The organism is Undibacterium sp. TJN19 (genome assembly GCF_049339485.1).
Lineage (GTDB): Bacteria > Pseudomonadota > Gammaproteobacteria > Burkholderiales > Burkholderiaceae_D > Undibacterium.
The window spans coordinates 225,322-282,992 of sequence record NZ_JBMPPL010000003.1 but is presented as its reverse complement, the minus strand read 5'-3'; the positions used below and the strand labels follow the sequence as shown (position 1 = coordinate 282,992).

Sequence of the window (57,671 nt, the reverse complement as noted above, 5' to 3'; positions counted from 1 at the left end):
TTTGCCTCAAAAGGACATGACCTGCGCAGCCTGCTGCGTAACGCTAAACAGCATTCGGATTTAGCGATTACCAATGTCATTGCGCAAATCTGGCAGCAGCGTGGTGACCGTTATTCCGAATTACGCAGCCAGCACACTGACAACTTCAATCCCGGGCGCAAAAAAATTGAAATGTCTTACATAGGTGGTTAAGCGCTTTTCATTGAGCACTAGCGCGTATAACTGAAGAACCATCGGCTTCGGATTAAGACCTGTTGCCTGCCTGTCGCAACCTCTGGAATAGTTGATTTGCTTGTAAAACCATGATGCCCATCGATAAAAACCTGATTACCGGCCTGATACTTGCGGGTGGACGTGGCATGCGCATGGGTGGAATAGATAAAGGCTTGCAAAGTTTTCGTGGCTCGCCCATGGTCATGCATGTCTTGCGATGCCTGCAACCGCAGACACGGGAAGTGATCATCAATGCCAACCAGAATCTGCCCATTTATGAAGGATTTGGCACTCAGGTCTGGCCAGATCAGATTGCCGGCTTTGCCGGGCCTCTGGCAGGCATACAAACTGGCTTGCTGCGCTGCCAAACACCCTATATGGCATGCGCGCCTTGCGATTCGCCTTTGTTACCAGTTGATCTGATAGCGCGCCTGGCTGACAGACTGATAGTCGAAAACACCGACCTCGCTGTGGCTGTGACCATAGAGGAAGAGGCAGGGCTTAAAAGAAAACAAATCCATCCGGTTTTTTCCCTGATGAAGGTAAGCGTACTTGATCAACTGAACAGCTATTTGCACAACAATGGTCGTCAAGTCCGTGCATGGCATGCGAACTTGCAAGTCAGCGAAGTTGTATTTGAAGACCATACTGCATTTCGCAATATCAATACATTGCGTGAATTAGAAGAATTTGATTATTGATATGAAATCTGCCGCCATGCCGCCTGTCAGCTTGCAGGACATCCTCAATCAAATACCGGATTATGATGCCAATGCACTCCCGGTCGCCAAAGCACAGGAAATCATTGCGCAATTCGTAGTGCCGATTCATGCGGTAGAAAAACTGAATCTCCGCCAGGCCCTGGGCCGGGTTCTGGCGGACAATATCATTTCTGGCATCAATGTACCCGCACACGACAATTCTGCCATGGATGGCTACGCCCTGCGCGGCCAGGATTTACCATCCGCACAAAGTAAACGCTTTCGCGTAGCAGGCACGGCCTTCGCTGGCCATGCCTATCAGAGGGAAATTGGACAGGACGAATGTGTACGCATCATGACAGGCGCGGTGATGCCTGACGGATGTGACACTGTAATTCCGCAAGAGCTGATCGCTTTGCATGACGAGCAAACCATTGATATTCCCACATTAATAGTCCGCCCTGGGGATAATCGCCGCATGAAAGGGGAAGATCTGGCCCAAGGCAAAACAGCCCTACTCAAAGGAAAAATCCTGAAACCGGCAGATCTTGGTCTGTTGGCATCTTTGGGCATAGGCGAAGTTGCCGTTCAGCGTCGCTTGCGCGTTGCTTTTTTCTCTACTGGTGACGAATTGCGATCGCTGGGAGAAACTCTCGATGATGGCTGTGTCTATGACAGCAATCGCTATACCTTGCATGCCATGCTGACACGCCTCGGCTGCGAAATTATCGACATGGGCGTAGTAAAAGATGATCCGGCTTCTTTGGAGGCCAGCTTTCGCAACGCCTGTGAAAACGCGGATGTGATCATTACTTCTGGCGGCGTCTCAGCTGGCGCTGCTGACTATACGAAGCAGATGATGGCGCAAATAGGCGATGTCGCCTTCTGGAACATCAAGATGCGTCCCGGCCGTTCCATGGTATTTGGAAAAATAGAGTCCAATGGCAAAAGCGCCTATTTATTCGGCCTGCCTGGCAATCCGGTAGCTGTGATGGTGACTTTTTATTTTCTTGCCCGCCATGCCTTGTTCATACTCATGGGTGCCAGCGCCCCGCCCTTGCCAGTTATCCGGGTCAATTCAACAATGGCGATACGCAAACGGCCGGGCCGTACAGAATATCAACGTGGCATCCTGGCATCACAGGCAAACGGCGAATTGGGTGTCAGTATTACCGGTGCCCAGGGCTCGGGTATTTTGCGCTCGATGTCAGAGGCAAATTGCATGATTGTCTTGCATGAAGAGCAAAATAATGTGGCTGTTGGAGATAAAATTGAGGTGTTGTTATTCGATGGTTTCATCTGAAATAATTCAAACAATGGAATAAGCAAAAAATAAGGCCGGTCTCAAGCTGCTAAGGACATATTTACCTACGTCACAAAAAGTAACAAGCACTGACATTCTGATGACAGGCAGCATAAGCAAAGTACAATAATCAATTTTTACACTTCTGGAGAATAGTTTGAAAGCTTCAACATGGCTAATGGGTGCCGCCTGTGCATCCCTCGTTTTGCTCAGTGGTTGTGGCGGTGGTGGTGCTTCCTCAAGCAGTACGGCAACACCGATATCCATCACTAAAGTCACGACTGACCAGTTGGTGTATCGTAAAGTGACCAATATCACTATTACCGGCCAAAATCTGGATAAAGGTTTCAATGCCAGTTTCCCTGGCTGCCTGACAATCACCGAAGTCGCCGGCAGCAGCACAACGACGCAAAAGATCTTGTCATGCAAAATGGTTGGCGTAGGCACATCAAATTATTTGATTTCCGGCGCTGATGGCACCGCACTTTTTGCCGGCTCACTGACCGTGCCTCTCGCCGCACAGCCACAAGTGACCATGGTAACCAGCCAGGGCACCATTGTGCTTGAATTGAATCCGGCCAAAGCGCCAATCACGGTAGACAATTTCCTGCAATACGTGGAAAGTGGTTTTTACGTCAACAAGATTTTCCATCGCGTCATCAGTAATTTCGTCGTCCAGGGTGGTGGCTTTACAACTGATTTGCAACAACCAGCAACATTGGCCGCCATTAAACTGGAAACGCCAAATGGTTTGAGCAATTTACGTGGCACCGTTGCCATGGCACGCACGTCCGATGCCAATTCTGCGACATCACAGTTCTTCCTGAATGTGGTCGACAATACCTCACTCGATGGCCTGACAAGCGGTACAGGCTACGCTGTATTTGGCAAGGTTGTCACAGGCCTCGATATCATGGATAAAATCAAAGCAGTACCAACTACAACAGTGAATGGCATGACAGATGTCCCAGTCACACCCATATTGATTAATTCGATGATACAAACACAATAACATGCTATGCTGCATAATGCAGCGCTCATGATATTTGTATTAAAACAGGAGCCGTTTGTGCTCCTGTTTTACTTTTACGGACGGGGTAAAAATGAAAAAACTATGGCAATCGATGTTGCTGGCAACAACACTGTGCATCCTGGCGCAAGGCGCTGCATATGCAAAAGACGACGCGAAAAAAGCCTCTGCCTCAAGCACTGCCAGTGCAAGTGCGTCTGCCTCTGCCAAAACAGAGCTGATGGATTTGAACAGCGCAACGAAAAAAGAACTGGCAACTTTACCTAAAATCGGTGATGTCAGATCAGATGCCATCATCAAAGGCCGCCCTTACAAAGGCAAGGACGAACTGCTTTCCAAAAAGATTTTGACTGAAGATGTTTATAACGGTATTAAAGACCTTGTAATCGCCAAACAAAAACCTGCGGAAAAGAAATAAAATACTAGTTGCCCGTCATTTGTGAACTTGTCAATCAGATATGCTTGAACAAGTCGCGTACAAATGCCGGGCATGCAAACGTGTCTTTGATAGTGTTGTACTTTGCCATGGCAGTGAGGTTTTATGTCAAGCAGGTTTTCACGCATCATTCTCTTCTTCGCCATGCTGGCAAACGCAACGCTTGTTTGCGCAGCTGACGATGCCGTAGTCAACACAGAAAATATCATAGCGAGCAAGAACAAGCCCTTTTCCATCAGCGGCTTTGGCACTCTCGCGGTTACTCACAGCAATACCAGAGATGTCGACATCATTCGCGACCTTAGCCAAAACGAGGGGGTTGGCTATACGCGGCAAACCGACTTTGGACTCGATTCCAATTTTGGTGTTCAGATCAATAAAACCTTTGGTGATAATTTTGACTCTGCGCTGCAAGTCATCAGCCGGCGCTCGCCCGATGGTTTTCGGCCAGAAGTGGTCTGGGCTTATGGACGTTATATGCCTGACGATGAAATTCAATTGCGGGCTGGCCGCCTGGGTTTTGATGTGTATCTGTTGGCAGATTCGCGCAATGTCGGCTATTCCTATCAATGGGTGCGCCCTCCTATTGAATTTTTTGGTAGCCTGATCATCTCCTATTTCGACGGTGCGGACATGGTGATATCCAAACCACTCGGCGAGGGAAATTTAAGGGCGAAATTTTTTGCAGGCATTGCCCGCGAAAAAACGGCCACTGGCGATCCAGGCAATTTTCTCTCCCTGAACGGTTCGTACCTGACTGGGGGGCACATTGAGTATCAAACACAAAACTGGATGTATCGCGTCGGCTATACGGAATTAAAATTCAAAAATGGCTATCCTCCCTTAAAGCCATTATTGAATAATCTCCGCTCACCAGACTTGAATGCATTTCTTCCTGTGGCTGCAGTCCTGGCCGACGGTCTGGAAATAGAAAACAAAAAATTTCGCTACTTTTCTGCTGGTATAGCGTATGACCAGGGGCCCTTGCAAGCACAGTTAATGGTCAATCGCCTTAGTTCGGGCTCTTTGCTTTTTCCTGCAAACCGGGCAGCCTACCTGACCGTGGGATACCGGATAAATCAATGGACCCCCTACGTCACCTATTCCGCATCCCGCCCGTCCGGCAATAAAACTCCCGCTGGCTTATCCAGCGGTATCAGCCCGGCTGTGGATATTCTTGCAGCTGGCTATAACGATGCAACGATGAGTCAATTCAGTAACCAGGATACGCTTTCCATAGGTGTACGCTACGACCTGACTGAAAAATCAAATCTGAAATTTCAAGTAGATCAGATAAACACCAAACAATATTTATTGATAAGGAATAACCAAGCCAACTGGAACGGCAAAGCAAGACTGGTGACCCTCGCCTTTAATTATATTTTCTAGGTGAAGAAATTGAAAACACTTGGCATTTTTCTGTTTGGCACACTATTGCAGATTAGTAGTTATGCTATGGCAGATCTGGTAGTGATTGCCAATCCGCAAAGTGGTATAGAAAAATTGAGTAAAAACGATGTGATCAATCTTTACATGGGCAGAAATCGCAAACTCGCATCCGGCGTGAACGCCCTGCCAGTTGACTTGCCAGCACAAAATGCAGAAAAAGCGATTTTTTACGCTATGCTGGTGAATAAAAATCTTCCAGAGATTAATTCTTACTGGGCAAGGCTGATGTTTTCCGGCCAGGGTACGCCCCCCATGCAGGCAGAAACCGCAGATGAAGTATTGGACATTGTCAGCAGCAATAAAGGGGCCATTGGCTACATCGAAAGAAAAAAACTCGATAAGCGCGTAAAACTGATCTTCGATCCAACACAATAAATGAAATTTGCATGTTAGGACTGCTACGCACCAGTATCGTCTATCGCAGCGCATTTATTGTGCTGGGTATAGCGCTGTTGGTAGGCAGTTTTTTTGCCCTGTTCAGCTACCATTTTTCAGCACAGTCAGAACAGGAACAAGCCAGCCAGAGAATGCAAGCCTCACTGAGCACGGTAGAAAATACCGCCAGTATCGCCTGTTTTTTATTGGATCAGAATCTGGCAGCAGAACTCGCCCGCGGGTTATTGAAAAATGGCGACATCAGCCGCGTCCTGATTTTTTCTGAAGACAAGATCCTGGCAGAAGCCAGCAAGCAAACTCCGCAAGAGTCAGGTTTGCCTCTGCTGCCTGGTATTAAAACCAGCGGCCAACTGGAGCATGAAGTATTTTCTCCATTCAACCCCAAAGAAAAAGTATGTGATATCCGTCTGGAACCCAATCTGGATTTCATTCGGGAACAGAGTTCATCCAAAGCAAGGCTGATCGTTTACCTGCTGCTTTTGCAAGCGCTGGTCATGGCATGTGCGGTGGTGTATGTGGTGTTGACCATGATTACCAGGCCTATCAAGAACATATCTGACCGATTGCATAAATTGGCACCAGAATCAGGTGAAAAACTGGGACTACCAGACGGCAACGAAAAGGATGAAATTGGCCAACTCGTTCGTGACGTCAATACCCTGGTTGCCAATTTAATTTCTACCTTGCACGAAGAAAGATCATTGCGCATCAAACATGCCATCGGAGAGAAAAAATTCCAGACGATATTTGAAAATGCTGAAACAGGTATTTTTCAACTGAATTTTTCTGCTGAATTACTCTCTTATAACCAGGCTTTTCTGCGCATGCTCAATCTGGATACGTCCTATCAAAATAATAATTTCTCCAATGGCCTGACTTCACTATTGGAAGGGCAGGAATTACGTTTGCATCTGATGATAGATACGGCCATCAGTGAAGCACGGGTGATGTCCGATGATTTTTATATCCAGGTTGGCAACTCAACACAGAAAAAATGGATCAACCTGGTAATCAGCCCGGCCGAAGACGGCATTTTGCAAGGCATTGCGAACGACATCACAGAGCGCAAACTCAAAGAAGAAAATGCCAATCAACTGGCTGTCACCGATCATTTGACGGGTCTTCATAATCGTCTCGGTTTCGAAAAAGAAATTGCACGACTGGCAAAAGAACACGCCAATGGCCATGCATATGGCTTCTACTTATTGATGATTGACCTGGATAAATTCAAGCAGGTTAACGACACCTACGGCCACACCATCGGTGACCAGGTATTGTGTCATTTCGCTGCCCTGGTGACAAACACCGTCAGAAAATCAGACTTCGTTGCAAGGCTGGGTGGTGACGAATTCATCATCTTGCTCAAAGATTTACGGCAACAGGAAAAAGCTGAAGCTATTGCGCAAAAGATCATCTACCAGGCTAGTCGTGTTTTTTCCATTTCTGAAGGCGTTTCAGTGCACATAGGTGCCAGCATAGGTATCAGCTATACCGGCCCCGAGGAATTCATTGCCAGTGATCTTATCAAACAGGCGGATGCTGCCATGTACGATGTAAAACGCAGTGGTCGCAATGCTTATCGTGTTGTCCATCTCGAAGCCCTCAATAAGCAAGATAAGCTCGATATAAATCAAACTGATTTTTCGTGAAATTTCTCTTTGAAACTTTCATCAGAGGTTTTCACCGGAAGCTTCAGTTTCTGCATTGCCGCAGCGGGATACAGCAAATTTGCACTCAATGCATGTTCCTGAGAACAGGTATAGGTAAATTTGATCACATGATCATCGTTGCTACGAATGGCGAGATCAAACAATTCATTCCAGGGCTTGGGCTGAAAACCTGCATCATTGAGATTTTTCAAATATTTATATGCCAAACTCACCGGTGGCGCACCAACTGATGCGTAGGCCACACACAAGGCAATCCAAAAATCTTGTACAACGATGGCTGCTTGCTGGCTATTTAAATACGGTAGTATCAGTCTCGCAGCATTAGTGCCGGTCACCATATGCAGCACCGTAAAATCCCCGGTTTGCCAATAAGCGGCAATTGCCCACACGGCCAGTTCGCTCAAGATATCTGCGTTTTCAGGAACAGCTGGCAATGCCTGGACAAATTGTGTATCCGCGATGACTGCGCGCATTTTTTCGGTAATCATTTGCCCTGCAAATTTTTTACCTGACATGGCCATAGATAATTGCTGAAAACCCTCAGCTACAGATGTTGCTGGCGAACGATCATGGGTCTTCAAATTAATTTTAAAATTTGCCACTACCAGCGCCGCCAGGCCCGCAGCAATTTCGCCGGCGTGAGAGAACTGCAAGCCATAAGCCAATCGTATCCATGCATGAAATGCATTGGTGGCCGGCGCCAATGGGATAAGGGCAAGTACTTCCCGTACTACCTGGTCACTACCAGCCTGTTCAATTTTTTGCCTGAAACAGGTTTGCAAGTCACCAAAGTCAGCCGGCCTTCCAAGATGATCCTGAAAATTTTGATAATCAATGCATTGCGCCGATGCAGGCATAGGATAAGAATAATGATCACGCCAATGTTCAAAAAAATCTTGCAAGCGTTTTTCACTTGCACCCATCGCCGCCAGGGCACTTAAAGCCATGGGGCAATGATTGGTCGTGCCCCGGCCAGATAGTGCAAAATTCTGGTTTTCATCAAGTAGTTTGATCAGTGCAGGATACGTGGAGAAATTTTTCATAAAGACTCACTTTAATTTTGCATTTATCCAGTATGCAAGTTAAAGTAAACTTTAAGTCAAGCGCTTTTTTGAGAATGAGGACAAGAACATGCAAGCACATTCTGAACTGATCAGCATAGGTGAATTGGTAAAGCGCTCTGGCATTGCGGCCAGTGCCTTGCGTTTTTATGAAGCACGGGGCCTGATACAAAGTGTACGCAGCCAGGCGCAGCGTCGCCATTTCCACCGTGAAGTACTACGCCGGGTTGCCTTTATCAAGGCAGCACAAACTGCCGGCCTGACGCTGGAAGAAATAGAAATGACCCTGGCTACACTGCCTGAACAGAGAACACCCACCAAGCAGGATTGGGAAAAATTGTCACGCTCTTGGCAAAGCCTGGTGCAACAACGCATAGACGATTTAATTGCGCTACGCGACCAGTTGACTTCGTGTATCGGCTGTGGCTGTCTGTCGCTGAAGGCTTGTGCCTTGTACAACCCAACAGATATCGCCCAAAACAAGGGTGCTGGCCCCCGCTACCTGCTGGGAGACAAGCCGGTAACCGATATCAGTAAATGAATGATGCACTCCATTCTTACTGGCACCCTTACTGTTGCATGCGTTTTGACAGCCTAGGTTTCAGAATCTGCATCGCCAGATTCATGAACACCAGCAGTACCCAGCAAATCTTGGGCAGCATCCGTGCTCAGCGCTTCCACACTTTTTAATTTTCGCGTCATCTGACGGGTTCTTACTTCTGCCTGGTCAATATTTTTTGCTGCTTTTTCAAGCGCAATCTTGGTTGCAGTCAGGATATCGGCAAATTTGCCAAACTCTGTTTTTACTGCGCCAAGCACCTGCCAGACTTCAGATGAACGTTTTTCAAGCACCAGGCTGCGGAAACCCATTTGCAAGCTGTTTAACAGCGCTGACAGGGTCGAGGGGCCGGAAATCGATACGCGGCAGCTACGCTGCAAATCATCCGCTAGACCGGGCCTGCGCATGACCTCAGCATACAGGCCCTCAGTCGGTAAAAACAAAATCGCAAAATCAGTGGTCAAGGGTGGCGACAGGTATTTTTCAGCGATGGTTTTTGCTTCCAGCCGTATTGCCCTTTCCAGCTCCTTGCCTGCCTGTGCCACCCCGTCTGCATCGGCACGCTCGGCGGCATCCAGCAAGCGCTCATATTGCTCTTTCGGGAACTTTGCATCGATCGGCAACCAGACGGGTGCCTTGTGTTCTTCCTTGCCGGGCAATTTGATGGCGAACTCTACCCTTTCACCGCTACCAGGTACGGTTTCCACATTCTTGGCGTATTGGTCCGGTGTCAGCATTTGCTCGAGCACCATTTCCAATTGCACCTCACCCCAGGTACCACGGGTTTTTACATTGGTCAAAACCCGTTTCAGGTCACCGACGCCGATCGCCAGTTGCTGCATTTCACCCAGGCCCTGATGTACCTTGTCAAGGCGGTCTGACACCAGTTTGAATGACTCGCCCAATCGCTGTTCCAGCGTGGCATGCAACTTCTCATCGACTGTTTTGCGCATTTCTTCCAGTTTGCCGGCATTGTCGGCTTGCAGTTGCTGAATTTTCTGTTCCAGGGTGGCGCGTATTTCATTCATGCGCTGCGCATTGGATTCTGTCAGGTTGAGCAAGGTCTGGTTCAGCGTATCGCCAAATCTTTTGAGGCTGCCAGCCTGTTCTTCGCGGGCGACCTGGCCCTGCAAAATAAAAGCCTGGCGGATTTGTTCCAGTTGCAAGGCGTTGGTATCATTAAGTTTCACCAATTGCTGGGAAAAAACATCGATCTGGTTATTTTGCAAGGTGGCGACACTGGTCAGCTGCGCAGCCAGATTTTGCTGCAAATGCGTGAAATTGCCGCCCAATTCCTGCCTGCTGGTCTGCGCTGTCAATTGCACTTGTTCACGCAAAGAGCGCTCACTGCGCTCTTGCGCGAGCTGTGCCTGCTGCTGGCCAAGCCGCAACTGATCCTGGAGATTTTTGAAGTCTGCTGCATCACTTCCACCTTTGCCGCCACGCAGATAGCTCAACATATTCAATATGACAAGCAGGACAAGGGCGGCAAGAATAAGAATTTCTATCATGCTCATAAAACGTTTTCTTTAAGGGAAAAGCCAGTATCAAAACTGGCACACCAGGATTAAGCTCGCTTAACCAGGACGATTGCGCATCCAGTCAGCGGTCTGATAGAAAGACTGCATCAGGTGTTGCTGCAATTCTTCGCTGACACCGACATCCTGCATCGCCCATGCCATGCAGCGCAACCATTGATCACGCTCATTGCTGGCAATCGCAAATGGCAGGTGGCGGGCGCGCAGACGCGGGTGACCAAATTGCTCTATGTATAAATTCGGGCCGCCCATCCATCCTGACAAAAACCAGAACAGTTTATCGCGCGAGCCATCCATCGCAACTGGATGCAAGGCCCGAATGCCGGCAAATTCGGGTTCGAGTTCCATCAAATCATAAAAACGGTCTACCAGTTCGCGCAGTTTATCGGCACCACCAATCAATTCATATAAATTGGATTGCGTTCCTTCGTTGTCTTCTATTTCTATACTCATGAGAATTGCTAATGATGGCTTGTAATGACTTGTGATGACTTATAAAGCGGGTCTTTGCTGATTCACCCACAATTGCACACTGGGTCTTTGCCACTGATGACGGGCAAATTGGGCCAGGCGTTCGGGTACGGCGTCGCCATGCATGACCAGGCGATTCAGCATGAGTGCCAGGTCAAGATCGGCGACAGTCCATTCACCAAACAGGTTTTCTGCATCTTGCGGCAATAAAGATTCTGCCAACTGGAATAAGTGCCCGGCAGCGGTCTTTGCATCAGCACTCAAAGGAGCCAATTTTTGACCATAGAAAATCACCTGGGTATTGCGTTCCACCCGTATTGGCATCAGGGCACTACGTATCCATGCCTGAACTTGCCTGGCCCTGGCTTTCTGTTGTATGTCTTTCGGAAACACAGGTCTGGCGGGAAACGCTTCTTCCAGATATTCAACAATGGCAGAGGACTCAGACAGACAAAAACCGTCATGTACCAGCGTGGGAACGCGGTGTGTGAGAGATTTTGCAACATAGTCACCAGCATGCTGGGCATTGGCAGACAAATCGACCGTCGTCACATCAAAAGCCAGCCCTTTCTCATGCAAGGCAACAAACACTGACATCGCATACGGACTGGTAAATTGTGCGTCGACATATAAATTGATTGCTGACTTATCCAAAATAACACCTTTAAAATTTAAAAAGATAGACCAGTGAAGTACTCCACTCAGCCTTCACGCAAGCTCAATAAAGGCGGCTGGTTCAATACATTACGCAAACCCAGCCAGCCACCTATCATGGCGCAACTGGCACCGACGAAAAGGCCTGCCAGCCAGACGACTGGCGAAAAAGTCCATTCAAAATTAAAGCTGAAACGTGCGAGCGCCCAGCCGATGGCAGATGCACCTGAGGCAGCCAGCACACCGGCCAGCCCGCCGATGAGCAAAAACTCTATCCATTGTGCCTGCGATAACTGCTTGCGTGTAGCGCCAAGTGCGCGCAACAACGCAGCTTCGCGCATACGCACATCCTGCGAGCCAGCCAGTGCCGCATACAAGACCAGCACGCCCGACGCCAGCGTAAAGAGGAACAGGAACTCAACGGCCGTAATCACCTGATCGAGCACATCCTGCAACTGCTTGATCATGGCACCGACATCGACCACCGTCAGGTTGGGGAAATCTTTCATCAGATGATTGACGAAGTTTTTATCAGATTCAGGCAAACGGAAAGCCGTAATCCAGGTTTGCGGCATGTCGGTCATCGCTTTGGGGTTGATGATGACAAAGAAATTCACCCGCATTGAACCCCAGTCCAGCTTGCGCAAGCTGGTCACTGCTGCGGTGACTTTTTGCCCACCAATATCAAAGGTGAGTTTGTCCCCCAGTTTCAGTTTCAGGGTCTTGGCTATGCCCTCTTCTACCGACGCTTCGGCCTGCGTCGCCTTGCTGTCGTCATACCAGTTGCCTGCAGTGATTTTATTCAAGGCCGGAAGTTCATCCATCGTCGACAGATTAAATTCTCTTTCCACCATGCGTTTTGCCTGATCTTCTGCATAGCTGTCGCTGCCGATCGCTTTGTCATTCACCTGTATCAGGCGACCACGTATCATGGGATACAGCAGGGGTTTTCCAAGGCCGTCAAGCCTCGAAGCAATCTCTGCCTTTTGATCCGGCTGGATATTGATGACAAACTGGTTCGGTGCATCGGCTGGCGTAGCTTTTTTCCATGCGGTGATCAAATCACCGCGCACCACGGTCAGCAAAAGCAAGGCCATCAAGCCCAGTGCCAGTGACACCACTTGTATGACGGTGGCACCCGGGCGCCTTTGTAAGGCAGTAATGGCAAAACGCCAAGCAGAATGATTGAACAAGCCACGCAAACGCTTCAATGAAGACATTCCCAGCCAGGCGACCAGCGCAAACACCAGCAAACCAATCAAAAACCCTGCGGCTGTCATCAGGCCCAGCTTCAGGTCGGCGGTTTGCCACATCAATAAGCCCACAAACATGCCCAGGCCCAGAACATAGCTGACCAGCGTCATGGCCTTGGGGGCATCCTGCTCACGTCGTATCACCCGGTTATGCGGCACATTACTCAATTGCAGTATCGGTGGCAGGGCAAAGCCCACCAGTAAAAGCAGGCCGGTGGCAATACCCTGGGCGGCAGGTAACCAATTGGCTGGCGGCAGGTCTTTGGCAACCAGTTTCCCCAGCCATTCAAGCAAGACATAATGGCCGGCGTAACCAAGCGCAACGCCCGCTGCGCTGCCCAATAAACCCAGCATCAGGAACTCGATCAGGTACATGAACGTTACCTGGTTTTGCGTCAGACCGAGGCAGCGCAACATCGCGCACGCATCCAGGTGACGCAACATGAAACGACGCGCAGCCATGGCAATGGCTACCGCAGCCAGCATGGCAGACAATAAACTGACCAGCGACAGAAACTGGTCGGCCCGGTCAAGTGTTGCACGCATTTCTGGTCGGCCAGACTCCAGTGATTCCAGTCTTAAGCCTTTGAGTTTTTCAGTGTCTATCTTGGCTTGCAATTCTTTTTGATACTTCGCAATGGCCTTGCCCTCGCCCGCTATCAGGAGACGATAAGTAACGCGTGAACCGTTCTGTATCAATTTGGTAGCGGGAATATCTGCCAGAGATATCATGGCGCGAGGTGCAAAATTCATAAAACCCGCACCGCGGTCAGGCTCTGCCGCGATGGTTTGTGCAACCACAAACTGCAACTCGCCCAATTTTATTTTATCGCCCACATGCAGATTCAGTGCTGATAATAACGCCGGGTCTACCCAGGCAGTGCCAGCCTGGGGAACGGCTGTCGTGACGACTTCTGCGTCCCCCTGATTCAATTTCAGATTGCCACGCAAGGGATACGCAGAACTGACTGCCTTTAGAGAAACCAGGCGCGACACTGCATCATCCCCCTCACCCGCCAGCGCCATGCTGGGGAAAGACAAGGTTTCTGCGGTCTGGAAACCACGCTTTTCTGCTTCCAGTTTCCATTCAGGATTGACAGGTTGATCAGCCCCGATCAGTAAATCCGCCCCCAGCAGTTGATGTGCATCACGGTTCAGGCCACTGCGCATCCTGTCGGTAAAGAAACCGACTGATGCCAGTGAAGCAACGGCGATCATCAGTGCGATCAGTAAAAATCGCAATTCGCCTGCGCGCCAGTCACGCATCGTCATGCTGAAAGAAAGTCGGAACATATGAGCCTTGTATTCCTTGTATTAAAGGGTGGCAAACAAAAACGACAGCAGGCGTAAGCGCGAAAAAACCGGTCTGCCTGGTATTCAGACAGATGATTTAGTGTGAATTCAATACTGATTACTGGACCAAGGCATTGCCAAAATCTGCCAGCAAATCCTGGGTATCTTCAATCCCTACTGATACCCGTATCAGTGAATCTGCGATGCCCATTTCAGCACGGCGTTCAGCACCCATTTCAAAGAAAATCGTGTGCGCAACCGGTATCACCAGCGTACGTGTATCGCCCAGGTGGGTGGCATTGATCGCCAGCTTCAGACGATTGAGGTAATCAAAGCAATCTATTTCTGGCTTCAGTTCGAAACTGAATAAAGCACCATAGGCACGGAATAATTCGCTTGCCAGTCCATGTTGCGGGTGAGACGGCAAACCCGGGTAATGTACAGCAGTCACTCTGGGATCTGCTTCCAGCATTTCTGCCAGGGCCAGGGCATTGACGCACTCTCTTTCCGTACGCAAGGCAATGGTCTCTGCCCCGATGGCAATCTGATGCGCCGCATCGGGTGACAAGGATGCGCCAAAATCACGCAAGGCTTTGGCGCGTACCTGCGCCATCCCGTGCATCTGCGCTGCCTGTTTGCGGAAGTTGCCAGCAATATTTGGATAAACAGACCAGTCAAACAAACCAGTATCAGTCAATGCACCTCCAAGCACATTACCGTGACCGGCGATGGACTTGGTCAGGGAATTGATCACCAAACCAGCCCCTACTGTTTTGGGCTGGAACAGATATGGGGAAGTCATGGTGTTATCAACCACAAACAGGATGCCCCGTGCGCGACATAATTCACCTATGCGCTTTAAATCAGCAATTTGCGTACGTGGATTGGCAATGGTTTCAACAAACACCATACGCGTTGAAGACGTAATTGCATTGGCAACGTTATCGGCATTGGTCGCATCGACCATGCTGACATCCACCCCTTGCATGCCTATGGTCTGCCAAAGACTGTTGGTATTTCCAAACAGGAAAGAGGAAGACACCAGATGATCACCCTGACGTAACAATGCCTGAAAAACAGCGCCAATCGCCGCCATGCCTGTCGCAAACGCGATGGTGGCAAAGCCATCTTCCATTTTGGTGATTTTTTCTTCCAGTGCCGACACTGTAGGATTACCCTGGCGACCGTAACGGTAACCTGATTGCTTATTCTGAAATACAGCAGCCAGGTCACGCGCATCCTTGTAGCCATACATGACAGAAGTATGAACAGGCTTATGCACAGAACCATGTTCAATTTCTTTCTGACGGTCGCTATGCAGGATGGTAGTGGTAAAGCCGTATGATGGGATTGTGCTCATGATGCTGAAATAAGGATGAAAAAGTAAAAAGCAAGTCTTGGGAGTGTAACCCAGAACTTGCTTTTTCACTTCCATACCGCATTACAACGTGATGCAGCAGCAATTTGATCAAGCCAGAAAAGCTTCTATCAGTGCAGCCAGTTTTTCTGGCTGGTCGTGATGCATCATGTGCCCGGCATCGTGAATCATTTCTTTTTGTAGCTGCGGGATATGGTCCAGACGCCGGTCAATCTCTATGCGGGCTTCTTCTTTTGGCCCCATCCACAGCCAGACATTGGTGTCGTCAGCTTCCATCCACAACACTGGTGCAGTAATTTTTTGCCAACATGCCATCACCTCTTCAACACGATACAACAGGGGACTGGTTTGCTTGTGTGCCGGGTCGCCCAGGATTTCCCAACAGCCGGCACTGGTTTCCTTTGCCCAGTGCCCGGAAAGGAAGGCCGCCCTTTCATCCGGTAAACGGGGATTGGTTTTTTGCAAACGCGCCGCTACTTCGGCCTGGCTGGCATAGGTGCGCAAGCCTGACTGGCTTTGCAATTCATCCAGCCATTTCCGGTACCGTCCTGGCGCCTGCTTGGGATGGGTCAACGGCATGCCAAAGCCTTCGAGATTAATCAGGCGGCGTATTCTTTCGGGACGAATACCTGCGTATAAGCCAGCGACGTTCGCGCCCATGCTATGTCCCAGCATATTGATGGGTTCTTCTGGCGAGAAATGCAGCATCAGTGCATCTAGGTCGCCCAGATAATCGGGGAACCAATAGGTATCTGCCTTTGGCGATTCGGTCAGGCCAAAACCGCGCCAGTCGGGAGCAATGACATGCCATTCATTCTTCAGGCAATCCACCACGAATTGAAACGAAGCAGAAACATCCATCCAGCCGTGCAGCATGATAATTTTCGGCGCGCCTTCCCGTCCCCAGTGACGCACATGGTATTGCAAACCCCGTATATTGAGAAAGGAAGACCGTGAAGATGAAGGTGAAGTAGCAGATGCAGGTGTCATGGCAGTTTAATTTTTTTCATCAAGAAAGGCAGACAAACGGCTATCTTCAGCGCCGATATCAAGTAGCATGATAGCAATGCCACATCAGACTTAGCTGAAACAACAATAGAACGACCGTTCGATTATTATAACGGAGACAGGATGAAGCAGTTGAACAAAACCGAAAATAGCTTGAAATCCACATACCACCACGATCGCGCACCTCAAGATCGCCAAGATCACTATCAACAGCTTTATCATGACTTTCGCTGGCAAGTTCCAGTCAATTTCAATATTGCCGAGGTTTGCTGCCATCGGTGGGCGAAAGACCCTGACCGGCTTGCGGTTCTGTATGAAGACAGTGAAGGTAACACTGGCAGCCTGAGTTACGCCGCACTCCATGAGCAAGCCAATCAGTTATCCAATCTCTTGCGCCAGGAAGGTGTACAGCGTGGTGACGTGGTTGCCTGTATTTTGCCACAACGGCCCGAAACAGCAGTCACCCTGATCGCCTGCCTGCAACTGGGTGCCATCGTTATGCCCCTGTCTTTCCTGTTTGGACCAGAAGCGCTGGAGTTTCGTCTGCAACACAGCCAGGCCGTCGCCCTGGTGCTCGATAGCTCAGGCATCAAGGCATTTGAGGAAGTGCGCAGCAAATGCCCGGATTTGAAAACCGTGATTACCCTGACCTGTAAAAACAAAAAAGACGCGCCACCGACCATAGACTGGGGAACCCATTTGCCTACCATGCCAGGGCACTTTGAAGCTGCGCATACACGCTCCAGTGACCCGGCGATCCTGATTTATACCAGTGGCACGACGGGCGCACCAAAGGGTGCCCTGCTGCCCCATTCCGCCATCATCGGTAATCTAACCGGCTTTGTCGCGTCACAGAACTGGTTCCCGAAAAAGAAAGATGTCTTCTGGTCCCCGGCCGACTGGGCCTGGACAGGTGGGTTGATGGATGCACTCTTGCCTACCCTGTATTTCGGCAAACCCATCGTTGGTTATCAGGGACGTTTTACCGCAGAAACTGCTTATTATCTGCTGGAAAAATATCAGGTGACCAATACCTTCCTGTTTCCTACCGCCTTGAAAATGATGATGAAGGCCGAGCCTGCACCGCGCGAAAAATACCGGCTCGCACTACGTGCCATCATGAGTGCCGGCGAAGCTGTCGGCGATGCTGTTTTCAATTGGTGTGAAAAGGCTTTGGGCATCAGCCCGAATGAAATGTTTGGTCAGACCGAAATGAATTACATCGTCGGCAATAGCCATCAGCAGTGGCCAGCCAAACCAGGCAGCATGGGCCGCCCCTATCCCGGCCACAACGTTGCCATCATTGATGACAACGGCAAAGAAACAGCAACCGGAGAGATTGGTGAAGTAGCAATGAACCGCTATGACTTATATGGTCATCTTGACCCGGTATTTTTTCTGGGTTACTGGAAAAACGACGAGGCCACCCGCAACAAATTCACGGGCGACTGGTGTCGTACCGGCGATCTCGCGCTACGCGATGCCGATGGCTACCTGTGGTACCAAGGTCGCGCTGACGATATGTTCAAGGCTGCGGGCTACAGGATAGGCCCTTCAGAAATCGAAAATTGTCTGGTTAAACACCCGGCGGTTGCCAATGTCGCGGTCGTCCCCAAACCCGACAAGGAAAGAGGCAATGTTGTCAAAGCGTATGTGGTACTGAGCCAGGGGTTTCAGGAAACAGCCGCACTGATTGCTGAATTACAAAATCATGTGCGCGGCAAACTGGCACCGTATGAGTATCCGAAAGAGATAGAATTTATCGATGCACTGCCGATGACCACCACCGGCAAAGTGCAGCGCCGCATATTACGTTTGCGCGAAGAAGAAAAAGCCAGGCGGTAATTGCCAATGTGCCAATGCTGTCAGCGCTGCGCAATGATCGTGGCGCTGACCAGCTCGGCAACCTGATCAAGCACTTCGTTGATGGCTTTGCCATACGCTGTTGCGACAAACGCCGCGCCACCAAAAACATGCTCGCGGCCAATCGCCACATCACCGGTCACGACTTTGGAAAAATCCTGGGCCGCAATCAATTGTCCGGTACGTGCATCATAGATGCGGATATCCACTTCAATGGCGCGCGTTTTTTTCTGGGTCAGGCCAAACAGATTCGTGTCTGTTTTTGTACCTGCATTGCGAATTTCACCCGCAACAATGAACTGACTGCCATAGGCAACACCAACCTGACTCAGCAAGCTCGCTGTTGGCGCATCTTGCTGCCAGTCTACCGATAAAAGATTAGGCGAGGTACGTACCTGCAACTGGCGATTTTTTAACAGTCTGCGTGCGACTTCCCTGGGAAATCCCTGGGCAATATCGTCAATATCGAGCACCTGAACTGGCTGATTGACGGCAAATCCTGTCAGAACCAGAGCACGAGGCTGGGCAGACATTACAGTTGCTGAAACAGGCGGCAAACCAGGATCGGCCATTTGTGCATGGGAGTGCGCAGTAAAGAAAGCGCCGACTAACAAAAGCACGACCCGGTTCACCATAGGGGCAAGGAAGGAATTGATGAAAACCATATGCATTCCAAATAGCGATGTTAATGTTGGTTACGACTATAACAGCAACAACTTTAAGCATCTATTACAATCATCAACTTTAATCACAGCTTATATTCTGCCTTATGACTTCAGCTTTGAAAATTACGCTGGCAAAATCTGACGATGCAGCAGCAGTACTGGCTTTTGAGTTAGAAAACCGCGCCCATTTTGAACAATGGATAGCCAGTCGTGGCGACGAATTTTACTCGCTCGCAGAAGTGCGTGTCAGCCTTGAGCAGGCACAGTTCTCTGTTCACGCCAAACGCGAATACCATTATCTGGCCTGGGTAGACCATGAAATAGTCGGACGCATTACCTTGCGCGGCATAGAAAGAGAATATTTCCACAAAGCATTACTGGGTTACCGTTTCAGCCAGCGTCACGGTGGTCGTGGCTTTGGCACGGAAGCTGTCAAAGCCGTCGTGGCATTGGGATTTAGTGAATTACAACTGAATCGCATAGAAGCCACTGTTATCCTGGATAACCTGCCTTCACAGGCCATCATGCGCAAATGTGGTTTCAGGCAATTCGGTCATTCGCATTCATCGGTACTGCGTAATGGCATGTGGATGGATATGCTTCACTTTGAGCGTCTGGCGCAGGACTCAACAATTTGATTTGACGGCTCAGGCCCCGGTTTTTGCAGTTCATCGCAAAGGCAATGCTGACACGGGTGATTCAGGCAATACTGCACCATCACCTGCTCATTCAGATATTGCCGCCTTACCCTGCCATGATGGCTGCAATGATGAATGCAGAAGGAAACTCACTTTTGGAGAAAACCATGCGCCATTTTCTATCAATTTCTGCCTTGCTCATTCCCATCCTTGGCTTCTGCTCTTCAGCCCACGCGGAAGAACAAAACCGCAGTCTGACCAGTTTCAAATCCATCAAAAGCCGTAGCGCCTTCAACCTGCTGGTAGCAGTAGGGAAAACCCAGTCTGTGCTGGTCAAGGGCAACGACAGGTTCATCGCCAATGTCGTTACCGAAGTCATCGGCGATGAACTGGTGATCAGCTACAAAGAAAAAAATTCCATTAAAGTGACTGATAGCGCCCAAGTCATTGTCACCGTGCCGGAACTGATCAAATTCAAGATGGAAGGTGCAGGCAAGACTACAGTGAACAATATCACTGGTCCGTCTTTTGCACTGTTGTATGAAGGCGCAGGCTTGCTGACCGTCAATGGCAAAGTCAAATCATTTACACTAAAAGCCCAGGGTGTAGGCCTGGTGGAAACCAGGAACCTGATCGCCGATCAGGTCGATGCCAGTGTGGAAGGTGTAGGCGCCGTGACAGTAAATGCCCTTGAAAGCCTGAATGCATCGGTACAAGGCATAGGAACGCTGACTTATTACGGTCATCCGCGCAATGTCAATAAGTCCGTAGAGGGTATAGGCAGTGTACGCGCCGGTGATTAAGACGCCATTTCCTGCAAGGCGCGCAATTCATCATCGTCAAAACCAGCGGCTTTTCTGGCTGGCAGATTGAAGGGGCCGCGCAGGGTCGGTGCATTATATTGACGGGCCATTTCAGCATAAGTCACGATAATATCCAGCCCCCGCTGCGCGCACAGTTCCTTGTACCAGAAATTGCCTATCGCGACATGGCCAACTTCATCATGCAAAATGATGGCCAGAATATCTGCTGCTGCCTGATCACCGGCCTGCACCAGTTTAGCCATGACTGCTGGCGTCGCATCAAGGCCTCGCGCTTCCAGAGTGCGCGGCACCAGCGCCAGTCGCGCAAGTAAATCAATGCTGGTTTTATTGGCCATCTCCCACATACTGTTGTGGGCAGTGAAATCACCATATTGATAACCCAACACCCGTAAATGCCCTTCCAGTAAAAGAAAGTGATAGGCCTCCTCCCTGGCGACTTTCAGCCAGTCAAGATAAAACTGCCTGGGCATGCCGGCAAAACGCCAGATGATGTCAACAGCCAGATTGACCGCATTGAGTTCTATATGGGCCAGTGCATGGATCAGGGCAGCCCTGCCCTCCACTGTCGTCATCGCCCTGCGCCCCACCTTGCCAGGTGGTACCAGTTCTGGCCTTGAAGGCCTACCAGGTATGCCTGCGGGCTCATCAAAAACACGCTCCAGATCTATCAGCGTATCTGACAGGGAGTTAACGGCAGCACACTTCACAGCAAAATCAGTTTCGAGCAAGGCTGCCAAGGCCGCTGCTCTTAATTCGTTGGCAAGTTTATCCATCATAAAATATCGAAGTCCGGCAATCAGTGGTCTGGCAGTTTACAATACGGGATTATGCAAATGTCTTGCGCACCACACAGGGCTTGCATCAACTTTGCGCTATTTTACGGAAAAATCATGCCCATCTACCAACTTGGTGATATTGCGCCAGAAATTGAGGCCTCAGCCTACATCGCTGACAGCGCCAATATCATAGGCAAAGTCAAAATAGGTGCCAAAGCCAGCATCTGGTTTGAGGTTACCATCCGTGGTGACAACGAGCTGATTTCCATTGCCGAAAACAGCAATGTGCAGGAAGCCTGCATCCTGCATACCGACCCTGGTTATCCGCTGACTGTAGGTAAGAACGTCACGATAGGTCATCAGGCCATGCTGCATGGCTGCACCATTGGCGATGGTTCGCTGGTAGGCATACAGGCTGTGGTATTGAATGGCGCAAAAATTGGCAAGAACTCTTTGGTTGGTGCCGGTGCACTGGTGACTGAAGGCAAAGAGTTCCCGGATAATTCACTGATCATAGGTTCACCCGCCAAAGTCGTGCGAACCCTCACCGAAGAAGATATTGCAGGTTTGCGCCGCAACGCTGAAACATATGTACAGCGCGGACAGGCATTTAAAACGCAATTGAAACGTATTTCCTGAATCTGGCTATAAAAATGACTGATACCTTACAAAAATTTATGTTCGAACATGCCGGCGTACGCGGCGAAATGGTCGAACTTGTCGACACCTGGCAACAAACACTGGCACGCAAGCAATATCCGCTGGCGGTGCAAACCATACTGGGCGAACTGATGGCGGCGTCTGCCCTGTTATCTGCCAATCTCAAATTCAATGGCACCATGATCATGCAGATTCACGGCGATGGCCCGGTGAAGTTGCTGGTGGTGGAATGCGATTCCGAATTAAAAATGCGCGCCACTGCCAAGCTCAGCGATCACGCGGTCATTACTGATGATGCCGGCTTATGCGATTTGATTCATGCTCACGGCCAGGGACGTTTTGTCATTACCCTGGACCCGAATGATAAATTACCGGGCCAGCAAGCCTACCAGGGCATAGTCCCACTTGATGGCGACAGTATCGCCACGGTCATCGAAAACTATATGTTGCGCTCTGAACAGCTTGACACCAAGCTGTGGCTGGCCGCAGACAATACAGTCGCACGGGGCATGCTATTGCAAAAATTGCCCAAGACTGGCGGGACTGAATCCAGTGTTGAAGACGAAGACGATGCCTGGAACCATGCAGTCTTGCTGGGCGATACCATCAAACGCGAAGAATTGCTCAGCACCGATATAGAAACCCTCATGCACAGACTGTTCTGGGAACAGACCCTGCGCGTATTCGACCCCTTGCACCCACAATTCCAGTGTAACTGTACGCGCGAAAAAGTCGGTGATATGTTGAGAATGCTGGGTGAAGAAGAAGTACAGTCTGCCATCACGGACCTGGGCAAACTTGATATCAATTGTGATTTTTGTGGCAAGCACTACGCCTTCGATAAAGTGGATTGCGCGCAGCTCTTTGTCGCCAGCACACTGACTGAAGGCATAGTCCCGCCGGCTGAAATCAAACACTAGTCGGGCAGCTTGGGTTTTGTCGTCTGGCGGTTACGTACCGCCAGATGCATCGTTCGTTCCCAAAAATTAATCAGCTTCAGCAATATAAGCTTGGTTTATTTGCACTAAATTCATCACTCTCCAGCGCATTTTTATCACACAGTTTCATTTTTATCATCCAGATCATGACATTGTGCAAAGTCATTTATTCTGGAGACTTACAATGATAAAACAATGGTATCAATCCAGCGCTACCGCTCCCGCTGGCGGCCTCGACATCGTCAGGGTTGGCGTTGCCCTGATTATCCTGATGCACCCCTTACATGGCTATTCCCATATACAGAACATCCCCCTGTTCGGAGAATATTTAAGTTCGCTCGGTTATCCGTTTGGCCTTGCCTTGGCGTGGGCAGTCCTGATACTGCAAACCCTCAGCAGTGTCGCGTTGATTGCCAATCGTTTTGTCGTGCCTGCGTGCCTGACGCATATGGTCATTATCTGTTTTGGCATCATTCATGTACATGCCCAATACGGCTGGTATGTAGTAGGCCCGGGATCAGGTGGCATGGAATGGGGATTTATCCTGATGTCCAGCCTGGCTGGCGTGCTGTGGGCTTACTGGCCACGTCAACAGAGATAATCGCTGCCCGGACATACCCGATAGATTCGACAAAACCTTTGCTGGCAGGGGTTTTGTCGGGTATAGCCCTGCATAAATTTATCCTTCTAAAAATTTTTCAAAAATTGTTTGACCCTGACGTTGTGTGAGGCTTTATAGTCACCTCATACAGGGAGATCAAGCATGTTATTGAAAATCGGCGAATTGGCCAGCCGCACCGGTCTAACCATACGCACATTGCATCACTACGACAAAATCGGCTTGCTGAAACCCTCAGTGCGTTCAGACGCCGGTTACCGTTTGTATGACAGCGCGGACGTCAAGCGCCTGCACGGTATCCAGGCCTTGCGGCGCCTGGACTTGTCACTGGCTGAAGTGGCAGGACTCGTCAATGCAGAAAATGCTGATTTGCAGAGCATCATAGAACAGCAAATTTCCAGCCTCAACCAGCAAATTTCCCAAAGCATGGCGTTGCGCGAGCGTTTGCAAGAGTTGTCAGGCTTATTGAAAACCAATCATGAACCCAGCCTCGAGTACTGGCTATCGACGCTGGAGATGATGAGTCTATTTGGTAAATATTTCAGCCAGGAAGAGATCGCGAGTATGCGTGAACACAGTTCTCAAAACAAAGGTGGCATAGACTCAAAGATGCAACCACTAATAAAGAAGACCAGGATCTTACTTGATCAAAAAGTGCCACATGACGATCCGCAGGCCAAACAAGTGGCAAAGTCATGGGTGCATACCATGAGCGAGCTGATGCCAGATGCCCGTTTGCTCACCAAGTTCTCATTGATGCACAAGCAAGAGCCATCGCTACAGTCACTTAGTGGCGTCGACGATGAAATGATAGATTACATCACCCGCGCCTCAATAGAGCTGCGCTATGACATTTACTGCAAATATCTGAGCAAAGAGGAGTTGCAATATTTTCGTCCCTCGTTTGCAAAAAATGCCGAGACCTGGTCAAAAATATTTGCCGAATTACAGCAAAAAATGGTGTCCAACTTCCCTGTCGACCATCCGGAAACCCAGGCTTTGCTCTTGCAATGGCGTGTCTTGTTCATGGAAGCCTGGGGCAATCAGCCAGCCACCATGCTCAAGGTCAGGGCCATTCATGAAAAAGAACCGGATTTAGCCAAGGGCGGCGGCATGACACCGAGCCTGATGATGTATGCGCGCCAGGGTTTGGCGTTACTGGAACAAAACGCTCCAGTTGGGGCAAAGAAAAAGGAGTAAAAAATGACTGAAATAAAGACAGAACAGAAAGAGCAAGAAAAAAAAGGCCGGCCGGCCATTTTCAAGGATAGTAATTTTCGCTGGATGATAGGCGGTGGCGCTATCTCCATGCTCGGCGATCAATTCACCTTGATTGCCCTGCCCTGGCTGGTGTTGAAAATGACCGGTGACACTTTGATACTGGGTATGGTACTGGCACTGATCAGCGTACCGCGTGCGCTTTTTATCCTGATAGGCGGTGCATTGGTTGACCGCTATTCACCAAAAACAGTGATGATGCAAACCAAGTATATCAATACCATTTTGCTAGGTATATTGAGTGCGCTGATCTTTGCGGGCAGACTGGAATTATGGATGGTATATACGCTGGCACTGGGTCTGGGGATCTCCACCGCATTCAGCATTCCATCAGGTACATCGATGTTGCCTCGTGTAGTACAGGCGGCACAGTTACAAAGCGCAAACGGCATCATGCTGGGCGTCCGCCAGTTCACCATGTTCATAGGACCGGTGCTTGCAGGTGTGATGATCGCCGTATTTGGCACGCAAGAAAAAGGGGGGCTCAGTGATGCCAACGGTCTGGGCGCAGCTTTTCTGTTTGATTGTTTCACCTATGCCTTTTCAGCCTGGACGCTAAGTCGGGTAAAAATGAATGAAAGTTCAGTTGCAGGCAAACCCATCACAAACGGGCAAGCTGCCACAGGTACGCATTTATTGCAAACTGTCATTGATGGATTGCGTTACTGCTGGAATGAAAAGCAATTGCGTAGCTGTTTCATATACTGGGCCGCAATCGCATTCTTCATCATGGGGCCCATACAAATTGCCTTGCCGGTCATGGCCAATCAATTGAGCAATAGTGCCAGTGCACTTGGCTTACTGGCTGGCGCACATGGTGCCGGTACGCTGCTGGGCATGGCCGTCTCCGGCATGAAACCCGGACTACGCTTTGGCAATCTAGGCCGCACCATATTGTTGATCGATTTTGTAGTGGGCATACTGTTTATACCCATGGGTCTGATCACCGCCAGTTGGCAAGGTGCGCTGATCTTGCTGACTGTGGGCGCGCTGGGCGGCTTCCTGCATGTTTCTGTGTTCACCTGGATACAACGTCAAGTGCCGCCGAATATGATAGGCCGGGCCATGAGCATGTTCATGTTCATATTCATGGGTATAGGGCCAGTCTCGGCTGCGGTAACTGGCTGGTTATTGCGCAGTGTCAGCATCCCGCAATTATTCATGACCAGTGGCACGCTGTTGATTGCGATAGTCTTGCTGGCAATAGGCATCAGCCCCATGCGTGAAGTCACTGATCAGCTCCTTCCCGGCTAATTGTCCACCCGGCTCAGGCTGTACTGCCTGGGGTCGGGTGCTTCACAATCTCCCAGCTTGCCAGCAACTACCTCCCTCTAGCCCCGTGAGAACAATGCCAGGCCAGGCATTTACACGTTCTCTAGCGCAATTATTGTTAAATCGCGTTAATTCCAACTGCAAATAGTTTCTTCCAGGCTTTTTTGTCTGCATTTAGACCTATCATGTAAATATCATGTCTTGCTTGCAGTTAAGCAGTTATTTTGACGCCACCTACTTTCGTATAGGCTTTGTTGTACTCCAATATGACAAGTACCGGTGTAAGATTTAATCGTCTTTTCAGTACAGAGCTGTTTTGTAGTTTTGGATACTTTTCTAAAATAACATCAACGCAAGGAGGCACCATGAAACAGACTTACCTGACACTTGTTTTTGGCATACTGGTCATTGCACAACAAAGCATCGCTGTGGCAGCGGAAAAAAGTACAGAGGCAGAAGCTATCGCGCTGATTCAAAAAGCACAAGAGTACATCAAGAAAAATGGTGTCGAAAAATCAATCGTAGAATTCAATAAACTTGATAGCCCATTTAATACAACCAGTGATATTAATAAAAAGGGCGACCTCTACCTTTTTACGGTAGATCAAAAAGGGTATCAGGCAGTGCATGGGAAAAATCCAAAAATCGTTGGCAAGGTCATGGTGGACATGCGCGATCAGGACGGTGTCTATCTGATCAAGGAAATGGCTGAAAAATGTTTTGCCACTGGAAAGGGTCTGGTTGCGTATCGCTGGCCGAATCCGGTAACAAAAGATCTGGAAAAGAAAAAAGGGTATGTGGAAAGAGTACCTGGGCAAGATTTCTGCATAGGAACAGGCTATTATTATTAAATCCAGATAGCATTGAGAGAAGGTCGTAGTCAGCCTTCTCTATTTTCATTTTTTGAATATGGCGCTTTGCTGAATTTCGTAAAACACTGGCTGCCAGTGATCCTTGAACTCATGTCATGCATCGACAATCTGAGTTCTGACTACAAGCCAAGTTTGTTTAGGTGACTGGTGTCTATTGGAAGGAATTTGCATGGCAGCATCGGCTGAAAGGCCCAAAATTGCAGGCTTGTTTTTCCTGCTACTCGCGGGTGTGGCCATTGCCGCCATCATTTTGCAAACCTGGTGGACAATTGCAGAAGACCGTCAGGTCACGCTCAAATCCGAATATGATAATGGCTTGGTAGCAGTTCGCTTACTTGAAGAACATGCAACGCAAACTCTGCGCGAAGCCGATGGTAACCTGAGCACGGTCATCAGCGCCATTCGATCCATCAGTCGGGAAAAAACCTTGAACGACGATGTTATCCGCGCACTGATCACCAAGGCACAACCGTTCAACAAAGTCTTAAAAGCCCTGCAATTTGTCAATCCTGCCGGTGAAGCATTTGTCAGCACGATTGATTATCCGGCATATCAGGTGGATGCCGACGACAGGACATATATCCCCTATTTGCTCAAGCATCCAGAAATAACCCATCCTGTCATCGGCCATCCGTTTCAGCGATTCTATGACACCGAACTGGTGGTTCCCCTCGCACGGAATATGTTCGCAGAAAATGGCAGACATTTAGGCATCATCAGCACCGATATCAGCGTTTCCTATTTCAGTGCCGTCTATGCACGTGTTGCGAAAGACAGCAAAGCCATCGTGTCTTTATTTACTGAGGATGGGACAGTGATTGTACGCTTCCCCTTTGACAAGCAATTTGTCGGAAAAAAAATTAGCCAGTCACGGATTATCAAAGAGCTTTCAAGCAAGCCCGTTGAGGGTAGCTTCGAGGATAGTCAATTTCTTGATGAACACAATACGATTGCCCGTCTGTATACATATCGTAAAATTGCAGATTTTCCTATCGTGTCGGTCTTTGCCCGCGACAATGATTCCATACTTGCCCCATGGCGCAACCGCAGCCGCGACCGGATAATCTTTTCCGGCGCCACCATTCTCCTGCTTTGCATATTAACCTTCCTGCTTTGGCTACATATACGGCGCCTGCATCTTTCGGAAGATTCCCTGAAAAAATCGGAGACATCCTTGCGCATCAGCGAAGGGAAATTTGTGAATCTTTTCAAGTACTCTCCCATACCCTTGGCCCTGATCAGACTAAGAGATGACAAGCTGGTCGAAGTCAATAACAGGTTCTTGCAGCAAACTGGCTTCAACGCTGATGAAATCATAGGAAAAACACCTCAGGAGGTCAACATCTGGGAAGACTATGCCCTCCGCAGCAGCTACCTGGATTTACTGCGAAAACAGGGCTTTATCGAGCAATTCGAAATGCGCTTTCGCTACAAGGACGGCAGCCTGGCAATCTGTCTGATATCGTCAAGATTGCTCGAATCAGCAGGCGAGAAAATGGTGGTCTTCACGCCTATCGATATTACTCAGATGCGCGCCATTGAAAACCAGATTCGCCAGTTGAATACTGAATTGGAAGAACGCGTAAAACAACGAACTAGAAGCCTGGAAGAAACCAATCTGGAACTGGCGAACGCACTGGACAGCCTGACTACCATGCAAGGCGAGTTAATCCGCTCAGAAAAAATGGCGGCGCTGGGCTCACTCGTCGCCGGCATTGCGCATGAACTCAACACCCCTATCGGCAACAGTGTAACAGTCGCATCAACCTTGCAAGACCATGCGGTAACAATGGAAAATGAGCTGTCAACGATGCAACCGCGCCGTTCCGTTCTGACACAACTGACCCGTGAAACCAGCAAAGGAGCAAACATACTGGTACGTAGCCTGGACAGGGCTGCACAGCTGATACTCAGCTTCAAACAGGTCGCGGTCGATCAATCCAGCAATCACCGGCGCAGTTTTGACCTGAGCACGACATTAAATGAAATCCTGGTGACGCTGGAACCCATGTATGGCAGAACCAGGCATCAGCTAAACGTTGATCTTGCACCTTCTATCATGATGGAAAGCTATCCTGGTGCACTGGCGCAGATCATGACCAATTCCGTCAATAACGCGCTGACCCACGCTTTTGACAATATAGAGCATGGCAACATGCACTTGAAAACGCAGTTGTCGAATGAAAACCAGGTTGAAATTATCTTTAGTGACAATGGCGTGGGTATCGCGCCTGAACATCTGGCGAAGGTATTTGATCCCTTCTTCACGACCAAGCTGGGTAAAGGCGGTTCAGGATTGGGGATGCATATCGTGTACAACCTTGTCACCGATGTGCTGGGCGGTAAAATCGAATTGCGCAGCCAGCTTGGGCAAGGCACCAGCCTGATTTTGGTATTACCTCTTATTGCACCGGTCAAACAGACGGATAAAATCGCGGCCTGAAACCAGACAATGACAGTCGTGCCAGCATATCATGTTGCAAAAAAGCAATGAAAAAGAATAAGACGGGGAAATTCAGAAGAGATTTGAAGTTGGCGAGCCTGGTCTGCGGCACTTGCGGGAAATGACTGTGGCTGCTTCGTTCCCGACCTGACCAGATTGGCCATGCCGCAATGCGCAGGGGCCCGCCAACACGCATTATAGCCTATCAAATACAAACTTGCAGCATTTCGGATTAACTAGCCCATGCAATCCTGCCTGCTTACCCCAATTTATTGATTCAATCCGTAATTTTTCATTTCCATCCCCGCCAAAGCCTGTTTCATCGCATATTTCCATTTGCGCTTTCCATTTACATAAGATACGCCTGCCCGCCCAAGCTGCGCATGGAGCAGTTCAATCATCAGAAAAAGGACAAGAGCATGGAACTTCGCATACAGCATCTCTCAAAACAATACAGTAATGGCGTTCAGGCGCTCAATGACATCTGCCTCAACATACCCGCAGGCATGTTTGGCTTGCTGGGGCCAAATGGTGCGGGCAAATCGACCTTGATGCGTACGCTGGCGACTTTGCAGGACGCAGACTCAGGAACTGCAATGCTGGACAAACTTAATATCTGCGAACAAAAAGATCAAATCCGCCGCTTGCTAGGCTACCTGCCACAGGATTTTGGCCTCTACCCCAAGATTAGTGCCTACGACCTGCTTGATCACTTTGCTGTCTTGAAGGGACTGGACAATCGCAAGCAACGCAAAGAAGTAGTTGACGCCTTACTACATCAAACCAATCTCTACCATGTGAAGAACAAACATCTGGGCGGTTTTTCTGGCGGCATGCGCCAGCGTTTTGGAATTGCCCAGGCACTGCTCGGTGATCCACAACTTATCATCGTTGACGAACCTACCGCTGGGCTTGACCCGGAAGAACGCGTACGTTTTCATAATTTGCTGGCTGACATAGGTGCAGAAAAAATCGTCATTCTGTCTACGCATATCGTGGAAGACGTCGCCGACTTGTGCAATAACATGGCCGTCATCAACAAAGGACGTGTCATATTGACTGGTCAACCATTGGCATTGATAGCGCAGATACAGGGCAAAATCTGGAAGCGTTTTATAGAAAAAGCCGAGCTTGCAGACTGTCAACAAAAGTATCAACTCATTTCCAGTCGCCTGACCTCGGGCCGTACCCTCATCCATGTCTATGCAGACAGCCAGCCTGACAGTGGATTTGAAACCACACAGGGCACTCTGGAAGATGTGTATTTTTCGGCGATGGCAGGTTTGCTGCACGACCCTGCCACGGCTGCTTTGCCAGCGCAACAAGCGCAACCAGTAGCCTGAGGAGCCGCCATGTTAGCAATACTCTTATTTGAGCTGCGTCAAAAATCGCGTAGTCTGTCCAGCTATGTCTATTTCATGGTCTTCTTTTGCCTGGCCTTGTTGTGGATGGCTGTGGCAGGTGGCATGTTCAGCAGTGCATCCATCGGCTTTGGCGGCAAGGTCAATATCAATGCGCCGGTTTCGATTTTTCAAAGTATCACTTTTCTTGGTTACCTGGGCATCAGTACTGTTGCAGCCTTGATGGGGCAAGCTACCCATCAGGATATTGAACATCATACCTGGCACTTCTTCTACAGTGCCCCGATCACAAAACTCCAATACCTGGCCGGTCGTTTTTTGGGCAGCTTAATCACCAGCATTATTATCTTTTCCGCCCTGGGCCTTGGGGCGTGGCTAGGCTGTTATCTGCCTGGTATAGAAGCCATCAGGCTGGGGCCAGTACAGGCTTTATCTTATTTCGTACCCTACCTGTATGCGATATTGCCGAACTTCCTGATCTTTGGTGGCATTTTCTTTACGATGGGTGCGCTCACGCGTCGCATGTTGCCTGTGTATGTTTCCAGCGTGGTATTGATCATCGGTTACCTGGTCGCCCGTTCGCTGAGGACGGATCTCGATAATAAGACAGTCGCTGCCCTGCTTGACCCATTCGGCTCATCTGCGGTCAGCATGATGACGGAATACTGGAGCATTTCTGATAAAAACGCACGGCAAGTGGCCATGGAAGGCATCTTTCTTCTCAATCGCCTGATATGGCTGTGCGTGGGCGTTGCCAGCCTGGCGCTTTGCTACTGGCGCTTTAAATTCGCGGCAATTAGTACCGCGGGCAAGCAAAAGAAAGAAGCACAAATCACGCCTCCTGCCTCTGTCAATCTGCAAAAAGTTACACCACGTTTTTCAGGCTACCGAATATGGAAATTACTGGTTGCTGAAAGTATGCTGAATTTGCGCGAGTCAGTAAAAAACGTGTACTTTATCGTCATACTGCTGGCCGGCGTACTGTTCATGTTTGCGATTTCCGGCTCAGTCACCAAGTTGTTTGGCACACCAACTTACCCAGTCACTTATGCCGTACTGGAAATATTGGGTGGAAGTTTTAGTCTTTTCATGCTCGCCATCACCACCTTTTACGCCGGTGAACTGGTCTGGCGTGAACGGGATGCACGTATTGCGCAATTACTCGATGCACTGCCTGTTCCGAATTACCTGCCATTTACCGCCAAGCTGATTGCATTGATCGCCTTGCAAGGCATCATGCTGGTGGTCTTGATGTTATGTGGCATCCTGATACAAACCATCAAAGGCTATACCAACTATGAAATCGGCCTGTATGCACATCAGCTATTTCTCATGCAATGGCCTGAATATGCCTTGATAGCTGTGCTTGCCATTTCTCTTCAGGTCATACTCAATCACAAGTACCTGGCCTATTTTTTGATGATCGTCTATTACATTGCCATGATCGCCCTGCCGTCGCTGGGTATCGAGCACCCCATGTTCCGTTATGCAGTGACGCCATCCATCATCTATTCGGACATGAATGCCTATGGCCATCTGTTGCCAATTTCGCGCTGGTATCTAGCTTACTGGAGTGGTGCTGCCCTGGTTCTGATCAGCCTGTCTTTAATGCTGTGGGTACGCGGTACGACGACCGCCATCAAGCTGCGTCTGCGCCTGGCAAAAGAGGCGTTCAATGGCGGCAATGCTTTTCTATTACTGGCGGGTCTTGGCCTGTTTTTTGTGACTGGTTCGATTATTTTTTATTTCACGAATGTACTCAATCAATACCAAAACCAGTTCGCATTACAGGCGGAAAATGCCCAGTATGAGAAACGCTATAAACAGTATGCCAGCTATGCGCAGCCACGCATCAGCGACGTACGCTTGAATGTTGATATTTATCCAGAAACGCGTAGCGCGCATATCAAAGGCAGCTATCAATTGATTAATCGCAGCCAGCATCCAATACAGGAAATTTTCATCACACAGAATGACGACATACACATCGTCACGATGAGCCTGGATGCTGCCAATGAAAAGGGAGTAAACGACAGCAAACTCGGGTTTTATGCATATAAACTGAAAACAGCCTTGCCAGTTGGCGAGAAGCTGAACTTGAATTTTGAGCTTGAAATTGCACCCAAAAATTTCCTGGGTATGAGCAAGGACAACACACTGTTCTACAATGGCAGTTTTTTCAATAATACATTGATGCCACACATAGGCTATCAGCCTGCGATGGAACTTGGCGAAAACAAAACCAGGCGCGAGCATGGTTTGCCAGAAAAAGAAAGAATGGCTGAACGCGATGACCCCAAGGCACTGGCAAACAACTATCTTGCCAATGACGCAGACTGGATTAATTTCGATGCCGTTGTTTCCACCTCAGCAGATCAGATGGCAGTTGCCCCCGGCACTTTAAAACGCCAATGGCAAGAGCATGGCCGCAACTATTATCACTACGCTCCGGAGCAGGCTATTCTGAATTTTTATGCGTTTTTGTCTGGGCGGTATGAGGTAAAGCAGTCGCAATGGCAAAACATTCCCATAGAAATCGACTATCACAAAGGACATGCCTATAATCTCGACAGCATGATAAGCAGCGTGCAAAAATCGCTTGATTACTACACGAAGAATTTCGGCCCTTATCAGCATAAGCTGGTCAGGATTATCGAATTCCCACGTTATGCGAGGTTTGCCCAGGCCTTCCCCAACACTATCCCGTTTTCGGAAAGTATAGGCTTTATCGCGCATGTTGATAACAACAACCCCAAAGAGATCGATTACCCTTTCTATGTGACAGCGCATGAAGTCGCACATCAGTGGTGGGGCCATCAAGTCATATCAGGCAACAGCAAGGGTGGCACCGTTCTGGTAGAAACTCTGGCCCAGTATTCAGCATTGATGGTGATGAAGCATACCTATGGCGAGGCAACCATGCGCCGTTTCCTGCAATTTGAACTGGACCGTTATCTGCAAGGCCGCAGCCAGGAAAAGAAAAAGGAATTGCCGCTGGCGCTGAATGAAAACCAGGACTACATCCACTATTCCAAAGGCAGCCTGGCCATGTACCTGCTGCAAGACCTGATTGGTGAAGACAAGGTCAATCAGGCGCTGCGTGAAGTTATCGCCGCATATGCCAACAAGGGCGCCCCCTACCCCAGCAGCAGTGTCCTGGTAAGCGCACTACGCGAGGCAGCACCGGCAGACAGGCAGTATCTGATCGATGATTTGTTCGAATCCATCATCCTGTTTGAAAACCGTGCGCTGTCGGCAACGGCCAAAGCCTTGCCTGACAACCAGTATGAAATAGTCATGAAAGTCAGCAGTAATAAGTTAAAAGCGGATGAGCTTGGTGCCGAAAAAGAAGTGCCCTTGAAAGACTGGATAGATATCGGTGCTGACGATAAAGATGGCAAGCCTTTGTTGCGTGAAAGAAAATTCATTGACCGTAAGGAGATGGACTTCACATTCATCGTCAAGGGCTTGCCAGCCAGGGCAGGCATTGATCCCGACAATAAGTATATTGACCGCAAACCCAGCGACAATTTGATTAAAGTCGACATCATCGGAAAGTAGGCTTGTAAAACGGTAATTGGTGAAGAAAAGGCAAACCCATGGTTTGCCTTTTCTTCATTTGCCAGTCCAATGATTTCCATGGCAAAAATAAACAGGACAACAAGTTGCCGTATGCGGATTATTCGCTATTTCATTTATACTTAACAAAATAGCCAGAAAATATATTTCCAATTTACCTTTAAATTTGAGAACTTTCAGATCAGAATACTGACCAAGCGAAGGATGATGCCAGAAGTATATGTAAAATAATCCGACAAGCTTCCCTCCGCTTCAGTCTTTACCTCACCATCAACAAAACTGGACGCTACGCCATGCACAAACATCTTGTACGCAGCTTGTTCGCTGTTGCTTTGACTTTACCAGCCATTTCCTATGCGGCCAACGCCAGCGAGACAGAAGCTGATCGCTGGAACCTGAATGATATGTACCCGACCAAGGCAGATTGGGACAAAGACGCCATGACACTGGAAGTGCAATTAAAGCAATTCCAAACTTGCAGCGGTCATTTGGGCGACAACTTACCGCGCTTCAAGACCTGCCTGGATCTGAATTCTGACTTGTTCAAGCGATACGCACGTCTTTCAAGCTATGCATCCCAGTTTCGCGACCAGGACACTGGTGATAATGCCGGGATGGATTTAGGGCAGCGTTCAGATATCCTGGGCAGCAAAGTCGAAGAAGCGACTTCTTTCATCCGTCCAGAAATACTTGGCATGGGTGCCCAGAAGGTGCAGGCTTTCATGGCGAAAGATAAAAAGCTGGCGATTTACGCCCACCAGATAGACGATATCCTGCGCTCAGGCAAGCATACGCTGGATAAACGCGGCGAAGAAATCATCGCCAGCTTTGGCATGGCAACCAACACCGCCAGCGCCGTCTATTCAACGCTGTCGAATGCCGAAATGCCGTGGCCAACGGTAAAACTGTCTACTGGTGAAGAGGTCAAGATTGACCAGGCTGCTTACACGAAATACAGGGCCGCACCCAACCGTGCAGACCGCAAACTGGTATTTGATGCCTTCTGGGGCAAATGGAAAGAATTTGAACGCAGCTATGGCGTGACTTTCTATGAGCAATTGAAGCGCGATTCGGTGTATGCCAAAGTACGCAATTACCCCGATTCACTGACGCAAGCGCTGGATAACAATAAACTGCCAAGGGAAGTCTATGACACTCTGGTAACGCAGACCCGCGCCAACCTGCCTACCCTGCACCGCTACTTCAAGCTACGCGCAAAACTGCTGGGTGTGCAAGACCTGCGCTATTACGATATTTATCCACCGCTGGTTTCAGGCAACTTCAAATATCCTATCAATGAAGGTGTGAAACTGATGCTGGAATCCGTCAAGCCATTGGGTGATGATTACACCAAGGCCATGACGAAAGCCACCACTGAGCGCTGGATGGATGTATACCCTCGTCCACGCAAACGTTCTGGTGCCTACATGAATGGCGCAGCCTATGATGTCCACCCTTACCTGCTACTCAATTATAACGATGACTATGAGTCTGTATCAACGCTGGGACATGAGTGGGGTCATGCCATGCATTCTTACCTGGCCAATAAACATCAGGCGTTCATCAATGCAGATTATCCGACATTCACGGCAGAAATTGCTTCTACAACCAATGAAGTTTTCCTGCTCGACCATATGCTGAAAATCGCCAAAAGCGATGACGAACGTTTGCTCTACCTGGGCTCGGCACTGGAAAACCTGCGTGGCACATTCTTCCGTCAGGCCATGTTTGCCGATTTCGAGCGCGAAGTACACAGCAAGGTCGACAAGGGCGAATCCCTGACTGGCGAAGGCTTGAGCAAAATCTATGGTGATATCCTGAAAAGCTATCACGGCGACAAAGAAGGCGTAATGAAGATCGACGACACCTATGCCGTCGAATGGGCTTACATCCCGCACTTCTACAATCGTTTCTATGTATTCCAGTACGCAACATCGATAGCAGCAGGCTCCATGTTTGCTGATGAAGTATTGAAAGGCAAAGCTGGCGCAAGAGATAATTACCTCAACATTTTGAAAGCTGGCGGTTCTGCTTATCCTTACGAACTGGTAAAAGCTGCTGGTGTAGACCTGGCTTCACCTGCCCCTTACCAGGCAGTATTTGCCCGCATGAACAAAATCATGGATCAGATTGAGGCTATACAGGCAAAACGCTGAAGAAAACCGGCTGGGTTAACAAATCCATTTCTGCGCTCGCTGGACCTCATCCGTCAATGGAGTACAGTGAGCAGTTGATAAAAACTTTGTGCGCATCGCTTGGTCAAGAATGCGCACATTTTTTTAATACAGAGACGAACATCATGATGCAAAAGAAATTCTTGTTTCTTGCCCTGACTCTTCCAGGGCTAGCGTACGCAGCAGAAGGCATGTGGACGCTGGATAACCTGCCGTTGGATAAAATGCAGGTCGAATATGGCTTCAGACCCAGTGCAGAGTGGATTAAAAATACCATGCTCAGCTCAGTCAAACTGCCTGGCTGCTCCGGATCTTTCGTATCCAAAGATGGCCTGGTCATGACCAATCACCACTGCGCGTCTGGCTGTATAGAACAATTATCGACAGCAAAGCAAAACTATGTGGCCAATGGCTTCCTAGCCAAAAAGCGAGAAGAAGAACAGGCTTGCCCGGCAATGGAGTTAAACCGGCTGGAAGAAATCACCGATGTGACAGAAGAAATCAAGAAAGCGACCGCAGGGCTGGAAGGCGCCGCATTCAAGCAGGCGCAAAATGCCATGAATGCCAAGCTTACCGGCGCATGTGTTGGTGAAGATAAAGAAAAAACTCGTTGCGATATCGTCGATCTCTATCATGGTGGGCGCTACCATTTGTACAAATATCATCGCTATGCTGATACCCGTCTGGTGTGGGCACCTGAAAAAGCCATTGCCTTCTTCGGCGGCGACCCCGACAACTTCAATTTTCCACGTTATGACCTCGATATTACGATGTTGCGGGTTTACGAAAACGGCAAACCGGCAGAAATCAAGAACTTCTTCCCCTTCAACAAGACTGGCCCACAAGACGGAGAATTGACTTTTGTCACTGGCCACCCCGGTTCAACGCAACGCCAGTTCACCATGGCGCAATTGATTACCCTGCGCGACCTGGGCCTGATTGACGGCTTGCAGCATTCTGCCGAATTACGTGGCGTTATCAGCCAATACCGCAAAACCAGCCCGGAAGCAGCACGTACTGCCGATCAAACCTTGTTCGGTCTTGAAAACAGCTATAAATCCGGTATAGGCAAACTGCAAACCCTGCTAAATCCGGAATTTATCAAACGCAAGGAAGCAGAAGAAGCCAGCCTGCGCCAATATGTTGACTCCAGACCCGAACTGAAGGAAAAAATCGGTAACGCCTGGGATGAAATTGCCAAAGCGCAGGAAAAATACCGCACACTTTTCAAGCTGAACGGAATGACCGAGGGTAGCAGTGCATTTTCCAGCAATTATTTCCGCATAGCCCGCAACCTGGTTCGCGCAGCAGATGAACGAAGCAAACCAAATCAAAACCGCATCCCCGAGTTTACCGATACGCGACTACCAGCATTGCAGCAATCACTGTTCTCAAAAGCACCTATCTATCCTGAATTTGAAAAAATAAAGCTGACGCATTCCCTCAGTAAAATGCGTGAGGACCTGGGTGTCGATCATGCTTTCGTCAAACAGGTTTTAGGCAAATTATCGCCAGAACAGTTAGCCGACAAGTTGATAGACAATACCAAGTTGGCCGATATCGCCTATCGTAAATCATTGTGGGATGGTGGCAAGGAAGCGATTACCCAATCAGATGACCCATTTATCAAACTGGCCCTGGCTATAGACGTAGAATCACGCCTATACCGCAAACGCATGGAACAGGAAGTGCAAGCTATTGTTCAAAAAAATTCTGAACTGATTGCCCAGGCGCGCTTTGCGCAATCAGGTACCAGTGTTTACCCAGATGCCACCGGGACACTGCGCATATCTTACGGCCAGGTTAAAGGCTGGGAAACTGGTGAAGAGAAAGTTAAACCTTTTACCAATTTTGGTGGGGCTTTCCAACGCGATACCGGAGCCTACCCATTTGCTTTACCTGCATCCTGGCACAATGCAAAAAACCGCATGAATTTGCAACAGCACTATAACTTTGTTACCGACAACGACATCATCGGTGGCAATTCTGGCAGCCCCATCATCAATAAAAACGGGGAAATCGTAGGCCTGGTTTTTGACGGCAATATCCATTCCCTCGGTGGTGCATTCTGGTTTGACGGCCGCACTAACCGTGCGGTTGCAGTCCATAGCGGTGGCATACTGGAAGCCATGGACAAAATCTACGATGCCAAAGAACTCTTGAAAGAATTGACCAGCAAATAAATCCTGCTTCAGCTTGCAGGCCCGCTTACCTGATGGCAAGCGGGCTTTTTATTTTCTGTCACAATATTTACAGCTTACCCTTGATCACTTTTGATCCTCGTCAACAGAGTAGATTTTCCAGGTAGTACATTAGAAAAAAATAGTCGGAAGGCAAATCCTGATCATGAGAACTACCTACCCTGTCTCTTTAAACATCATCCGGGATGAGCATGAACACCTGTCGGCCGTCATTCAAGGCATGCGTTATTTTGTCCAGCAAATAGACAATGGTGGCAAGGCGCCAGATTTAAAAGTGTTTCGCGCCATGCTTTATTACATCATGGCCTACCCTGAAAAAGTACATCATCCCAAAGAAGATAAGTATCTGTTTGCCAAAATCAAGGAGAGAACACATCAGCTTGATGCTGAACTCGATGCCTTGAGTGAACAACATATGCAGGGAGAACTGCTGGTACACCGCTTACAGACTGCCTTGCTCGATTATGAATTTGCCGGCACCGCTGCCTTTCCGCATTTTCGTGAATTGGTGGAACAATATGTAATGTTTTACTTCAAGCACATGCGCAAGGAAGAGGAAGAAATTATTCCGGTCGCCAGGCAGGTTTTAAACAATATGGACTGGAAAGAAGTGGATGCAGCATTCATGCAAAACCGTCAAAAGCTTGATGAGGCAGGTGAACGTTGCAAATATGAAGACTTATTCTCTACGATTGTTAATATCAGCCCGGCGCCGATAGGCGTGGCTGACCCGCTTTGAATCAGCCCAGTCTGGTTTTACGTGTTTTTCAGCGGCGCGATGACAAAATGATGCCGCCAACGATGAGTAAAAAGGCCAGCGCATGAAAGAGGTGGGGTGTTTCACCTAAGAAAGCGGATGACATCAGTGCCGCAAACAAAGGTGTCAGGTTACTGAAAAAAGCTGCCACGCTGGGTCCGACCCGTTGCACACCTGCGCCCCAGCACCGGAACGCAATGACTGCGGGTCCGATTGCGACAAAGGCCAAGGCAGCCAGCAAAGCAGGGTTCCAGTGTATGACAGGGCTCGTCACAGTCCACTCAAGCGCAGAAAATGCCGCAGACCACAGAACCCCAAAGCTCACTTGCGCCAATAAAAAATCAGCCCAGTGCCGTCGCAAATCATCGTCATTGCCACGTGTCAGCAACCAGCTATATACCGACCAGGTAATCGTGGCAATGATCATGAACAGGTCGCCCGACACCAGGCGTAACGCCAACAAATGCGCCATGTCACCGCGACTCAGTACGACCAGTACGCCAGCGATAGACAAACTAGCGCCAGCCATTTGCCAGTGTGTAATTTTCGCCTGGAAAAACCAGCTGCCTACCAACAGCATCCACACCGGCATGCTGGCTGCCACGAGGGTGACATTGATTGGCGAAGAACTTTGCAAAGCCAGATATTGCAAGGCATTATAAAGACCCACTCCCAGCAAACCCAGCACGGCATAACGCCGCCAGTTCAGCCACAGCATGCTGCCACGGCGAAAAATGCGGTAAGCCATAGGTAAAAGTATCAGGAAAGCCAATACCCAGCGCATGAAATTCAGGGTAATCGGTGGCACCATTTCGTGGATCATACGCCCGACAACAGCATTCCCGGCCCATAGTAAAGGTGGAATAACCAGCAAAAATATTGTTGCGGGGTTCAATTTATGATTCATGAATTTCAGCACGTCTATAAAAAAGCAGGCAGTATCAGATCCCTTGACCTGATACTGCCTTTAGCATACAACAAGAAAAAAAGCTTTGCCTGCGGCCACGCTATCGCTGCAAACTCTCCCACACTTTTTGCAGACGCTTCACAGACACTGGCATGGGTGTACGCAACTCCTGTGCGAACAACGATACCCGCAATTCCTCCAATAACCAGCGAAATTCCAGCAATTTGGGGTCAGCATCAACACCTGTCTTGCGTGGATGGCGCTGCCATGCCTGGGCCACACTATTCCACTCTGCCATCAGTTTGACATCACGTGCAGGGTCGGCACGCAGCTTGTCCATACGCACGGTAATTGCTTTGAGATAGCGCGGGAAATGCGCGAGCTGGGCAAAATCATTGTCCGCAATAAAGCGTTTCGTCACCAGCGATTGCAATTGCGCCTGCATGTCGGTTGCGGCTTGCGCATGCGCTTTGATACATTGTAATTTTTTTGGCAGGCTATGATACTCTGCCAAAATTTGTGCGGCCATGCGGGCAATTTCATTGGCCAGCAAATTCAGCCTGGCCTTGCCCTCTTCCCTGCGTTTATTGAATTCACCGGAATTGGAAGGCAAGGGATTTTGCAGACAGGCACTGTCGATGGCAGTTTGTATGATCTGGTCACGTAATTCCTCTTGCGAACCCAGCGTCATGAACTGCATCCCCATTTGCTGCAAACCAGGGATATTTTTTTCCAAAAACTTGACCTGGTCTTTCAATTGCAAGGCGAACAGTCGGCGCAAGCCTGTACGGTGCACACGTGCCGCCTCATCGGGGTCATCAAAGACTTCGATATGGCAATGCGTGAGCTTATCTACCAAAGCAGGATAGCCGATCAGGGTCTGTTTGCCTTGCTGCACTTCCAGCAATTCTGGCAGGCTGTCAAAAGTCCAGGCCGTCAGGTTTTCCTGTTTGATGACTGGTGTGGGCGCAGTAATGCTTTGCTGTGACTTAAGCGTCTTTGCATCTGCCAGCGAATTTTGTTTTGCATTGACTGGTGCAGTTACTGCACCAGCATCAAGTAAAGCTAGTTTCTCTGCACTGGCAATACGCTGAAAACTTTCACGTGCCTGACCACCAAATTCTGCGCGCAGCGTTGCCAGGTTGCGCCCCATTTCCAGTTGACGGCCATGTTCATCAACGACCTTGAAGTTCATGCTCAGATGCACAGGTACGGTTTCAAATTTGAAATCAGTGCTCTTGCATAACAGGCCTTTTTGCTCCCGGATATCGGCAATCACGGCATCAAGGAAATTACCTTTACCAAAATCATTACGCTCACAGAAGCCCCCTGCATATTCTGGCAGGGGAACACAATGGCGGCGTATTTTTTGCGGCAGCGACTTGATCAGTAAATGCACTTTTTCTTTCAACATGCCCGGCACCAGCCATTCACAACGGTCGGCAGATACCTGGTTCAGTGAAAACAAAGGCACGGTCAGCGTCACACCATCGCGAGGGCTGCCTGGTTCAAAGTGATAGCTGAGCTGCAAGGCCACACCTGAAACCTGCATGGTCTTGGGGAATAAATCCGTCGTGACGCCTGCTGCCTCATGGCGCATCAACTCATCCTTGTTCAGGTAGAGGAGCTTTGGACTGGTTATTGTTGCTTCCTTATGCCATTGCTCAAACAACACAGCGTTATACACATCGGCAGGCAATAGCTGGTCATAAAAGGCGACAATCAGCTCTTCATCCACCAGCACATCCAGGCGGCGTGATTTGTGTTCGAGGTTTTCAATCTCACGCACCAGCTTCTGGTTATAGGCAAAGAAAGGTGCGCGCGTATCAAACTCGCCTTCCACCAGGGCATCGCGTATGAACATTTCCCGTGCTTCTGCCGGATGCGTCAGCCCATACTGGGTGCGGCGCTGGCTATACACGACCAGGCCATACAGGGTGGCGCGTTCAAAGGCGGATACCTGTCCGGCGCGTTTTTCCCAGCGTGGTTCACCATAGGATTTTTTCAGCAGGTGTCCGCCGATTTTCTCCAGCCATTCAGGATTGATCTGGGCGATGCAGCGGCCATACAGTCGTGTGGTATCGACCAGTTCAGCCGCCATGATCCAGCGCCCGGCTTTTTTAACCAAAGTAGAACCTGGCCAGATATAAAACTTGATGCCACGCGCACCGAGGTAATGCGCTTCTTCATCTGACTTGTAGCCAATATTGCCGAGCAAACCTGTCAACAATGACAGGTGCAATTGTTCATAAGTCGCCGGCGCTTCATTCAAACGCCAGCCCTGTTCCTTGATGATGGTCAGCAATTGCGAATGTACTTCACGCCATTCGCGCAAGCGCATCTGGCTCAGGAAATTGGCGCGGCAATTGTCTTGCAACTGGCGATTCGTCTTTTTATGTTCGATGGCATCTTCAAACCATGACCATATTTTCAGGTAAGACTGGAATTCGGATTTTTCATCGGCAAATTTCTTGTGCGCCATGTCCGCAGCAGCCTGCGCATCCATGGGACGGTCACGCGGATCTTGCACAGACAAGGCAGCAGCAATGATCAACACTTCCTGCAAGGCCTGGTTGTCACGCGCAGCCAAAATCATGCGCCCTACCCTTGGATCCAAAGGCAGCTTTGCCAATTGCCTGCCTACCGGCGTCAACTGATTGACTTCGTCCATCGCCCCCAGTTCTTGCAGGAGCTGGTAGCCGTCAGCAATCGCCCGGCCAGGTGGCGGCTCAATGAAGGGGAAAGTTTCAACATCGGTCAGGCGCAAAGACTTCATGCGCAAGATAACTGCCGCCAGTGACGAGCGTAAAATCTCAGGCTCGGTAAATTTTGGCCTTAGCAGATAATCCTGCTCATCGTACAAACGTATGCAGACACCAGCAGCAACGCGACCACAACGACCGGCACGCTGATTGGCAGCAGACTGGGCGACAGCCTCTATCTGCAACTGCTCGACTTTATTCCGGTAGCTATAGCGCTTGACGCGTGCCAGACCGGCATCAACGACATAGCGTATACCTGGCACAGTCAGCGAGGTTTCAGCTACGTTGGTTGCCAGCACGATGCGGCGCGCATTGGAGGTCTTGAATACCCGCTCCTGCTCTTGTGCTGACAGTCGCGCAAACAGGGGCAAAATCTCCACATGCGGCGGATGATGTTTGCGCAAGGCCTCAGCGGCATCGCGAATCTCGCGTTCGCCTGGCAAAAATACCAGCACATCGCCCGAACCCACGCGACACAATTCATCAACGGCATCGGTAATGGCCGTCATCAAATCGCGCTCCTTGTCTTTTTCCGTATCCTGTATCGGGCGATAACGTACTTCTACCGGATACAGGCGGCCTGACACTTCAATGACAGGTGCAGGTTTGGGTTCTGCGCCACGGCTGTCAGCAAAATGATTGGCAAAGCGTTGTGCATCAATAGTGGCTGAAGTGATGATCACCTTCAGGTCACGGCGTTTTGGCAGCAACTGCTTCAGGTAACCGAGCAGGAAATCAATATTCAGGCTGCGCTCATGCGCTTCATCGATGATGATGGTGTCATATTGCTTCAACAATGGATCGGTTTGCGTCTCTGCCAGCAAAATCCCATCTGTCATCAGCTTGACCGAGGCACCTTTGCTCAGGGTATCGGTAAACCGCACTTTAAAGCCGACGTGCTCGCCCAGCGGCGAATTCAATTCTTGCGCAATGCGCTTTGCCGTTGACGATGCGGCAATACGCCGTGGCTGGGTATGACCGATCAGGCCTTTTTGCCCTCGCCCCAGTTCCAGGCAAATTTTAGGTAATTGCGTAGTTTTGCCTGAACCGGTCTCACCACAGACAATGATGACCTGGTGTTTTTGCAAGGCTTCGGCAATTTCAGCACGCTTGCCCGACACCGGCAATTCTTCAGGAAAAATAATGGCTGGCAGAGGATGGCGAAACGGCAGGCTGGGTTCTTCAGTCTTGACGGCCGCTGGCCTGGCACGCTCAGCATGCTGCTGAGCGCCTTTCTGATTATCCCGTCGCCCAGGTTTGGCTTCGTTTTGCACATGACGCCGGTTTGCATCTGCCGCTGGTACGCGCTGGCGTGGCGCTCGCGCCTGTGTACCGCCAGTTGACATGCTTACTTCCGCTGCCGGCGGCACCGGTACGCTGGCAGATTCACGCAATTGTTGACGTAGGCCGTGCAAACCCGATAAACCATCTATCGTGGTGGGCGGTGCTTTCCTGGGGGAGTTTTTAGGTGTTTGATTTGAAGACATAGCGCTGCGCATTATCCCAGATTTTTGACATGGGCAGTGAAGCCATACGATCATTCAGTTATTAGCCGCCATACAACAACAAAAATGCAGTCAATGCGTTCTGGCGACATGAAGCAATTAAATGCGATTTGAGAATTAAGATAAACGATTTTTTCTGCAATTTACACTATACTAAAAACTGGCAGCGCCCATCTCAAATTCCCTTTCCGTACAATTGCACGTGGAGGTCATATGAAATTCTGGATATGTCTTTTTTTCGCCAGCCTACTAACCGCCTGCGCCAGTCAGTCGACGCAAAAGTTAGGCAATCTACAATTTAATGATCGGGGCTTTGCCCCTCCGTCAACGTCGATAGATGCCAGCCAGGTGATGGCCGTCAGCAAAGAAATGACGCGATATCTTCAAAATGAAGTCTCACCGCAATTACTCAAAAAGGGAGCGCAACGGGCACTGTTCGATGCACTTTCAGCAAAAAATCAAATCCAGCTGGAATATGATGCAGAGATGACACGAAATGCGGCACAGGCATTCCAGGCGAGGTCAGGCAACTGCCTTTCATTGGTACTGATGACCGCCTCCCTGGCAAAAGAACTGGGCTTGAATGTGCAATATCAAAACGTGATGCTCAGTGAATCATGGAGCCGCACCAATGAGATGTATTTCTCATCTGGCCACGTCAATATTGTCTTGGGAAAAAGACCCATTTTGTCGCAATATGGGAATGAATATAATCCTTCCATGATTATTGATTTTCTTCCTCCAAGCGAGATTCGCGGTCAGCGTAGTGAAATCATTGGCGAGCAGACCGTCATCGCCATGTATCTGAATAACCGCGCAGCAGAATTAATGGCCCAGCATCAGGTTAACGATGCGTATTGGTTTGCCCGGGAAGCATTGCAAGCTGACCCCCATTTTCTTGTTGCTTACAATACCTTGGGCGTAGTCTATCGCCAGCATGGCGATCTGGCTTTGGCAGAAAGTGTTTTCAAACAAATTCTGGCTCAAGAGCCTGACAACACGATGGCCCTGAGTAATTTGGTCGAAACCTTACGCAAGGCAGATCGCCCGCAAGACGCGCTGACATACGCCAGTCGTCTGGAAAAACTGCAACCCTACCCGCCGTTCTATTTTTTTAATCGCGGTCTGGCTGCCATGGAAAAGAGAGATTTCAAAGAGGCCAAAACCTTGTTTAAAAAAGAAATCACACGTGATCCGAATTATGACGAATTCCATTTATGGCTTGCACTGGCGCATTTGAATTTAGGAGAAATGCCCGAGGCCACCGATGAATTGATATTGGCCAAAGACAATAGCACGACGCGTAAATCCCGTGATTTGTACCTCAGCAAACTGGAGAAAATTCGCACCTCGTCAACACATTGAATGATGTCCAGGTTGAGAAGCTGGTCAAAACCCATTTTTTCACTTGCTTTTTACACCTCGTTACCACAATGTGGGAATTCGGCCACATTGTGCAAACATCTGCGCTCGCGTCTCAGATTATAATTGGCAGATGGAAAATCCCGTTCAATTCGTTCAATGGTTGCGCTCGGTCGCACCGTATATTCATGCCTTTCGTGGCAAGACCTTTGTGGTCGCGTTTCCTGGCGAGCTCGTCATGGCAGGCGCACTGCCTGTGCTGGCACAGGATTTGTCGCTTTTGCATGCGCTTGGCATCAAAATCGTTATCGTGCATGGCTCGCGCCCGCAGGTGGCTGAGCAGTTGGCCTTGCGCAATGTCGAAGGACGATTCCACAATGGCATACGCATTACCGATACGGCTGGCCTGGAATGTTCAAAGGAAGCTGCTGGTGAATTGCGCCTCGATATTGAAGCTGCATTTAGCCAGGGCTTGCCAAATACACCAATGGCACACTCAGCCATACGTATCATTTCAGGCAATTTTGTCACGGCCAAACCCATAGGCATCGTTGGTGGTGTTGATTTTCAATTGACCGGTATTGCCCGCAAAGTTGCTTACGACACCATAGACCGCATTCTGGATGCTGGCAATCTGGTCTTGCTTGGTCCTTTGGGTTTTTCACCAACCGGCGAGTCCTTCAACCTGACGATGGAAGATGTAGCGGTCTCGGCTGCTACGGCCTTGCGTGCTGACAAATTAATTTTCATCACCGAAACACCAATGATGGTGGATCAGGATGATGATGAGATACGCGAATTGTCTTTTGTGCAGGCTGAGCAAGAACTAAAAGCCAGCTATTTACCAGCTGATTCTGCATTCTATCTTGAACACGCGATCAAGGCTTCACGTGGTGGCGTGCCACGGATACATATCGTTCCCTACAAGATGGATGGTTCTGCCCTGCTGGAGTTATTTACCCATGATGGCGTGGGTACCATGGTGTCTTCTGAAAACCTGGAAAGCCTGCGTGAGGCCACAATTGAAGATGTCGGCGGCATCATCAAACTGATAGAGCCATTGGAAGCCGATGGCACCTTGGTGAAACGCGGACGTGAACTGATAGAACGTGAGATCAATTACTTCTCTGTCATTGAGCATGATGGCGTCATTTTCGGCTGCGCAGCCCTATACCCTTTCCCATTCGAAAAAATGGCGGAAATGGCTTGCCTGACAGTCAACCCCGAAGTACAAAGCCAGGGTGACGGTGAAAGAATTTTGAAGCACATGGAAAAACGCGCCCGCCGTGCCGGCTTCCACAGCCTGTTTGTATTGACTACCCGTACTGCCCACTGGTTTTTGAAACGCGGCTTTGTCAGCGCTTCAGTGGATGATTTACCGAAAGACAGGCAAAAAATGTATAACTGGCAACGTAAATCCCTGGTGCTGGTCAAGCAACTCTAAGCAACTCTGGTTTGAAGGCCTTATAATTGAGCCCGTTTTGGTGCATTCAGCCAGTTTTAAAGATAGACAACAAGGAGCAACACCATGGCCCGTACGGTCCACTGCATTAAATTAGATAAAGAAGCTGAAGGCTTGGATTTTCCCCCTTACCCTGGTGAGTTGGGTAAAAGAATTTATGAAAGCGTGTCGAAAGAAGCCTGGGCTGCCTGGCTCAAGCATCAGACCATGCTGGTGAATGAAAACCGCTTGAATTTGGCCGATACCCGCGCACGCAAATATCTGGCTACCCAAATGGAAAAACATTTCTTCGGCGATGGTGCCGATGCAGCAACAGGCTATGTGCCACCAACAGAATAAGACATTGTCGTTTCTTCTTCGCACATAACAAACAACCCGCATGTGCGGGTTGTTTGTTATGTGCTTATCATTAATTTATCACTTATGCCTGCCTGCGTGTCTGTCTGTCACACATCAAAATTGCAAAGTCTTGACACCCTCGGCAGTACCTAGCAAACACACATTCGCGCCTTGTTGCGCAAACAGGCCAACGGTGACCACACCAACGATGTTGTTGATGGTCGTTTCCAGCGCCACTGGATCAGCAATCTGCAAACCATGCACATCCAGTATCATGTTGCCATTGTCAGTCAGCAGGGCTTGGTCGTCTTTCATGCGCAGCCGCGCATCACCACCCAGGGCATTCAGTTTTCGCGTTACCACGGCATGTGACATGGGAATCACTTCGACCGGCAACGGAAATTTGCCCAGCAGATTGACCAGTTTGGAACCGTCAGCAATACAAATAAATTTTTCTGCAACGGAAGCAACAATTTTCTCCCGCGTCAAAGCGGCACCGCCACCTTTGATCATCGCCCCTTGCGGTGTAATTTCGTCTGCCCCATCAATATAGACCGGCATGGAACTGACTTCATTCAAATCAAGTACAGTAATGCCGTGACTACGCAAGCGCGCTGCAGTCACCTCTGAAGAGGCAACGGCTGCCTTGATTTTATGTTTTATTTTTGCCAATTCATCAATGAAAAAATTGGCGGTTGAACCTGTGCCAACGCCAATAATGGCCTTTTCTGGCACATAAGTGATCGCCGCCTGGGCAACGGCCAGTTTCAATTCATCTTGCGTCATAATGCTTTTCCATCCTAGTTTTAAATTTGCCGAGATTTTACAGGATGAGACTGTCTACGAAGCGACTTCTCACGATAGCGAGCATAAATTTCATCATACCGGCCACAACGGTGGCTCATCCATCAAAGCGACCTGTTCGCGCAATTCCAGAATGCGGTCCTGCCAATATCGCTGCGTGTTAAACCAGGGGAAAGCCGCAGGAAATGCGGGATCATCCCAGCGCTGCGCCAGCCAGGCCGAATAATGGATCAGGCGCAAGGTACGCAAGGCTTCAATCAAGTAGAGCTGGCGCGGTTCGAATTCAAAAAAATCTTCGTACCCCGCCAGGATATCGCCGAGCTGCCCTTGCATTTCACTGCGGTCTCCCGATAACAGCATCCATAAATCCTGGATACCTGGCCCCATGCGGCTATCATCAAAATCAACAAAGTGCGGCCCGGCCTGGCTGCCAGATTCCAGCCACAATACATTACCCAGATGACAGTCGCCATGCAGGCGCAGTTGTTGCAGATCGCCGGCACGCGCAAAACTGCGTCGCACGCCATCCAGCGCCTGTTGACTGACACTTTGATAAGCAGCCAGCAAATCAGGGGGGATGAAGTCATGTTCAAGCAACCATGCACGCGGAATCTGCCCAAAATTTTCCGGATTCAGGGTTGGCCGCTCATGGAAGCTGGCGCAAGCACCTACGGCATGAATGCGGCCAATGAAACGCCCCAGCCATTCGAGTGTGGCAGAGTTACCGGTTTCAGGCGCCCTGCCGCTTTGTCTGGCAAACAGGGAATAGCGAAACCCCTGGTAATGGCGCAGGGTATGCCCTTCAGGGGCAGGCAAGGCAGCCACTACTGGAATTTCATGTGCTGATAATTCCTGCACAAAACCATGTTCTTCCTGTATCGCCGCATCAGACCAGCGCAAGGGACGATAAAACTTGGCAATCACCGGCACATCGTCTTCAATGCCGATCTGATAAACCCGGTTTTCATAGCTATTCAAGGCAATCATGCGGCCATCGCTGCGCAAACCGTTACTTTCAACGGCATCTAATACGAGCTCGGGTGTTAATCCGGCAAACGAAACTGGGTAAGTGATATCTGTCATGTCCACCATTGTACGTGGCGTCAGGCTGGTATAGCGCAAAAGTCCTGCACAGCCAGCAAACAAAGCGCTAAACTGCCGATATTTTCATATTTACCTTCAAGAGCCACACCATGCACCTCGACGAACCGCTAAGCGACAAAGAATTCAATGAACTCGACAAATTCCTGATGTCGGATAAGGTCGGTGATGATGGCATGACCATGGACGCCTTGCATGGCTATCTGACCGCCATTGCATTGGGACCGGAAATGATACCGATGGCAGAATGGCTGCCAGTAGTCTGGGGTCTGCCAGATGAAGGTGAACCGAAATTCAAGAATGACCAGGAAATGCAGCGCATTACTGGCCTGATCGCCCGTTTCATGAATGAGATACAAATCACTTTCGAGGTTGCGCCGCAAGAATATGAGCCGCTTTTTTGCATCATGGAACAAAATGGCAAAGAACTCATTGATGGCGAAACCTGGGCCTGGGGTTTTTGGGAAGGCATGCAATTGCGTGAAGAAGCCTGGGAAGCCGCTTGGGAATCCGAAGAAATCGGCCCCTTGCTGCAACCTATCTATTTGCTGGGCGCAGAAGAAATCGAAGAAGAAGAAATCAAATTTGTCGATACACCAGAAAAATGCCATCAACTGGCATTGACGCTGGAAGCATCCATCCCGACCATACGCCGCTTTTGGGCGCCGTTGCGCAAGTCTGGTGTCACTACCGTCAAGCGCGAGTCACCCAAAGTAGGCAGGAATGACCCCTGCCCTTGTGGTAGCGGCAAGAAATATAAATCCTGCTGTGGTGCCGAGCCGACTATTTTGCACTGACACTGGCGAATGACCTACGCGCTGGAAGAAAACCTCTAGCGCAAATCTGGGCGCACGGTTTGTCTTCATGCTATTTTTTGCGTCTTCCCGTTTTTTCTAACGATAACCGTACCGGAGACTACAATGAGCCTGCAAGACCAATTTACACTAGCGTTGGCCGATTCCAAAAACCTGCCAGAACGGCCGGACAATATGACATTGCTGAAAATCTATGCTTTGTTCAAACAAGGCAGCAATGGCGATGCCACTGGTGACCGTCCAGGCATGACCGATTTTGTCGGCCGTGCCAAATTCGACGCATGGGCAGACTTGAAAGGCAAGACGCAAGAAGCAGCCATGCAGGAATATGTGGATCTGATCAACTCCCTCAAGGATTAAGCCAGTCTGGCGGGTTTTGCCCGCTTAAACCGGCAATCAGGTTGTCTGCCGCCCGGTTCGCCATTGCTCTTCTGGTTGCTTCAGAAGCGCTGGCGATGTGCGGTGTCAGCACCACGTTTTTCAGCGTCAAAAAGTCAGAGTGGAATTTGGGTTCATTTTCGAACACATCCAGACCTGCTGCTGCAATACGCTTTTCGCGCAATGCCGCAATCAAAGCGACATCATCGACGATCCCGCCGCGCGCCAGATTCACCAGGGTGGCCGTGGGCTTCATCAGCTTCAGCTCTGCTTCACCTATCGTATGATGCGATGCCGCTGAATAGGGCAAAACAAGGATCACGTGATCGGCCTTGCCCAGCAACTCTTCCTTGCTTGCATATTGGGCATGATTGGCATGCAGTTCCTGCTCTGTACTGAGCCTGGACCGGTTGTGATAAATCACCTTCATATTGAAGCCCAAAGACCGCCTGGCGATGGCCTGCCCTATCCTGCCCATACCAATGATGCCCAGGGTAGAGCCATGCACATCGGGGCCAAGAAAATAATCATAACGCCATTTATTCCACTGTCCGCCACGCAACCAGTGCTCGGCTTCGGTGACCCTTCTGGCCGTTGCCATTAACAAGGCCCAGCCGAAATCGGCCGTGGTTTCATTTAACACCTCAGGTGTATTACTGGCTTTGACACCATGTGCGGTACATGCGGCAAGGTCAATATTGTCATAACCTACAGCCATGCTGGCGACCATCTTCAGATCTGGCAATTGTTGCAATAATTCTGTATTGATCCTGGCACTGGCCGTTGCCAGCGCACCAGCTTTACCTTTCAAGCGGGCCGCCAATTCAGATGGGGAGAAAATCACATCGTCCTGATTAGATTCGACTTCAAAATGGACGGATAAACGTTCAAGCACTTCTGGGAAAATAGCACGAACGACCAAAATTGCTGGTTTCATTAATTACCTCTTTAGTATTTTTCAGACAAGCAAAATCATGCGACAGGCATAGCCAGGTTTCAGCCTTTTTTCAGTTGCTTGCCTCGCGCGATCCGGATGGTCTACATAGTAACGTGTCTCCGCAGGTTTTTTTACGCGATTTAGGTGCCATCAATAATTTTCATCATGACAAGAAAAACTGTCACAATTTTCATAAGCGATGATGCATATCAAGCCAGGCCAGGTACGCATGGCGCATAATCAGGCATGCTGCATGCGGGGCGTCAGCGCATGTCACGGGAAATTACTTGACGCAGCTGTTTCACGCGACTGTATTTGCTTATGCGCAAACTATATAAGCCTGATTTGTGAGAACTGCTAAATTGCCTTAAAATACAAGGCTTTGCAGCTTTATGCCTGTTTTCAGCGCTTTTGCTGTGCTTAACCCCGAATTTTTAGTTTAGATTGGACTGTTATGACCCACGTTGTGACCGAATCCTGCATCCGCTGCCGTTATACCGATTGCGTTGATGTCTGCCCGGTGGACTGCTTTCGCGTTGGCCCCAATTTCCTGGTCATTGATCCGGATGAATGCATAGATTGTGCAGTCTGCGTTGCCGAATGCCCTGCCAATGCCATTTTTGCAGAAGAAGATGTGCCGGCAGATCAACAACAGTTCATCAAAATCAATGCTGACCTGACGCGTAAATGGCCTTCGATTACGAAGACCATCGCACCGCTGGCAGATGCTGATGACTGGAAAGACACGAAAGACAAATTGCAATATCTGGAGCGTTAATCCCGGCGTGACTCGCAATCGCATGGCGGCTCAATTCATTTTAAGCATTATCAGGAAACATCTCGTCGTATGGAAAACAAACAAACTAATCAGGCAACTGCTGTTATTGAAGCAGATGCTGTCATCATTGGTGCAGGCCCGGTTGGCCTGTTTCAAGTATTTGAATTGGGCTTATTGGAAATCAAAGCGCACGTCATTGATTCCCTCGCGGTTGTTGGCGGTCAGTGCGTAGAACTGTACCCTGACAAACCGATCTATGATATTCCAGCCGTACCTGTCTGTACCGGTCAGGAACTGACCGACAATCTGTTAAAGCAAATCGAGCCGTTTGAACCTACTTTCCATCTGGGTCAGGAAGTAACGCTGGTTGAACGCCGTGAAGATGGCCGCTTCAATCTCGAAACCTCGACAGGCACACGTTTTATTACCAAAACCATTTTCATTGCTGCCGGTGTGGGCTCATTCCAGCCACGCACATTAAAAGTGGAAGGCATAGAAGCCTTTGACAATAAACAGGTTTTCTATCGCGTTAAAGACCCCAGCCAGTTCCACGGTAAAAACCTGGTAATTTGCGGCGGCGGCGATTCTGCGCTGGACTGGGCATTGAATCTAGTTGGCAAGGCTGAATCTGTCGTGCTGTTACATCGCCGTGAAGATTTCCGTGCTGCACCGGCCTCTGTCGCCAAGATGAAAGAACTGTGCGACAACTATGAAATGCAGTTGACCATAGGCCAGGTAACCGGCATAGAAACCAAAGACGACGTACTGTCAGAAATCAAGGTCACCGGTGCTGATGGCGTAACACGCCGCATGCCACTCGATACCCTGCTGGTGTTCTTTGGTCTGTCACCAAAACTCGGCCCTATCGCCGAATGGGGTCTGGATATCGAACGCAAGCAATTGAAAGTGGTTAACACCGAGAAGTTCGAAACCAATGTACCTGGCATTTTCGCCGTTGGTGATATCAATACCTACCCAGGCAAGAAAAAACTGATCCTGTCCGGCTTCCATGAAGCTGCACTGGCAGCGTTTGGTGCTGCACCCTATATTTTCCCTGACAAGAAAATTCATATGCAGTACACCACCACCTCACCAAAACTGCACAAGATTTTGGGTGTGGAAACGCCGGTTTTCGATTAAAACCGCAGTCGGGACTGAGCAGAAAAAAAGCGCAAAGAAATTCTTTGCGCTTTTTTTTCGGACTGGTCTACGGCCCTGACTTTTGCATCACTCCCGCTTGGGCACATGATCAATTCAGGGGCACTTCACTGTCAGACTCCTTAAATTGATTCGCAATCTGACTGAATTCGTCGGTAATTTGCAGGAAGGCATCCAGGATATCCGGATCAAAATGACTGCCATGCCCCTTGCGCATGATGGAAATCGCTTCTTCGTGGCTAAATGCAGGCTTATAGACCCGTTTGGAGATCAGAGCATCATAGACATCTGCAACCGCCATCAAACGCGCAGAGACAGGAATGGCGTCACCCACGAGATTTTCAGGATAACCAGACCCATCCCACTTTTCCTGATGCGAATAAGTGATTTCACGGGCAAAACGCAAAAACTCGTTACTCTCCCCCAGATATTTTTCTACCGACAAAATGGTCTCGCGACCATAGACGGTATGCAGCTTCATGATTTCAAATTCGTCTGAAGTCAGCTTCTCTGGTTTCAGCAGAATGTTATCAGGTATGCCGACCTTGCCAATATCATGCAAAGGGGCTGATTTATACAGTAAATCTATGTTTTCATCGCTCAAGTCGTTGACGAAGCGTGGATGATTTTGCAAACGCCTGGCAAGCGCAGCCACATAATTCTGGGTACGGCGAATATGATTTCCGGTTTCGTTGTCGCGCGTTTCTGCCAGTGAAGCCATCGCCATGATAATGGCGTCCTGCATCTTGGCCAGTTTGCGGGTCCTGTCCTGCACCAGCGTTTCCAGATGCTTGTTCTGGTCCTGCAATAAATGCCGGGCGCGCACCAGGTTTAATTGTGTGGCTACACGTGCGAGGACGATAGGCGGGCTGATCGGTTTGCTGATGTAATCTACTGCCCCCAGGCGCAAACCCATTTCTTCATCCTGCACCTGACTTTTGGCCGTCAGAAAAATAATGGGTATATCTGCTGTGGAAGGGTCTGTTTTCAAACGGCGGCAAGTCTCATAGCCATCCATTTCCGGCATCATGACATCAAGCAGGATCAGGTCAGGCCCGGGTAGGCTGGAGGCAATTTGCAGCGCCTTCAAACCATTGGTCGCAATCTTGATTTTGTACTGATCCTTCAGCAAACCTGACAGCAGGGAAATATTATCTGGCGTGTCGTCAACAATCAGGACGACTTGCTTGGAATTATGATCGAATGCTTCATTCATCTCTGACCTCGACAGCAAGTAAATGACCCCGCATTCTTGCAGTGTCAGACAGCCCACAATGGCTCATTAAATCAAAGTATTTCATAACCGAGGTTTTTCGCGTTATTGCTTAATAAGGATAATGCCGCATCATAATCAAACTGCCTGACGGCCCGCATAATCTGCTTTTGCACCTCAACCCCAAATGCATTGGCAATGATTTCACCTGACTCTAACAGCAAGTCCACTGCCTCGCCATCGTAATCTCGCAACAGATTGCAACATTTGACCAGCAAATCCTGCATGGTATCGTGGTCGACAGCGACCAGCTCAGGCACTTTTACCTCTGATTTATTGTGTGCTTTTTCCAGCGCCAATACTTGGTCAATTGCAGCAATTGTTGCATAAAGTTTTTCTGCAGCTTCGTCGAGTACCGGGTTCAAAAGTGAGAGGTCAGCCTTATCGTGCAACATCTGCTCGAGTTCAGCCGCAAAAGGCTGTATTGTCTTGGCCCCTATCAGGCCGGCGACGCCCTTGAGGGTATGTGCAAGTCGCTCGGCCAGCAGACTGTCACCCTCACCCAGCGCCGTGCGAATATGATCAATGACATTGCGCTGGTCATCGCAAAACCGTGACAACAGCTCCAGATAAAATGAGCGGTTACCCAAAGTGCGACTAAGACCTTCTTCCACATCGATGCCATCGATCAACAGGGTATTACCGGCATCTTGTGCAGGCAATTGCACCATATCGAAATTATTACCCGATACATGATCCTGGCACCAGTGCGAAATGGCGTGATACAGCTCTTTGGGATTGATGGGCTTGGCCAGATGCGCATTCATGCCGGATGCAAAACATAATTCCCGCTCTTCTACCATCGCATGCGCCGTCATCGCCACGATAGGCAGTGCATCAAAACTATTGTCTGCGCGGATCAACCGTGTCGCCTCATGCCCATTCATCTCAGGCATCTGGACATCCATGAAAATCACCCCGTAATAATCAGGACCGGCACGACGCAAAGTGTCGATGGCAATCTTGCCGTTATCGGCGATATCGACAGCGATACCCGCAGCTTCCATCAACTCCCGCGCAATCTGCTGGTTAATCTCATTATCTTCCACCAGCAAGACCCGCAGATCAGTGTATTTCGGCACCAGCGCACCATGATTGCTCGGTATGGTGTAATTGGTACTGGAAAATAATTCGACCATGCAATCAACCAGGGTTGACGCATTGACCGGCTTGGTCAGGAATCCATCAGGCAAGGCGATATCGTCACGATAACTGACCTCTTCCCGGCCATGTGCACTGACCAGCACTGTCAGTGGTATCGGCTGCAATGATCCATCCCGCTTGAGATAGGTAATTAACTCCAGGCCATCCATTTCCGGCATGCGTAAATCTGTAAACAACACGCCATACGGCCTGGTGTGATTGCATTCGCGCACTGCATCCAATGCCGCTGCACCGCTGGTGACCACATCGATTTCGACAGGCAATTCAGAAAGTATTTCTTTTAGTATTTCCGCTGCGGCTTCATTATCATCAACAATCAGCAAACGCATGCCATTGATGGCACCCGGCACCACTTGTCGCTGGACGACAGGCTGAGCGATACCAAACCAGCCGGTAAAATGCACGCAGGTGCCAGTTCCAGCCTGGCTGCTCAGTGCGATTTCACCTCCCATCAATTCCACCATACCCTTGGAAATAGACAGACCCAGACCAGTGCCGCCAAATTTACGCGTAGTGGATTCGTCGGCTTGACTGAAGGGGCGGAACAATTTATCTGACTGTTCTTCACTCATGCCTATGCCAGTGTCACGCACTTCAAATTTCAGCTTAACCTTGCCGTTCAACATTTCCAGCATCTTGCAGGTGACGTAAATTTCACCTTTTTCGGTGAACTTGATGGCGTTATTGATGAGGTTGATCAATACCTGACCCAGTCGCAAAGGATCACCATTCAGATACCTTGGTATATCCGGCGGAGCGCGGAACAGAAATTCCAGACCTTTTTCATCCGCCTTGTCTGTCGTGACAGCAGAAATATTATTGAGCACATCATCGAGATTGAAATCGACCTGTTCAATATTTAACTTACCCGCTTCGATTTTTGAAAAATCCAGAATGTCGTTAATAATCCCCAAGAGGGAGATACCCGCTTTGTGGATTTTTTCGACATAATCTTTTTGCTTGGCATTCAAATCTGTCCTTAAAGCCAGATGTGCCATGCCAATAATTGCATTCATGGGTGTGCGTATTTCGTGACTCATGTTCGCCAGGAACATGGATTTCGCTTCCGTCGTTTCTTCTGCGTGGCGACGCGCCATTTCTGCTTCTTTCAGCTCATTTTGCATTTGCAGGGTTTGCAGGCGTATCTGCTCTGCCATGCTTTCCTTGAGCTGGGATTCCAACAATTTTCTTTGTGTGATGTCCGATACAAAGGACAGGGTCGCAGGTCGACCTTCCCAGTCGATCATGACTGCCGACAACTCCACCCAGATCAGTGCGCGGGTGCTGTGATTCTCAACGCGAAAATGATAATACTGCTCGACCACTTCACCACGCAGGCGGCGCGTGTGATGATCAATGACCATGGGTCGGTCTTCGGGATAAATCGCCGTGATAAATGAAATCTGCCCCAATTCTTCTGCAGAATAACCTGTCAAACTTTGTACGCGCGGATTGGCAAATACAATCAGGCCATCCTGCACCACCAGGATACCCTCGGTGACATTGTTGATCAGTTGACGGTAATGCTGCTCGGATTTACTGAGGTCTGCTTCCAGTTTGCGGCGTGCTGAAATATCCATTACCACCCACACC

The 57,671-nt window shown here is 49.3% G+C and carries 49 protein-coding genes and 1 other RNA gene (2 of these 50 only partly in view); 31 read left to right on the top strand and 19 right to left on the bottom strand.

The window, feature by feature from the left end; translation table 11 throughout:
• The 5 genes from moaA to ACO0LH_RS12630 all read left to right on the top strand — a co-directional run.
• A protein-coding gene (gene moaA / locus ACO0LH_RS12650) for a GTP 3',8-cyclase MoaA (protein WP_422941444.1) crosses the window boundary here: on the top strand, window positions 1-192 show its end. Its footprint begins 933 nt before the window's first position; only the last 192 of its 1,125 coding nucleotides appear in the window; its start codon lies off the left edge, out of view; the stop codon is at window positions 190-192.
• A gap of 113 nt (window positions 193-305) precedes the next feature.
• Complete coding sequence (gene mobA / locus ACO0LH_RS12645) at window positions 306-914, top strand: molybdenum cofactor guanylyltransferase MobA (RefSeq protein ID WP_422941443.1); 609 nt, start codon at window positions 306-308, stop codon at window positions 912-914.
• 1 nt (window position 915) lies between these two features.
• Window positions 916-2,217, top strand: a complete 1,302-nt coding sequence (gene glp, locus ACO0LH_RS12640) for a gephyrin-like molybdotransferase Glp (protein ID WP_422941442.1) — start codon at window positions 916-918, stop codon at window positions 2,215-2,217.
• A gap of 430 nt (window positions 2,218-2,647) precedes the next feature.
• Window positions 2,648-3,229 carry a peptidylprolyl isomerase gene (locus ACO0LH_RS12635; protein ID WP_422941605.1) on the top strand — a complete coding sequence of 194 codons (582 nt, stop codon included), beginning with the start codon at window positions 2,648-2,650 and terminating at the stop codon, window positions 3,227-3,229.
• A 91-nt stretch (window positions 3,230-3,320) separates the two neighbouring features.
• Entirely contained in the window at window positions 3,321-3,665 is a 345-nt protein-coding gene (locus ACO0LH_RS12630) for a ComEA family DNA-binding protein (protein WP_422941441.1), read from the top strand.
• Window positions 3,666-3,803: 138 nt separating this feature from the next.
• Here ACO0LH_RS12630 and ACO0LH_RS12625 read toward each other — a convergent pair whose 3' ends face one another.
• On the bottom strand, window positions 3,804-4,181 hold the full coding sequence (locus ACO0LH_RS12625; protein ID WP_422941440.1) for a hypothetical protein: 378 nt from the start codon (window positions 4,179-4,181) through the stop codon (window positions 3,804-3,806).
• Here ACO0LH_RS12625 and ACO0LH_RS12620 point away from each other — a divergent pair.
• The 3 genes from ACO0LH_RS12620 to ACO0LH_RS12610 are packed head-to-tail and all read left to right on the top strand — an operon-like array spanning window position 4,161 to window position 7,177.
• Window positions 4,161-5,072, top strand: a complete 912-nt coding sequence (locus tag ACO0LH_RS12620) for a porin (protein WP_422941439.1) — start codon at window positions 4,161-4,163, stop codon at window positions 5,070-5,072. The two genes, ACO0LH_RS12625 and ACO0LH_RS12620, sit on opposite strands and share 21 nt — an antisense overlap.
• Before the next feature lie 9 nt (window positions 5,073-5,081).
• Window positions 5,082-5,507, top strand: coding sequence for a hypothetical protein (locus tag ACO0LH_RS12615; protein WP_422941438.1), 426 nt, complete (start codon window positions 5,082-5,084; stop codon window positions 5,505-5,507).
• 11 nt (window positions 5,508-5,518) lie between these two features.
• Complete coding sequence (locus ACO0LH_RS12610) at window positions 5,519-7,177, top strand: diguanylate cyclase domain-containing protein (protein ID WP_422941437.1); 1,659 nt, start codon at window positions 5,519-5,521, stop codon at window positions 7,175-7,177.
• Here the strand turns inward: ACO0LH_RS12610 and ACO0LH_RS12605 are convergent.
• Window positions 7,159-8,241: a questin oxidase family protein gene (locus ACO0LH_RS12605; protein WP_422941436.1), complete on the bottom strand. Its 1,083-nt coding sequence runs from the start codon at window positions 8,239-8,241 to the stop codon at window positions 7,159-7,161. The two genes, ACO0LH_RS12610 and ACO0LH_RS12605, sit on opposite strands and share 19 nt — an antisense overlap.
• Window positions 8,242-8,329: 88 nt before the next feature.
• On the opposite strand from ACO0LH_RS12605, the gene soxR reads away from it, so the two are divergent.
• On the top strand, window positions 8,330-8,800 hold the full coding sequence (gene soxR, locus ACO0LH_RS12600; RefSeq protein ID WP_422941435.1) for a redox-sensitive transcriptional activator SoxR: 471 nt from the start codon (window positions 8,330-8,332) through the stop codon (window positions 8,798-8,800).
• 53 nt (window positions 8,801-8,853) lie between these two features.
• Here the strand turns inward: soxR and ACO0LH_RS12595 are convergent, their stop codons facing one another.
• The 6 genes from ACO0LH_RS12595 to ACO0LH_RS12570 all read right to left on the bottom strand — a co-directional run bounded on the left by ACO0LH_RS12595 (window position 8,854) and on the right by ACO0LH_RS12570 (window position 16,395).
• Complete coding sequence (locus tag ACO0LH_RS12595) at window positions 8,854-10,335, bottom strand: DNA recombination protein RmuC (RefSeq protein ID WP_422941434.1); 1,482 nt, start codon at window positions 10,333-10,335, stop codon at window positions 8,854-8,856.
• A gap of 60 nt (window positions 10,336-10,395) precedes the next feature.
• Complete coding sequence (locus ACO0LH_RS12590; protein ID WP_422941433.1) at window positions 10,396-10,809, bottom strand: group II truncated hemoglobin; 414 nt, start codon at window positions 10,807-10,809, stop codon at window positions 10,396-10,398.
• Window positions 10,810-10,848: 39 nt separating this feature from the next.
• Window positions 10,849-11,481 (bottom strand): glutathione transferase, encoded by a 633-nt coding sequence (gene yfcF, locus ACO0LH_RS12585; protein ID WP_422941432.1) that lies wholly within the window; start codon window positions 11,479-11,481, stop codon window positions 10,849-10,851.
• A gap of 47 nt (window positions 11,482-11,528) precedes the next feature.
• Window positions 11,529-14,027, bottom strand: a complete 2,499-nt coding sequence (locus ACO0LH_RS12580; RefSeq protein WP_422941431.1) for an ABC transporter permease — start codon at window positions 14,025-14,027, stop codon at window positions 11,529-11,531.
• Window positions 14,028-14,145: 118 nt separating this feature from the next.
• Window positions 14,146-15,387 (bottom strand): cystathionine gamma-synthase family protein, encoded by a 1,242-nt coding sequence (locus tag ACO0LH_RS12575; RefSeq protein WP_422941430.1) that lies wholly within the window; start codon window positions 15,385-15,387, stop codon window positions 14,146-14,148.
• Between the two features lie 108 nt (window positions 15,388-15,495).
• Window positions 15,496-16,395, bottom strand: a complete 900-nt coding sequence (locus ACO0LH_RS12570) for an alpha/beta fold hydrolase (RefSeq protein ID WP_422941429.1) — start codon at window positions 16,393-16,395, stop codon at window positions 15,496-15,498.
• A 141-nt stretch (window positions 16,396-16,536) separates the two neighbouring features.
• Between ACO0LH_RS12570 and ACO0LH_RS12565 the strand changes: the two genes are divergently transcribed.
• Window positions 16,537-18,258 carry an acyl-CoA synthetase gene (locus ACO0LH_RS12565; protein WP_422941428.1) on the top strand — a complete coding sequence of 574 codons (1,722 nt, stop codon included), beginning with the start codon at window positions 16,537-16,539 and terminating at the stop codon, window positions 18,256-18,258.
• 20 nt (window positions 18,259-18,278) lie between these two features.
• Here ACO0LH_RS12565 and ACO0LH_RS12560 read toward each other — a convergent pair whose 3' ends face one another.
• Entirely contained in the window at window positions 18,279-18,941 is a 663-nt protein-coding gene (locus ACO0LH_RS12560) for a flagella assembly protein FlgT middle domain-containing protein (protein WP_422941427.1), read from the bottom strand.
• A gap of 104 nt (window positions 18,942-19,045) precedes the next feature.
• On the opposite strand from ACO0LH_RS12560, the gene ACO0LH_RS12555 reads away from it, so the two are divergent.
• Window positions 19,046-19,579 (top strand): GNAT family N-acetyltransferase, encoded by a 534-nt coding sequence (locus tag ACO0LH_RS12555; RefSeq protein WP_422941426.1) that lies wholly within the window; start codon window positions 19,046-19,048, stop codon window positions 19,577-19,579.
• A gap of 167 nt (window positions 19,580-19,746) precedes the next feature.
• Window positions 19,747-20,382, top strand: a complete 636-nt coding sequence (locus tag ACO0LH_RS12550; RefSeq protein ID WP_422941425.1) for a GIN domain-containing protein — start codon at window positions 19,747-19,749, stop codon at window positions 20,380-20,382.
• On the opposite strand, the gene ACO0LH_RS12545 is transcribed toward ACO0LH_RS12550, so the two are convergent.
• On the bottom strand, window positions 20,379-21,179 hold the full coding sequence (locus ACO0LH_RS12545; RefSeq protein ID WP_422941424.1) for a ferritin-like domain-containing protein: 801 nt from the start codon (window positions 21,177-21,179) through the stop codon (window positions 20,379-20,381). The genes ACO0LH_RS12550 and ACO0LH_RS12545 overlap by 4 nt on opposite strands.
• A 114-nt stretch (window positions 21,180-21,293) precedes the next feature.
• Here ACO0LH_RS12545 and ACO0LH_RS12540 point away from each other — a divergent pair, with 114 nt between their 5' ends.
• The 7 genes from ACO0LH_RS12540 (at window position 21,294) to ACO0LH_RS12510 (ending at window position 29,261) form a co-directional block, all read left to right on the top strand.
• Complete coding sequence (locus tag ACO0LH_RS12540; RefSeq protein WP_422941423.1) at window positions 21,294-21,818, top strand: gamma carbonic anhydrase family protein; 525 nt, start codon at window positions 21,294-21,296, stop codon at window positions 21,816-21,818.
• Between the two features lie 14 nt (window positions 21,819-21,832).
• Entirely contained in the window at window positions 21,833-22,759 is a 927-nt protein-coding gene (hslO, locus tag ACO0LH_RS12535; protein WP_422941422.1) for an Hsp33 family molecular chaperone HslO, read from the top strand.
• 202 nt (window positions 22,760-22,961) lie between these two features.
• Window positions 22,962-23,378, top strand: a complete 417-nt coding sequence (locus ACO0LH_RS12530) for a DoxX family protein (RefSeq protein WP_422941421.1) — start codon at window positions 22,962-22,964, stop codon at window positions 23,376-23,378.
• A gap of 162 nt (window positions 23,379-23,540) precedes the next feature.
• A complete protein-coding gene (locus ACO0LH_RS12525; RefSeq protein WP_422941420.1) occupies window positions 23,541-24,596 on the top strand; it encodes a MerR family transcriptional regulator in 1,056 nt (351 codons plus the stop codon).
• A 3-nt stretch (window positions 24,597-24,599) separates the two neighbouring features.
• A complete protein-coding gene (locus ACO0LH_RS12520; RefSeq protein ID WP_422941419.1) occupies window positions 24,600-25,928 on the top strand; it encodes an MFS transporter in 1,329 nt (442 codons plus the stop codon).
• Between the two features lie 284 nt (window positions 25,929-26,212).
• Window positions 26,213-26,797, top strand: a complete 585-nt coding sequence (locus ACO0LH_RS12515; protein ID WP_422941418.1) for a cache domain-containing protein — start codon at window positions 26,213-26,215, stop codon at window positions 26,795-26,797.
• Between the two features lie 190 nt (window positions 26,798-26,987).
• The gene (locus tag ACO0LH_RS12510) at window positions 26,988-29,261 is read left to right on the top strand and encodes an ATP-binding protein (RefSeq protein WP_422941417.1); all 2,274 of its coding nucleotides are present in this window, start codon (window positions 26,988-26,990) and stop codon (window positions 29,259-29,261) included.
• Window positions 29,262-29,349: 88 nt separating this feature from the next.
• On the opposite strand, the gene ffs is transcribed toward ACO0LH_RS12510, so the two are convergent.
• Window positions 29,350-29,448: signal recognition particle sRNA small type (ffs, locus tag ACO0LH_RS12505), an RNA gene on the bottom strand.
• An 82-nt stretch (window positions 29,449-29,530) separates the two neighbouring features.
• Window positions 29,531-29,662 carry a hypothetical protein gene (locus ACO0LH_RS12500; RefSeq protein ID WP_422941416.1) on the bottom strand — a complete coding sequence of 44 codons (132 nt, stop codon included), beginning with the start codon at window positions 29,660-29,662 and terminating at the stop codon, window positions 29,531-29,533.
• An 18-nt stretch (window positions 29,663-29,680) separates the two neighbouring features.
• Between ACO0LH_RS12500 and ACO0LH_RS12495 the strand changes: the two genes are divergently transcribed.
• From ACO0LH_RS12495 to ACO0LH_RS12475, 5 genes are all read left to right on the top strand, one after another.
• Complete coding sequence (locus tag ACO0LH_RS12495; RefSeq protein ID WP_422941415.1) at window positions 29,681-30,604, top strand: ABC transporter ATP-binding protein; 924 nt, start codon at window positions 29,681-29,683, stop codon at window positions 30,602-30,604.
• 9 nt (window positions 30,605-30,613) lie between these two features.
• Window positions 30,614-34,183, top strand: a complete 3,570-nt coding sequence (locus tag ACO0LH_RS12490; protein ID WP_422941414.1) for a M1 family aminopeptidase — start codon at window positions 30,614-30,616, stop codon at window positions 34,181-34,183.
• 311 nt (window positions 34,184-34,494) lie between these two features.
• On the top strand, window positions 34,495-36,357 hold the full coding sequence (pepF, locus tag ACO0LH_RS12485) for an oligoendopeptidase F (protein WP_422941413.1): 1,863 nt from the start codon (window positions 34,495-34,497) through the stop codon (window positions 36,355-36,357).
• 143 nt (window positions 36,358-36,500) lie between these two features.
• Entirely contained in the window at window positions 36,501-38,558 is a 2,058-nt protein-coding gene (locus tag ACO0LH_RS12480; RefSeq protein ID WP_422941412.1) for a S46 family peptidase, read from the top strand.
• A 163-nt stretch (window positions 38,559-38,721) separates the two neighbouring features.
• Window positions 38,722-39,315 carry a hemerythrin domain-containing protein gene (locus ACO0LH_RS12475; RefSeq protein ID WP_422941411.1) on the top strand — a complete coding sequence of 198 codons (594 nt, stop codon included), beginning with the start codon at window positions 38,722-38,724 and terminating at the stop codon, window positions 39,313-39,315.
• A gap of 28 nt (window positions 39,316-39,343) precedes the next feature.
• On the opposite strand, the gene ACO0LH_RS12470 is transcribed toward ACO0LH_RS12475, so the two are convergent.
• Window positions 39,344-40,240: a DMT family transporter gene (locus tag ACO0LH_RS12470; RefSeq protein ID WP_422941410.1), complete on the bottom strand. Its 897-nt coding sequence runs from the start codon at window positions 40,238-40,240 to the stop codon at window positions 39,344-39,346.
• 100 nt (window positions 40,241-40,340) lie between these two features.
• A complete protein-coding gene (gene hrpA, locus ACO0LH_RS12465; protein WP_422941409.1) occupies window positions 40,341-44,489 on the bottom strand; it encodes an ATP-dependent RNA helicase HrpA in 4,149 nt (1,382 codons plus the stop codon).
• A gap of 387 nt (window positions 44,490-44,876) precedes the next feature.
• Between hrpA and ACO0LH_RS12460 the strand changes: the two genes are divergently transcribed.
• The 3 genes from ACO0LH_RS12460 to ACO0LH_RS12450 all read left to right on the top strand — a co-directional run bounded on the left by ACO0LH_RS12460 (window position 44,877) and on the right by ACO0LH_RS12450 (window position 47,670).
• The gene (locus ACO0LH_RS12460) at window positions 44,877-45,872 is read left to right on the top strand and encodes a tetratricopeptide repeat protein (protein ID WP_422941408.1); all 996 of its coding nucleotides are present in this window, start codon (window positions 44,877-44,879) and stop codon (window positions 45,870-45,872) included.
• Between the two features lie 130 nt (window positions 45,873-46,002).
• Window positions 46,003-47,313, top strand: coding sequence for an amino-acid N-acetyltransferase (gene argA / locus ACO0LH_RS12455; RefSeq protein WP_422941407.1), 1,311 nt, complete (start codon window positions 46,003-46,005; stop codon window positions 47,311-47,313).
• A gap of 84 nt (window positions 47,314-47,397) precedes the next feature.
• Window positions 47,398-47,670 (top strand): oxidative damage protection protein, encoded by a 273-nt coding sequence (locus tag ACO0LH_RS12450; protein ID WP_110253792.1) that lies wholly within the window; start codon window positions 47,398-47,400, stop codon window positions 47,668-47,670.
• A gap of 114 nt (window positions 47,671-47,784) precedes the next feature.
• Here the strand turns inward: ACO0LH_RS12450 and rpiA are convergent, their stop codons facing one another.
• Both rpiA and ACO0LH_RS12440 read right to left on the bottom strand, forming a co-directional pair.
• Window positions 47,785-48,456 (bottom strand): ribose-5-phosphate isomerase RpiA, encoded by a 672-nt coding sequence (gene rpiA / locus ACO0LH_RS12445; RefSeq protein WP_422941406.1) that lies wholly within the window; start codon window positions 48,454-48,456, stop codon window positions 47,785-47,787.
• A 93-nt stretch (window positions 48,457-48,549) separates the two neighbouring features.
• Complete coding sequence (locus ACO0LH_RS12440; protein ID WP_422941604.1) at window positions 48,550-49,557, bottom strand: serine/threonine protein kinase; 1,008 nt, start codon at window positions 49,555-49,557, stop codon at window positions 48,550-48,552.
• Window positions 49,558-49,667: 110 nt separating this feature from the next.
• On the opposite strand from ACO0LH_RS12440, the gene ACO0LH_RS12435 reads away from it, so the two are divergent.
• Together ACO0LH_RS12435 and ACO0LH_RS12430 are read left to right on the top strand one after the other, a co-directional pair.
• A complete protein-coding gene (locus ACO0LH_RS12435; protein WP_422941405.1) occupies window positions 49,668-50,372 on the top strand; it encodes a UPF0149 family protein in 705 nt (234 codons plus the stop codon).
• 123 nt (window positions 50,373-50,495) lie between these two features.
• A complete protein-coding gene (locus ACO0LH_RS12430; RefSeq protein ID WP_422941404.1) occupies window positions 50,496-50,750 on the top strand; it encodes an acyl-CoA-binding protein in 255 nt (84 codons plus the stop codon).
• Here the strand turns inward: ACO0LH_RS12430 and ACO0LH_RS12425 are convergent.
• On the bottom strand, window positions 50,740-51,705 hold the full coding sequence (locus ACO0LH_RS12425; protein WP_422941402.1) for a 2-hydroxyacid dehydrogenase: 966 nt from the start codon (window positions 51,703-51,705) through the stop codon (window positions 50,740-50,742). The two genes, ACO0LH_RS12430 and ACO0LH_RS12425, sit on opposite strands and share 11 nt — an antisense overlap.
• 454 nt (window positions 51,706-52,159) lie before the next feature.
• On the opposite strand from ACO0LH_RS12425, the gene fdxA reads away from it, so the two are divergent.
• Complete coding sequence (gene fdxA, locus ACO0LH_RS12420) at window positions 52,160-52,483, top strand: ferredoxin FdxA (RefSeq protein WP_422941401.1); 324 nt, start codon at window positions 52,160-52,162, stop codon at window positions 52,481-52,483.
• A 69-nt stretch (window positions 52,484-52,552) separates the two neighbouring features.
• On the top strand, window positions 52,553-53,623 hold the full coding sequence (locus ACO0LH_RS12415) for an NAD(P)/FAD-dependent oxidoreductase (protein ID WP_422941400.1): 1,071 nt from the start codon (window positions 52,553-52,555) through the stop codon (window positions 53,621-53,623).
• A gap of 109 nt (window positions 53,624-53,732) precedes the next feature.
• On the opposite strand, the gene ACO0LH_RS12410 is transcribed toward ACO0LH_RS12415, so the two are convergent.
• Together ACO0LH_RS12410 and ACO0LH_RS12405 are read right to left on the bottom strand one after the other, a co-directional pair.
• The gene (locus tag ACO0LH_RS12410) at window positions 53,733-54,857 is read right to left on the bottom strand and encodes an HD-GYP domain-containing protein (protein ID WP_422941399.1); all 1,125 of its coding nucleotides are present in this window, start codon (window positions 54,855-54,857) and stop codon (window positions 53,733-53,735) included.
• Between the two features lie 71 nt (window positions 54,858-54,928).
• Window positions 54,929-57,671, bottom strand: partial view of a response regulator gene (locus ACO0LH_RS12405; RefSeq protein ID WP_422941398.1) — the 3' portion only. The gene runs 1,550 nt beyond the window's last position; 2,743 of the gene's 4,293 nt are visible here — the last part of the coding sequence; the start codon falls outside the window, past its right edge; its stop codon occupies window positions 54,929-54,931.

Coding starts and splice junctions, on each gene's coding strand:
- ACO0LH_RS12520 (WP_422941419.1), top strand. CDS start 24,600: ATGACTGAAATAAAGACAGAACAGAAAGAGCAAGAAAAAAAAGGCCGG.
- ACO0LH_RS12565 (WP_422941428.1), top strand. CDS start 16,537: ATGAAGCAGTTGAACAAAACCGAAAATAGCTTGAAATCCACATACCAC.
- ACO0LH_RS12500 (WP_422941416.1), bottom strand. CDS start 29,662: ATGATTGAACTGCTCCATGCGCAGCTTGGGCGGGCAGGCGTATCTTAT.
- ACO0LH_RS12480 (WP_422941412.1), top strand. CDS start 36,501: ATGATGCAAAAGAAATTCTTGTTTCTTGCCCTGACTCTTCCAGGGCTA.
- ACO0LH_RS12570 (WP_422941429.1), bottom strand. CDS start 16,395: ATGACACCTGCATCTGCTACTTCACCTTCATCTTCACGGTCTTCCTTT.
- glp (WP_422941442.1), top strand. CDS start 916: ATGAAATCTGCCGCCATGCCGCCTGTCAGCTTGCAGGACATCCTCAAT.
- ACO0LH_RS12590 (WP_422941433.1), bottom strand. CDS start 10,809: ATGAGTATAGAAATAGAAGACAACGAAGGAACGCAATCCAATTTATAT.
- ACO0LH_RS12620 (WP_422941439.1), top strand. CDS start 4,161: ATGCCTGACGATGAAATTCAATTGCGGGCTGGCCGCCTGGGTTTTGAT.
- ACO0LH_RS12545 (WP_422941424.1), bottom strand. CDS start 21,179: ATGATGGATAAACTTGCCAACGAATTAAGAGCAGCGGCCTTGGCAGCC.
- ACO0LH_RS12575 (WP_422941430.1), bottom strand. CDS start 15,387: ATGAGCACAATCCCATCATACGGCTTTACCACTACCATCCTGCATAGC.
- ACO0LH_RS12440 (WP_422941604.1), bottom strand. CDS start 49,557: ATGACAGATATCACTTACCCAGTTTCGTTTGCCGGATTAACACCCGAG.
- ACO0LH_RS12435 (WP_422941405.1), top strand. CDS start 49,668: ATGCACCTCGACGAACCGCTAAGCGACAAAGAATTCAATGAACTCGAC.
- ACO0LH_RS12560 (WP_422941427.1), bottom strand. CDS start 18,941: ATGGTTTTCATCAATTCCTTCCTTGCCCCTATGGTGAACCGGGTCGTG.
- ACO0LH_RS12470 (WP_422941410.1), bottom strand. CDS start 40,240: ATGAATCATAAATTGAACCCCGCAACAATATTTTTGCTGGTTATTCCA.
- pepF (WP_422941413.1), top strand. CDS start 34,495: ATGCACAAACATCTTGTACGCAGCTTGTTCGCTGTTGCTTTGACTTTA.
- ACO0LH_RS12635 (WP_422941605.1), top strand. CDS start 2,648: ATGGTTGGCGTAGGCACATCAAATTATTTGATTTCCGGCGCTGATGGC.
- fdxA (WP_422941401.1), top strand. CDS start 52,160: ATGACCCACGTTGTGACCGAATCCTGCATCCGCTGCCGTTATACCGAT.
- ACO0LH_RS12410 (WP_422941399.1), bottom strand. CDS start 54,857: ATGAATGAAGCATTCGATCATAATTCCAAGCAAGTCGTCCTGATTGTT.
- ACO0LH_RS12610 (WP_422941437.1), top strand. CDS start 5,519: ATGTTAGGACTGCTACGCACCAGTATCGTCTATCGCAGCGCATTTATT.
- ACO0LH_RS12630 (WP_422941441.1), top strand. CDS start 3,321: ATGAAAAAACTATGGCAATCGATGTTGCTGGCAACAACACTGTGCATC.
- soxR (WP_422941435.1), top strand. CDS start 8,330: ATGCAAGCACATTCTGAACTGATCAGCATAGGTGAATTGGTAAAGCGC.
- ACO0LH_RS12555 (WP_422941426.1), top strand. CDS start 19,046: ATGACTTCAGCTTTGAAAATTACGCTGGCAAAATCTGACGATGCAGCA.
- ACO0LH_RS12515 (WP_422941418.1), top strand. CDS start 26,213: ATGACAAGTACCGGTGTAAGATTTAATCGTCTTTTCAGTACAGAGCTG.
- hslO (WP_422941422.1), top strand. CDS start 21,833: ATGACTGATACCTTACAAAAATTTATGTTCGAACATGCCGGCGTACGC.
- ACO0LH_RS12430 (WP_422941404.1), top strand. CDS start 50,496: ATGAGCCTGCAAGACCAATTTACACTAGCGTTGGCCGATTCCAAAAAC.
- mobA (WP_422941443.1), top strand. CDS start 306: ATGCCCATCGATAAAAACCTGATTACCGGCCTGATACTTGCGGGTGGA.
- ACO0LH_RS12605 (WP_422941436.1), bottom strand. CDS start 8,241: ATGAAAAATTTCTCCACGTATCCTGCACTGATCAAACTACTTGATGAA.
- ACO0LH_RS12510 (WP_422941417.1), top strand. CDS start 26,988: ATGGCAGCATCGGCTGAAAGGCCCAAAATTGCAGGCTTGTTTTTCCTG.
- ACO0LH_RS12475 (WP_422941411.1), top strand. CDS start 38,722: ATGAGAACTACCTACCCTGTCTCTTTAAACATCATCCGGGATGAGCAT.
- argA (WP_422941407.1), top strand. CDS start 46,003: ATGGAAAATCCCGTTCAATTCGTTCAATGGTTGCGCTCGGTCGCACCG.
- ACO0LH_RS12580 (WP_422941431.1), bottom strand. CDS start 14,027: ATGTTCCGACTTTCTTTCAGCATGACGATGCGTGACTGGCGCGCAGGC.
- ACO0LH_RS12450 (WP_110253792.1), top strand. CDS start 47,398: ATGGCCCGTACGGTCCACTGCATTAAATTAGATAAAGAAGCTGAAGGC.
- ACO0LH_RS12525 (WP_422941420.1), top strand. CDS start 23,541: ATGTTATTGAAAATCGGCGAATTGGCCAGCCGCACCGGTCTAACCATA.
- ACO0LH_RS12495 (WP_422941415.1), top strand. CDS start 29,681: ATGGAACTTCGCATACAGCATCTCTCAAAACAATACAGTAATGGCGTT.
- ACO0LH_RS12415 (WP_422941400.1), top strand. CDS start 52,553: ATGGAAAACAAACAAACTAATCAGGCAACTGCTGTTATTGAAGCAGAT.
- ACO0LH_RS12490 (WP_422941414.1), top strand. CDS start 30,614: ATGTTAGCAATACTCTTATTTGAGCTGCGTCAAAAATCGCGTAGTCTG.
- ACO0LH_RS12550 (WP_422941425.1), top strand. CDS start 19,747: ATGCGCCATTTTCTATCAATTTCTGCCTTGCTCATTCCCATCCTTGGC.
- ACO0LH_RS12540 (WP_422941423.1), top strand. CDS start 21,294: ATGCCCATCTACCAACTTGGTGATATTGCGCCAGAAATTGAGGCCTCA.
- rpiA (WP_422941406.1), bottom strand. CDS start 48,456: ATGACGCAAGATGAATTGAAACTGGCCGTTGCCCAGGCGGCGATCACT.
- ACO0LH_RS12595 (WP_422941434.1), bottom strand. CDS start 10,335: ATGAGCATGATAGAAATTCTTATTCTTGCCGCCCTTGTCCTGCTTGTC.
- ACO0LH_RS12460 (WP_422941408.1), top strand. CDS start 44,877: ATGACGCGATATCTTCAAAATGAAGTCTCACCGCAATTACTCAAAAAG.
- ACO0LH_RS12425 (WP_422941402.1), bottom strand. CDS start 51,705: ATGAAACCAGCAATTTTGGTCGTTCGTGCTATTTTCCCAGAAGTGCTT.
- hrpA (WP_422941409.1), bottom strand. CDS start 44,489: ATGTCTTCAAATCAAACACCTAAAAACTCCCCCAGGAAAGCACCGCCC.
- ACO0LH_RS12530 (WP_422941421.1), top strand. CDS start 22,962: ATGATAAAACAATGGTATCAATCCAGCGCTACCGCTCCCGCTGGCGGC.